Origin of the sequence: Leeuwenhoekiella sp. LLG6367-2.1, assembly GCF_045055775.1 — a bacterium.
In the GTDB taxonomy this organism is placed as follows: domain Bacteria; phylum Bacteroidota; class Bacteroidia; order Flavobacteriales; family Flavobacteriaceae; genus Leeuwenhoekiella; species Leeuwenhoekiella aequorea.
This window is the reverse complement of record NZ_CP159331.1, coordinates 1,188,358-1,246,028: the sequence shown is the minus strand read 5'-3', so window position 1 is coordinate 1,246,028 and position 57,671 is coordinate 1,188,358. Positions and strand designations below refer to the sequence as shown.

At 37.1% G+C, this 57,671-nt stretch carries 48 protein-coding genes and 1 pseudogene (2 of these 49 only partly in view); 24 read left to right on the top strand and 25 right to left on the bottom strand.

Annotated elements, in window-relative coordinates; all coding sequences use genetic code 11:
- Window positions 1–451, top strand: partial view of a cell wall metabolism sensor histidine kinase WalK gene (locus tag ABVM53_RS05640; protein WP_371455725.1) — the 3' end only. It extends 632 nt beyond the left edge of the window; 451 of the gene's 1,083 nt are visible here — the last part of the coding sequence; the start codon falls outside the window, past its left edge; its stop codon occupies window positions 449–451.
- Window positions 452–541: 90 nt separating this feature from the next.
- Here ABVM53_RS05640 and ABVM53_RS05635 read toward each other — a convergent pair.
- Window positions 542–808 (bottom strand): annotated as a pseudogene (locus ABVM53_RS05635) (glycosyltransferase); the annotation flags it as partial.
- Between the two features lie 901 nt (window positions 809–1,709).
- On the opposite strand from ABVM53_RS05635, the gene trmB reads away from it, so the two are divergent.
- From trmB to ABVM53_RS05600, 7 genes are all read left to right on the top strand, one after another.
- Complete coding sequence (trmB, locus tag ABVM53_RS05630; RefSeq protein WP_128758091.1) at window positions 1,710–2,384, top strand: tRNA (guanosine(46)-N7)-methyltransferase TrmB; 675 nt, start codon at window positions 1,710–1,712, stop codon at window positions 2,382–2,384.
- A gap of 6 nt (window positions 2,385–2,390) precedes the next feature.
- The gene (locus ABVM53_RS05625) at window positions 2,391–3,023 is read left to right on the top strand and encodes a LysE family translocator (RefSeq protein WP_128757917.1); all 633 of its coding nucleotides are present in this window, start codon (window positions 2,391–2,393) and stop codon (window positions 3,021–3,023) included.
- Window positions 3,010–3,357, top strand: coding sequence for an MGMT family protein (locus tag ABVM53_RS05620; RefSeq protein WP_405330360.1), 348 nt, complete (start codon window positions 3,010–3,012; stop codon window positions 3,355–3,357). Before ABVM53_RS05625 ends, ABVM53_RS05620 begins: the two co-directional genes overlap by 14 nt.
- Before the next feature lie 148 nt (window positions 3,358–3,505).
- Window positions 3,506–4,642 (top strand): Mrp/NBP35 family ATP-binding protein, encoded by a 1,137-nt coding sequence (locus ABVM53_RS05615; protein WP_371455727.1) that lies wholly within the window; start codon window positions 3,506–3,508, stop codon window positions 4,640–4,642.
- Window positions 4,643–4,645: 3 nt separating this feature from the next.
- Window positions 4,646–4,888: a NifU family protein gene (locus ABVM53_RS05610; protein WP_128757914.1), complete on the top strand. Its 243-nt coding sequence runs from the start codon at window positions 4,646–4,648 to the stop codon at window positions 4,886–4,888.
- Between the two features lie 140 nt (window positions 4,889–5,028).
- Window positions 5,029–5,937: a hydroxypyruvate isomerase family protein gene (locus ABVM53_RS05605; protein ID WP_405330357.1), complete on the top strand. Its 909-nt coding sequence runs from the start codon at window positions 5,029–5,031 to the stop codon at window positions 5,935–5,937.
- Between the two features lie 88 nt (window positions 5,938–6,025).
- A complete protein-coding gene (locus ABVM53_RS05600) occupies window positions 6,026–6,346 on the top strand; it encodes a 2Fe-2S iron-sulfur cluster-binding protein (RefSeq protein ID WP_371455729.1) in 321 nt (106 codons plus the stop codon).
- A gap of 32 nt (window positions 6,347–6,378) precedes the next feature.
- Here the strand turns inward: ABVM53_RS05600 and ABVM53_RS05595 are convergent, their stop codons facing one another.
- The 6 genes from ABVM53_RS05595 to ABVM53_RS05570 form a co-directional block, all read right to left on the bottom strand.
- The gene (locus tag ABVM53_RS05595; RefSeq protein ID WP_405330355.1) at window positions 6,379–7,110 is read right to left on the bottom strand and encodes an SGNH/GDSL hydrolase family protein; all 732 of its coding nucleotides are present in this window, start codon (window positions 7,108–7,110) and stop codon (window positions 6,379–6,381) included.
- Window positions 7,111–7,250: 140 nt separating this feature from the next.
- The gene (locus ABVM53_RS05590; RefSeq protein WP_405330353.1) at window positions 7,251–8,027 is read right to left on the bottom strand and encodes a DUF3050 domain-containing protein; all 777 of its coding nucleotides are present in this window, start codon (window positions 8,025–8,027) and stop codon (window positions 7,251–7,253) included.
- Between the two features lie 78 nt (window positions 8,028–8,105).
- Window positions 8,106–9,284 carry an acyl-CoA dehydrogenase family protein gene (locus tag ABVM53_RS05585; protein ID WP_405330351.1) on the bottom strand — a complete coding sequence of 393 codons (1,179 nt, stop codon included), beginning with the start codon at window positions 9,282–9,284 and terminating at the stop codon, window positions 8,106–8,108.
- 139 nt (window positions 9,285–9,423) lie between these two features.
- Window positions 9,424–10,146, bottom strand: a complete 723-nt coding sequence (locus tag ABVM53_RS05580) for a tRNA1(Val) (adenine(37)-N6)-methyltransferase (RefSeq protein WP_405330349.1) — start codon at window positions 10,144–10,146, stop codon at window positions 9,424–9,426.
- Between the two features lie 36 nt (window positions 10,147–10,182).
- Window positions 10,183–10,707, bottom strand: a complete 525-nt coding sequence (gene rimM / locus ABVM53_RS05575) for a ribosome maturation factor RimM (RefSeq protein WP_405330347.1) — start codon at window positions 10,705–10,707, stop codon at window positions 10,183–10,185.
- A 12-nt stretch (window positions 10,708–10,719) separates the two neighbouring features.
- A complete protein-coding gene (locus tag ABVM53_RS05570; protein WP_128757908.1) occupies window positions 10,720–11,244 on the bottom strand; it encodes a 30S ribosomal protein S16 in 525 nt (174 codons plus the stop codon).
- 173 nt (window positions 11,245–11,417) lie between these two features.
- Between ABVM53_RS05570 and ABVM53_RS05565 the strand changes: the two genes are divergently transcribed.
- Window positions 11,418–12,275 (top strand): DUF6252 family protein, encoded by an 858-nt coding sequence (locus tag ABVM53_RS05565; RefSeq protein ID WP_405330345.1) that lies wholly within the window; start codon window positions 11,418–11,420, stop codon window positions 12,273–12,275.
- On the opposite strand, the gene ABVM53_RS05560 is transcribed toward ABVM53_RS05565, so the two are convergent.
- The 4 genes from ABVM53_RS05560 to ABVM53_RS05545 form a co-directional block, all read right to left on the bottom strand.
- Window positions 12,265–13,812 (bottom strand): PepSY-associated TM helix domain-containing protein, encoded by a 1,548-nt coding sequence (locus ABVM53_RS05560; RefSeq protein WP_405330343.1) that lies wholly within the window; start codon window positions 13,810–13,812, stop codon window positions 12,265–12,267. The two genes, ABVM53_RS05565 and ABVM53_RS05560, sit on opposite strands and share 11 nt — an antisense overlap.
- Window position 13,813: 1 nt before the next feature.
- Window positions 13,814–14,116 carry a hypothetical protein gene (locus ABVM53_RS05555; RefSeq protein WP_405330342.1) on the bottom strand — a complete coding sequence of 101 codons (303 nt, stop codon included), beginning with the start codon at window positions 14,114–14,116 and terminating at the stop codon, window positions 13,814–13,816.
- Window positions 14,117–14,398: 282 nt separating this feature from the next.
- Window positions 14,399–15,121: a DUF4198 domain-containing protein gene (locus ABVM53_RS05550; RefSeq protein ID WP_405330340.1), complete on the bottom strand. Its 723-nt coding sequence runs from the start codon at window positions 15,119–15,121 to the stop codon at window positions 14,399–14,401.
- Window positions 15,122–15,131: 10 nt separating this feature from the next.
- Window positions 15,132–17,558, bottom strand: coding sequence for a TonB-dependent siderophore receptor (locus ABVM53_RS05545; protein ID WP_405330338.1), 2,427 nt, complete (start codon window positions 17,556–17,558; stop codon window positions 15,132–15,134).
- A gap of 320 nt (window positions 17,559–17,878) precedes the next feature.
- On the opposite strand from ABVM53_RS05545, the gene ABVM53_RS05540 reads away from it, so the two are divergent.
- Window positions 17,879–18,748 carry a phosphatase PAP2 family protein gene (locus ABVM53_RS05540; RefSeq protein WP_405330336.1) on the top strand — a complete coding sequence of 290 codons (870 nt, stop codon included), beginning with the start codon at window positions 17,879–17,881 and terminating at the stop codon, window positions 18,746–18,748.
- Window positions 18,749–18,810: 62 nt separating this feature from the next.
- On the top strand, window positions 18,811–19,590 hold the full coding sequence (locus ABVM53_RS05535) for a DUF1206 domain-containing protein (RefSeq protein ID WP_405330334.1): 780 nt from the start codon (window positions 18,811–18,813) through the stop codon (window positions 19,588–19,590).
- A gap of 1 nt (window position 19,591) precedes the next feature.
- Here ABVM53_RS05535 and ABVM53_RS05530 read toward each other — a convergent pair whose 3' ends face one another.
- The 12 genes from ABVM53_RS05530 to ABVM53_RS05475 all read right to left on the bottom strand — a co-directional run bounded on the left by ABVM53_RS05530 (window position 19,592) and on the right by ABVM53_RS05475 (window position 40,480).
- Complete coding sequence (locus tag ABVM53_RS05530; protein WP_405330332.1) at window positions 19,592–21,967, bottom strand: prolyl oligopeptidase family serine peptidase; 2,376 nt, start codon at window positions 21,965–21,967, stop codon at window positions 19,592–19,594.
- Between the two features lie 278 nt (window positions 21,968–22,245).
- A complete protein-coding gene (locus ABVM53_RS05525) occupies window positions 22,246–23,085 on the bottom strand; it encodes an endonuclease/exonuclease/phosphatase family protein (protein WP_405330330.1) in 840 nt (279 codons plus the stop codon).
- A gap of 76 nt (window positions 23,086–23,161) precedes the next feature.
- Complete coding sequence (locus ABVM53_RS05520; protein WP_405330328.1) at window positions 23,162–24,805, bottom strand: sulfatase; 1,644 nt, start codon at window positions 24,803–24,805, stop codon at window positions 23,162–23,164.
- Window positions 24,806–24,810: 5 nt separating this feature from the next.
- Complete coding sequence (locus tag ABVM53_RS05515; RefSeq protein WP_405330326.1) at window positions 24,811–25,716, bottom strand: alpha/beta hydrolase; 906 nt, start codon at window positions 25,714–25,716, stop codon at window positions 24,811–24,813.
- Window positions 25,717–25,733: 17 nt separating this feature from the next.
- Window positions 25,734–28,010 (bottom strand): beta-glucosidase BglX, encoded by a 2,277-nt coding sequence (gene bglX, locus ABVM53_RS05510; protein ID WP_405330324.1) that lies wholly within the window; start codon window positions 28,008–28,010, stop codon window positions 25,734–25,736.
- 23 nt (window positions 28,011–28,033) lie between these two features.
- A complete protein-coding gene (locus ABVM53_RS05505; RefSeq protein ID WP_405330322.1) occupies window positions 28,034–28,813 on the bottom strand; it encodes a prolyl oligopeptidase family serine peptidase in 780 nt (259 codons plus the stop codon).
- 7 nt (window positions 28,814–28,820) lie between these two features.
- Window positions 28,821–30,212: a glucoamylase family protein gene (locus ABVM53_RS05500; RefSeq protein WP_405330851.1), complete on the bottom strand. Its 1,392-nt coding sequence runs from the start codon at window positions 30,210–30,212 to the stop codon at window positions 28,821–28,823.
- Entirely contained in the window at window positions 30,208–31,575 is a 1,368-nt protein-coding gene (locus tag ABVM53_RS05495; protein WP_371455750.1) for a glucoamylase family protein, read from the bottom strand. The genes ABVM53_RS05500 and ABVM53_RS05495 overlap by 5 nt, the downstream gene beginning before the upstream one ends.
- An 18-nt stretch (window positions 31,576–31,593) precedes the next feature.
- A complete protein-coding gene (locus tag ABVM53_RS05490) occupies window positions 31,594–33,018 on the bottom strand; it encodes a RagB/SusD family nutrient uptake outer membrane protein (protein ID WP_405330320.1) in 1,425 nt (474 codons plus the stop codon).
- Window positions 33,019–33,032: 14 nt separating this feature from the next.
- Window positions 33,033–36,143 (bottom strand): SusC/RagA family TonB-linked outer membrane protein, encoded by a 3,111-nt coding sequence (locus tag ABVM53_RS05485; protein WP_405330318.1) that lies wholly within the window; start codon window positions 36,141–36,143, stop codon window positions 33,033–33,035.
- 224 nt (window positions 36,144–36,367) lie between these two features.
- Window positions 36,368–39,118 carry a Two component regulator three Y domain-containing protein gene (locus ABVM53_RS05480; protein ID WP_405330316.1) on the bottom strand — a complete coding sequence of 917 codons (2,751 nt, stop codon included), beginning with the start codon at window positions 39,116–39,118 and terminating at the stop codon, window positions 36,368–36,370.
- 147 nt (window positions 39,119–39,265) lie between these two features.
- Window positions 39,266–40,480 (bottom strand): MFS transporter, encoded by a 1,215-nt coding sequence (locus tag ABVM53_RS05475; protein ID WP_405330314.1) that lies wholly within the window; start codon window positions 40,478–40,480, stop codon window positions 39,266–39,268.
- 267 nt (window positions 40,481–40,747) lie between these two features.
- On the opposite strand from ABVM53_RS05475, the gene ABVM53_RS05470 reads away from it, so the two are divergent.
- Window positions 40,748–41,590 carry an SdiA-regulated domain-containing protein gene (locus ABVM53_RS05470; RefSeq protein WP_405330312.1) on the top strand — a complete coding sequence of 281 codons (843 nt, stop codon included), beginning with the start codon at window positions 40,748–40,750 and terminating at the stop codon, window positions 41,588–41,590.
- Here ABVM53_RS05470 and ABVM53_RS05465 read toward each other — a convergent pair.
- Window positions 41,587–42,807: an OmpP1/FadL family transporter gene (locus tag ABVM53_RS05465; RefSeq protein ID WP_371455755.1), complete on the bottom strand. Its 1,221-nt coding sequence runs from the start codon at window positions 42,805–42,807 to the stop codon at window positions 41,587–41,589. The genes ABVM53_RS05470 and ABVM53_RS05465 overlap by 4 nt on opposite strands.
- Entirely contained in the window at window positions 42,800–44,110 is a 1,311-nt protein-coding gene (locus ABVM53_RS05460; protein ID WP_405330310.1) for a DUF4270 family protein, read from the bottom strand. The genes ABVM53_RS05465 and ABVM53_RS05460 overlap by 8 nt, the downstream gene beginning before the upstream one ends.
- A 247-nt stretch (window positions 44,111–44,357) precedes the next feature.
- On the opposite strand from ABVM53_RS05460, the gene ABVM53_RS05455 reads away from it, so the two are divergent.
- The 12 genes from ABVM53_RS05455 to ABVM53_RS05400 form a co-directional block, all read left to right on the top strand.
- Window positions 44,358–45,197: a hypothetical protein gene (locus ABVM53_RS05455; RefSeq protein ID WP_405330308.1), complete on the top strand. Its 840-nt coding sequence runs from the start codon at window positions 44,358–44,360 to the stop codon at window positions 45,195–45,197.
- Between the two features lie 3 nt (window positions 45,198–45,200).
- A complete protein-coding gene (locus ABVM53_RS05450) occupies window positions 45,201–46,193 on the top strand; it encodes a Kelch repeat-containing protein (RefSeq protein WP_371455758.1) in 993 nt (330 codons plus the stop codon).
- Between the two features lie 92 nt (window positions 46,194–46,285).
- Entirely contained in the window at window positions 46,286–46,618 is a 333-nt protein-coding gene (locus ABVM53_RS05445; RefSeq protein ID WP_405330307.1) for a DUF4907 domain-containing protein, read from the top strand.
- A gap of 3 nt (window positions 46,619–46,621) precedes the next feature.
- Window positions 46,622–47,635 (top strand): sensor histidine kinase, encoded by a 1,014-nt coding sequence (locus ABVM53_RS05440; protein ID WP_405330306.1) that lies wholly within the window; start codon window positions 46,622–46,624, stop codon window positions 47,633–47,635.
- Window positions 47,635–48,366: a LytR/AlgR family response regulator transcription factor gene (locus ABVM53_RS05435; protein ID WP_405330304.1), complete on the top strand. Its 732-nt coding sequence runs from the start codon at window positions 47,635–47,637 to the stop codon at window positions 48,364–48,366. The genes ABVM53_RS05440 and ABVM53_RS05435 overlap by 1 nt, the downstream gene beginning before the upstream one ends.
- Before the next feature lie 114 nt (window positions 48,367–48,480).
- Complete coding sequence (locus tag ABVM53_RS05430; protein WP_405330302.1) at window positions 48,481–49,059, top strand: RNA polymerase sigma-70 factor; 579 nt, start codon at window positions 48,481–48,483, stop codon at window positions 49,057–49,059.
- Between the two features lie 100 nt (window positions 49,060–49,159).
- Window positions 49,160–50,092, top strand: coding sequence for a FecR family protein (locus tag ABVM53_RS05425; RefSeq protein WP_405330300.1), 933 nt, complete (start codon window positions 49,160–49,162; stop codon window positions 50,090–50,092).
- 85 nt (window positions 50,093–50,177) lie between these two features.
- Entirely contained in the window at window positions 50,178–53,621 is a 3,444-nt protein-coding gene (locus ABVM53_RS05420; protein WP_405330298.1) for a SusC/RagA family TonB-linked outer membrane protein, read from the top strand.
- 9 nt (window positions 53,622–53,630) lie between these two features.
- Complete coding sequence (locus ABVM53_RS05415) at window positions 53,631–55,064, top strand: SusD/RagB family nutrient-binding outer membrane lipoprotein (RefSeq protein WP_405330296.1); 1,434 nt, start codon at window positions 53,631–53,633, stop codon at window positions 55,062–55,064.
- Between the two features lie 20 nt (window positions 55,065–55,084).
- A complete protein-coding gene (locus tag ABVM53_RS05410; protein WP_405330294.1) occupies window positions 55,085–56,647 on the top strand; it encodes a calcineurin-like phosphoesterase C-terminal domain-containing protein in 1,563 nt (520 codons plus the stop codon).
- A gap of 77 nt (window positions 56,648–56,724) precedes the next feature.
- Window positions 56,725–57,645 carry a glycerophosphodiester phosphodiesterase family protein gene (locus ABVM53_RS05405; RefSeq protein ID WP_405330292.1) on the top strand — a complete coding sequence of 307 codons (921 nt, stop codon included), beginning with the start codon at window positions 56,725–56,727 and terminating at the stop codon, window positions 57,643–57,645.
- Window positions 57,646–57,671: the 5' portion of a glyoxalase gene (locus tag ABVM53_RS05400; protein WP_405330290.1), read on the top strand. It continues 340 nt past the right edge of the window; only the first 26 of its 366 coding nucleotides appear in the window; its start codon is at window positions 57,646–57,648; its stop codon lies off the right edge, out of view. It abuts the gene before it with no gap.

Here is a 57,671-nt window from a genome sequence, read left to right as displayed (position 1 = left end):
GAAAGCTGCTAAGAAAAATATTACGCTTGCTTACGATATGCCATATAATGGGCCTATTATGGTTAATGCAGATCGAGAACGTATACAGCAATTATTAACGAACCTGATTGTAAATTCGATTAAATACGGCAAACAGGACGGTACTACAGAAGTTTCGATTGAAAATCTAATTCAGAATAAAGTTATTGTACGCGTTACAGATAATGGAGAGGGGATCTCCACAGAGCATATACCTCGCTTATTTGAGCGTTTTTATCGGGTAGATAAAAGTGGGTCGAGAAGAGAAGGAGGTTCTGGTTTAGGACTTTCCATCGTCAAGCACATCATTGAAGCCCATGACGAAAAGATTTATATAGAAAGCGATTTTGGAGTGGGTTCTGAGTTTTCGTTTACCCTCGAAAAGGCCGAAGAGCTCCCTAAAACCGTTGTTTTTGAAGGCCCCCTCACTTAGTAATTTTTCAAAGCCACTATAAACTTTTACCTTACTAAGGTCTTTAATTTTAAATTTTTCTTGTTCAGCAAATGGTACAATTCCTGCCTTTTGAAAGCGTTTTGCTAGATATTCTTGTTCGGTTTGTCCGGGAGTAGGAATAAAAAATGCTTTTTTACCCAGCTTCACCAGATCCATAACTGTAGTGTATCCCGAGCGACTTATAATTAAATCACTAGAACATAGAGAGCGCTGTAAATCTGCAGTTTCCATATAATTTACAACCTTTATATGGTCTTTAATTGTACTGGTCTGTTCTGCTTCAATTACACCTCTTACAAATAAAACCTGTCCCTTATAATGCTTTAACTCGTGCATTAAAATTTCTTCAAGCTCTGTGCGTTGAGGTTCTGGCCCACTTAGCAGCACCATAACATCATAAACTGATTTTGTCTCTTGAGCTTCTAATCGAGAAAGTGCACCTATATATTTAACCGGAATATCAAAACTTTTAGGATGCCCAAGTTTTCCACTCAAATTGCTTTTTCCTTCAAAATCAGGCACCCAACATTCATCAAATCGCTTGATGTAATTGCGATGCATTGCTGAAGTTAATTTTGTGGTTTTTCCGCTTAAAACTTGTAATTGATGTGTGACAAATACGGTGGGGATATCTGCATGGTATAAGCCTAATCTGTTATCAGATAGAACGCCATCGATAGTTTTTGCCTTTACAAGCTCTTTGAGTTGTTCGCGTTCTTTGCGTATAGCTTTTAGAACTTTGGGGCTGCGCAACAGCATTTTCCATTTAAAACGTTTGCCGTTTTTAGCGTATTCTATTTTATAGGAGGGTAATTCTAGAGCTTGAAGCTGCGGAAACTCTTTTTTTAATAGATCTAATGCTTGACCATCACTTCCAAGTATAACCTCAAAGCCTTCACTAAGAAGCTCACGTATGAGTGGCACGCATCTAGTGGCGTGACCGAGTCCCCAATTTAATGGAGCTACGAGTATGGTTTTTTGCTTTTGCACTTTACAAAGTTGATATATCTCTTAAACGTAAATGTTTCCAATAGATTATTAAACTATTAAACCTGTAAGATTTTTCACATAGATAGTATTTTCACATAGATTTTAATATTCTGAAAAACAATTAGTTAGGTTAATAAGTTTAAGTTATTACTATGTTATCTGGTATTTCGATCTCAATAATGGAGTCACTTTCAAAGCAGTACTCGTATCTTTGGCGCGTAAATTTTTAATTAAATACATACCTGCATTGGGAAGTAAAAATAAACTGAGACGCTTTCGCGAAAATGAAACCTTTAGTAATGTCGTACAGCCTGAGCGAAAAGACCTTACTGATCAGGAGTTTCCTTTAAAAGGCAACTGGAATCGTGATTTTTTCAAAAATGACAAGCCTATTGTATTAGAGCTTGGCTGCGGAAAAGGAGAATACACTGTAGGTCTCGCAAAGCGCTTTCCCGATAAAAACTTTCTAGGTATTGATATTAAAGGTGCGCGCTTTTGGCGAGGTGCAAAAACGGCATTGGAAGAAAACATTGATAATGCCGGATTTATGCGTACGCAAATCGAACTTGTTGATAAAGCATTTGCAGAAAATGAAGTTTCAGAAATCTGGATTACGTTTCCAGATCCTCAAATAAAATATAAGCGTACAAAACACCGTATGACTAATCCGCATTTTTTAGAACGTTACAAAACGGTACTAAAACCTAATGGGATAATGCATCTTAAAACTGATAGTGAATATATGCACGGGTATACTTTAGGTTTGCTAGAAGGCCTGGGTCACGAGATTTTGTATGCACACCACAATATTTATATTAACCACGATGCTCCAAAAGAAGTAGTAGGGATACAAACTTTTTATGAAAAACAGTATCTTGAAATAGGAAAACCTATTACCTATATCAAATTTAGGATCAACTAGAAGCATTTGGAAATAACAAAACTTTTCTTCATTACTTATTTTGCTGCTTTTCTTGGAGTATTACCTCCGGGATTGGTAAATATGTCTGTTGCAAAAACCTGTGTCCACAGAGGGAGGCGTAATGGTATGCTTGTTGCTTTAGGTGCGTCAATAATAGTATTACTACAAGCTTTTGTGGCAATTCTACTTGCGCGCTATATATTTAGTCATCCTATTGTGCGCAATACTTTACTACGTACTGGGATTGTCATATTTGGTATTCTTGCGGTATATTTTTTTATAGCCGCAAAAAAGAATAAAGTGAAAGAAGTAGAAATCCCAAAGCACTCGGGTAGAAAAAGTTTTGCTAAAGGCATGCTAGTTGCTTTAATCAACGTGTTGCCTATACCGTATTTCTGCGCGCTGAGTGCAGCATTTAATGTCTCTGGATCTAATACTAACGGTTGGGTGGAGGTTTCTCTTTTTATTTTAGCTGCAGCCTCTGGAACTTTTACCGCTCTGTACATCTATGTAGTGGGTTTTGATCGCATTCAGAATGAACCGCGTAATTTTGCTAAATATTCAAATTATTTTATGGCTGCCTTAATGGTTGTTCTGGTCGCTATTACGCTAATCCGAATGCTTTATGGCAAAACCTGAAACGCTTAATTTTTATGAGCGCGTTTATGAGGTTACTAGAATGATTCCGTACGGGAAAGTAACTTCTTACGGAGCAATAGCAAAATGTCTGGGAGCTGCAGGCAGCGCACGTATGGTGGGTTATGCTATGAATGGTGCTTCTAATCTTGAAGATGTGCCTGCACACCGTGTACTTAATAGAAACGGACTCCTTACCGGAAAGCACCATTTTAAAGGGACACATCTCATGCAACAGCTTCTAGAAAGTGAGGGTCACACGGTTAAAGAGGATAAGCTACAGAACTTCAAAGATAAATTCTGGGATCCCGTAGAAATGGTAGGATTTAAAATCTAAAATAAGCCATTATTTTTTTGTTTCAGTATCGGTTTAAACTAATCTTCAGACATAGAAACCGTCAATACATGGATAGGCAATAACTCTTTCGATTTCTGAAGTTTTCAGCCTATATTTGTAGTTTTAGAATCAATCTAAGTAAGATATCGTGAAGTTAGAGAAACAAGCAATATACAATGCACTAAAAACCATAAGTGCGCCTGGTGAAGGAGAAGATATGGTAACGAGTGGTGCGGTGACTAATGTAGTGACCTTTGGTGACGAGGTTATCGTAGATATCACTATAAATAACCCAAGCCTGCAAGCAAAAAAGAAAACTGAAGTAGAAATCATGAAAGTGATTCACGCTGAGGTGCATCAAAAAGCTCAGGTTAAAGTTAATGTACGTGTAGATGCTCCAGAAAAGCAAACTAAGAACGAGATAAAAGGAAAGCCAATACCGGGCATTCAAAATATTATAGCAGTTGCCTCTGGTAAAGGTGGTGTTGGAAAATCTACAATTACCGCTAACCTTGCTGTGAGTCTGTCAAAAATGGGCTTTAAAGTGGGAATTTTAGATGCGGATATTTACGGCCCTTCTGTGCCTATAATGTTTGATGTTCAAGATTCTAAGCCACTGTCTGTAAAAGTAGACGGAAAGCAAAAAATGAAACCTGTAGAAAGTTACGGGGTTAAAATACTTTCAATTGGATTCTTTACAAAACCAGATCAGGCAGTTGTTTGGCGTGGGCCAATGGCTTCAAAAGCATTAAATCAAATGATTTTTGATGCTGCCTGGGGAGAATTAGATTTTCTGTTAGTAGATCTTCCTCCGGGAACAGGTGATATTCATTTAAGTATCGTACAAGCTATGCCACTTACTGGAGCAGTAGTTGTGAGTACGCCTCAAAATGTAGCTCTTGCAGATGCTAAGAAAGGGGTTGCAATGTTTCAACAAGAAAGTATAAATGTACCCGTTCTAGGTATTGTAGAAAATATGGCTTGGTTTACTCCAGAAGAGTTGCCAGAGAATAAATATTATATATTTGGAAAAGAGGGTGCAAAAAATCTTGCAGACGATTTAGGTGTACGTTTATTAGCGCAAATCCCGCTGGTTCAAAGTATTCGTGAAGCTGGTGATGTAGGACATCCTGCTGCGTTGCAAGATGATACTATGCTCTCTGAAGCTTTTCAGGAAATGACGCGTAATACAGTTGAAGAATTAGTAAAACGTAATGATGATTTACCGCCTACAGAAGCTGTGAAGATTACTACTATGGCAGGTTGCTCAGCCGTTAAAAAATAAACTATGACAGATTTAGAATTAAAGGGGAAAGTTGAAGATGCATTAGAAGAAATCAGACCTTTTTTGCAAAGTGACGGTGGCGATATTGCGTTACTAGGTATCGAAGATGGTACCACAGTTAAAGTTCAGCTGGAGGGTGCTTGTGTAGGTTGCAGTGTGAACCAAATGACTCTTAAAAGTGGCGTTGAAATGACTATAAAAAAACACGCCCCACAAATACAAAATGTGATTAATGTAGTTGCATAAGTATTTCATTATAAAAATTATGACAAGCAGCTTTGATTAGATCAAAGCTGCTTTTTTTATTTCAAAAAAATTATAAGCGTAATTTTTACAATTATTTAAAGTAATTGATTAGTTTTATTTTAAATCACAAATATCTTCTTATGAGTCACGCTAATAGTCGCAGAAAGGCTTTAAAAAATATTGCACTTACAACTTCTGGATTAAGTTTAGGTTTAGCAGCATTAAGTTGTAAAGATGAATCTAACAAAGATAATCTTGACGCTAGCGATCAAGGAGAGATTGCCTTAAAAGGGAACATTAATCATTCAGCGTGTTACTGGTGTTATAGTGGAATGCCGCTTGATGATTTTGCACAAAGTGCAGCAGAGCTAGGATTAAAAGGAATTGATTTATTGAAGCCGGAAGAATGGGAGACAGCTGAGAAATACGGCCTCAAATGCGCAGTCGCGACAGATAGCTTTGCAAATATTGAAAATGGTTTTAATGATAGAGCTAACCACGCAAGTCTGCAGGAACAATATTCATTATTAATCGATAAAGCTGCTGCTCAGGGTATTAAAAATGTTATTGTTTTTTCAGGAAATAGGAGGTTGTTATCAAGAGAGGAAGGGCTTCAAAATTGTGTAGATGGTCTTGCGCCACTTGTCAAAAAAGCTCAAGAGAAGAATGTTGTCTTGATAATGGAATTGCTTAATAGCAAAATAGATCATAAAGATTATCAATGTGATCACACGCAGTGGGGTGTTGATCTCTGTAAATTACTCGGTTCTGAAAATTTTAAATTGCTTTACGATATCTATCATATGCAAATTATGGAAGGTGATGTTATACGTACTATTAATGAACATCACGAATATATTGCTCATTACCATACCGGTGGTGTCCCGGGACGTCATGAAATTAATGACGCCCAAGAGCTTAATTATCCTGCAATAATCAAAGCCATTTTAGATACTGGATTTACGGGATATGTTGCACAGGAATTCATTCCTACATATCCTGATAAAATTGCTGCTCTTCGGGAAGGCGTAAAAATTTGTGACGTATAGCTGTTTTAAAATCCTATTATTTGAATAGGTTTTAAGACGGTGCAACAGCGTTTTTTATTAATTTAGCACGCTCTTAAGAAAAGCAGATATGCAGGACATAACAATTACAGTAATTGACCGGGAAGGTGTGGCTCACGCCCTTGAAGCACCTACAGATATGAATCTTAATCTAATGGAAGTTTGTAAGATGTATGAACTTCCGGTTGAAGGTACTTGTGGAGGTATGGCAATGTGTGCCTCGTGCCAGTGTTATGTGGTATCTGATCACAAATTAAATGAAATGGGGTATGATGAGGAAGCTATGCTGTCTGAAGCATTTTATGTTGAGGATAACAGTCGGTTAGGGTGTCAAATACCTATCACACCAGATTTAAATGGGTTAGAAGTTAAATTAGCTCCCGAAAGTTAATTTTACAGAACTTATAATACTGCCTCAATAACTTAGTTACTGAGGCTTTTTTTATTTAAAATACGTATAGCTAGTGGAAAGAGGCGATCTACAAATAGGGAGTATGCTTCCTTTGAAGGATGTAAACCATCGGCAGCAACTAGCTTAGGCTGGGAGATTCCTTTTCTTGTGATATCTGTAATATTCAAATAGGTAACTCCATTACTCATAGCAACTTGTTTTGCAAACGCGTTGTATTTATCTATTTCTGAAGAAATTTCTTCCTGATTGCCATTGTTTTGACCAAATGCTGTGTAAGCATAATCAGGTATTGAAATTACGATAACACGCTTTTCGTTTCCGCCGGCTAATTGAATTGCAGTTTCTAAAAGAACGTTGAAGTCTTTTTTATATTCAGAAAACACAATGCTTTGATATTGGTTATTAACACCAATTAGAAGGGTTACGAGGTCGTAATCAGATTTGAGATTTTTAGCTGCTAGAGCATTAATTAAATTGTCTGTACGCCAACCCGTTTCTGCAATTACAGTTGTATTTAAAATACTATTTTGGAAGCTTTCGATTCTAGTTTTTAGCTGATTGGGAAACCTACAAGATTCACATACCCGCTCTCCTATAGTATAGCTATCACCTAAAGCAAGATAATTGTATCTCGTAGCCGTATTAGTGGTGCTCTCAGTTATAGTTGCCTTAGAGTTGTTACAGCTAATTATAAAAAGGCAAAATATATTTATTAATGGTATGCGTAGCAGTGAGTAATTCATATAATAGCTACGCATATTTCACACAATCGGTTTTATAAGCAATGCACTTTCTAAGTTTCTTTTAGTTGTGCAAATACTGTTTCAAGGTAATGACAGCTTGCTATTTTATCAAAGATATCGAGCCGCTCTCGTTCTTCTATTTAAACCGAAATATTTGATGTTATTTCTTGTTCAATGCCATTCCACAGGGTTGCTCTTTTTTTAAGAGCAGTGATCGCAGTTTCTTTTACTTCTTCCCATTTTACCGCATCGTTACCACACAATTCAGAAACCATTTGTAAAGCCATCGGGCCATGTTCATCACCATCTAGTTCAATATGACGATCAAAGTAATATTTAAATAAAGTGAGATCCTCCATTGGGAAATTCTGCTGAATGTTTCCTATAATTTGAGTAAACATACTCGGAATAAGATCTTCTCTGCCAAAAGTGAATGCAGCTGCAATCTTATGCGCTTTTCCTTCAGAAATAATTTCAAAAGTGAAACGTAAAAACTCCTTAACTGACTCGGGGATTTCACTTACTGCAATCACTAAAAATATATCTGTACCATGTGTGATATGGCTTAAAAAAGAATTTATTTCCTGAGTACTTGCGTTTGATTTTGCCATAGCATCCAAATACATTTCAAAATGACTTTGGCGCTTTCCCTCTAGGTTAATATCTGTTTCTTCGGCAAGTACAATTTCATTAATTAAGTACCTGATTTCAGGATTTCCCAAAGGATACCAAGGTGTAGAAACTTTTGTAAGATCGTACTGTAAAGCTTTTAATAGTGACATAAAATCCCACACAGCAAAAACATGATGCTGCATAAAGATTTGTAGGTCTGCAGGAGTGCGTAATTTTTTATATAACTGATGACTCAATAACTGATCTTGATATGGGGCAATAGCCTTCTTAACTTCGTCAATCATAGTATTTGTTTTTCGGCAAAACTAATAAACAAATAAGAGTATAATCTATTTTAAAGCTTGATATTATTTATACTACTATTATTTAAATGCATTTAGACCGGTAACATCCATTCCTGTTATTAAAAGGTGTATATCGTGAGTACCCTCATAAGTAACAACACTCTCTAAATTCATCATATGGCGCATAATACTATATTCTCCGGAAATACCCATTCCTCCTAAAATTTGTCGTGCATCACGGGCTATTTTGAGAGCCATATCGACGTTGTTTCGCTTTGCCATAGATATTTGGGCAGAAGTAGCTCTTCCCTCATTTCGTAAAGTTCCCAGGCGCCAGGCGAGTAATTGCGCTTTAGTAATTTCTGTAATCATTTCTGCAAGCTTTTTTTGCTGAAGTTGAAATGATCCTATAGGTTTCCCAAACTGATGGCGCTCTTTAGAATACCTCAATGCTGTGTCGTAACAATCCATCGCCGCACCTATAACTCCCCAGGCAATCCCAAATCGTGCAGAATCAAGGCACATGAGAGGTGCGCCCAATCCCGATTTATTGGGTAGTATATTTTCTTTAGGCACTTTTACATTATCAAAAATAAGTTCGCCGGTTGCACTTGCACGCAGAGACCATTTGTTATGAGTTTCAGGAGTAGAAAAACCTTCCATCCCCCGCTCTACAATTAAACCGTGTATACGGCCTTCTTCACTTTTAGCCCAGACTACTGCAATGTCTGCAAAAGGCGAATTTGAAATCCACATTTTAGCACCATTCAGTAAATAATGATCTCCTTTGTCTTTAAAATGGGTAACCATTCCGCCGGGGTTAGAGCCGTGATCGGGTTCTGTAAGGCCAAAACATCCCATAAATTCGCCACTAGCCAATTTAGGAAGGTATTTGTTTCGCTGCTCCTCATTTCCAAATTTAAAAATAGGATACATTACGAGTGAAGATTGTACTGATGCGGTAGAACGTACGCCACTGTCACCACGTTCTATTTCCTGCATGATTAAACCATATGAAATCTGATCTAAACCTGCTCCGCCATACGCTTCAGGAATATAGGGTCCAAAGGCACCTATACCTGCAAGACCTTCAATTATTTGCTTCGGAAATTTTGCTTCTTGAGCCGCCTCTTCAATTATGGGCGATATGTCGCGCTTTACCCAATCTCTTGCTGCAGAACGAACTAATTTTTGCTCTTCTGTTAAAAGGTCATCGATGTTATAATAATCTGGAGACTCAAAAAGATCTGGTTTCATAATTGTAATATTTTCATTCTAAATCAATTAAGTTAAGAATGGTTGAATTTATGACAGTTACTTGCAGCTATTTTATCAAATTTGATAATTAGCATATAACTATATTACAATTTTTAAACTAAAAATTCTTTGATTTGTTCTACATTTTGAGGTAGAAATCTTTTACAAGATCCTGATATTCTTTTGTATAAACATGTCGTTCAATTTCTATTGTAAGGGTATTATGAACACATTCTGTAGTCGTTTTGGTTAATGCAATTAAAGAACGCTTTGCAGATACATTAGCGTTGCCTTTTACAGATGTAATCTGAGTAGGGTGTAATCCAGCTTGATTTGCATATTCTAAGAATTCGGTTTCGCGCAGTTTAGGGATTATGACGCAAAACAATCCCTCAGGATTTAATAGGTGACTTGCTGAAGCAGCTAAGAGTTCAAAAGGCATAGATTCTTCAAAGCGAGCCTTTTCTCGAGCTGTATTTTTTTCATCGTCAGGATTTGTACCGCCTTCAAAAAATGGCGGATTGCAAACAATGAGATCATATTTGTCTTCAATTTCTGTTGCAAACTCATATAAGTGAGCGTGATAACAAAATAAACGATCTCCCCACGGTGAATTTTCAAAATTAGCAACAGCCTGCTCGTAAGCATTGTCATCGAGTTCTAACGCATCTATAATTTCAGCATCACAGCGTTGTGCCAGCATAAGAGCAATAACTCCTGTGCCTGTACCTATATCCAGTATAGAATTAGGGAAATTAGCAATAGGTGCCCAGGCGCCAAGTAATACACCATCGGTACCTATTTTCATCGCACACTGATCTTGAGCAACAGTAAATTCTTTAAATTTAAATGGCTTAGACACAGATTACGAATTGAGTACTTGTAGATATAGAAGAAGCTAGATATAAATAGCTATTAACCCTTCTGGTGTATCTAGTGTTATGGTTTTTGTAGATCGATCTACTTTTTTGATAAAGTCATCGTTTATAGGTATAAGAACCTCTTTGCCCTTGTGATCAATCTCAAAAAGTGCTTGTGCGGTATTATCGTTTACTCCAGTAATTGTACCTACTTCTCCAAAGTGAATATCGTTTACTGTAAAACCTATAATCTCGTGGTAATAAAATTGATTGCCTTTGAGTTGAGGTAATGTAGAAAGTGGTAAGAAGAGCTCTGCATTGATGAGATCTTCTGCATCTTCCTCATTATTGACGTCTTCAAAATCGATACGAAGTAATGTAGATTTATGGAGCTGGCAAGAATGAATAAAAAATGGAACCAGATTGCCGTTAAAATCGACAAAGACTGATTCCAAATTTTCATACATTTCAGGCTCATCAGTATCTAGCTTAGCTAGTAACTCGCCTTTAAAGCTAAATTTTCGCACGATTTTGCCTAGATAGAAACATTCTTCTTTGCGCATCGTGAGTTTTATTTATTTAGCTTCTTCTTCGTTGTTTTCTTCAGTAGCAGGAGCTTCAGCTTCAGGAGCAGCCTCTTCAGCTACTTCTTCAGGTTGTGCAGCAGCGATACGAGCTTCGTTAGCAGCTGTTTCAGCAGCTAAAGCCTCTTTCTTAGCTTTTTCCTGTTCTTTAGAAAGTGTGTCTTTTTTAGATTCAACTTTAGAAGACTTATCTTCTAACCATGCGTTGAATTTTTCTTCCATTTGCTCTTCAGTAAGTGCACCTTTACGTACTCCACCGGCTAAATGATTTTTCAATAAAACACCTTTGTAAGAAAGTAAACGTTTTGCAGTTTCAGTAGGCTGAGCCCCGTTTTGCAACCATTTTACTGATGAATCTACGTCTAAGTCAATAGTCGCAGGATTTGTGTTTGGATTGTAAGTTCCTAGTTTTTCTAAGAATTTACCATCACGTTTAGCGCGCGTATCTGCGGCTACTACCCAATAAAAAGGTTTTCCTTTTTTACCGTGTCTTTGTAATCTGATTTTTACTGGCATAAAAATTAATTTTTGAGGTACCCGACCCCGATTATAATTTGTTGAATTCTATCTATAAGCACAGGCCTATAAGTAGGTTCTCTAAATGAGGGCGCAAATATACTACAATTTTCTGGCTATCAATATGTTTTTATTTTATAAAATCTTAATTTTGAACTTAGACTTAATGTGTTATGGTAAAGTACCTTGTTGCTTTTTTAGGTGTGCTTTTGATATTCTCTTGTTCTGATGATGTGAGTTTTAACTCGCCCGCTTTTCAGGGAATTCGAGACACTGTTTTTTTCAAGGCAGCTATAACAAGGGCAGAGCTTGTAAATGATTCTTCTGACACTGCAAACTCTTCAAATTTTGTTTATGCGGTACGCTTGTCAGGTGTTTTAAATGACGAAGTGGTAAGTTTTACATTACCCTACTATGGTGAAGGGGTTTTTGACCTTAATCCTGAAGATGATGCTTATGCAAGTTATAGCAACACTTTAGGGAAAGAGTTTTCTACGCGTTTTGATGGAGAAGGATCTGTAGTCGTTGAGCGTATAGAAGATAGTACATATACTGGATCTTTTAGATTTAGAGCACGTTCTGCTTCAGATAGTACCGAGGTTTATTTTACTAAAGGTTATTTTTATGAGGTTCCTTTTTATAAGCGCCCTCCTATAGAAGAAGAAATTCCTGTTGTAAGCACTTTTTTTACGTGTAGAATAAACGGAGTCACTTTTAATCCTTTAAGTATCAATGCTTCTTCAGGATCGACTAGCCTTTTAGGAGTAGGAAGTACAAATTCAGTAAGTATACGCCTTCTTTTACCCTTAGATATTGAGCCGGGAACTTATCCGCTAACAGATTTTAGTGTTGAAAGTCCGTATAAGGCTTCTTATAAGTCCGGTGAGTTTACACCTATAGTTCAAAGTGGTACTGTAACGATTCTCTCGCATAATAAGAAAGAAAAGTCCATAGGAGGAATTTTTTCTTTAGTAGCTAAAGGAGAGGATATAATAAATATTTCCGACGGAAAATTTGGATTTAATTATTAGTCTTTTTCCTTACTTTCAAATAGGCAAATAACGTACAAAGAGCAAGAGCTATCCAGAATACATCAACAAATGCAATCTGATAGTTACCCATTGATAAGTTCTCCCAGAAAGTTGTTTTTGTAATACTATAATTAGCAATTGGAACTATAAAACCAAAAATACTTCCCCAAAGCAAGCTAAATCGAATGCAGTTTCCTCTGTCTTTTTTGAAGATTAGGTATGCACTTGCAAGAGCCCAAGTAATGAGGTAGAACCAGTAAATAGAATTTTCAGTTAGGGGATATGCCAGTTTTACCACGACAAAGCTAAGTGCTGTTACGGGATACATACTTAAGCATATGGCTAAATAGGTTAGTGCAACTCTCCTGTAAAACTTCTGTTTTTTAAGAGGAACATTTTTTTTATCACGGGACAGTAACCAAATCAGTACTCCGGAAATAATTACTACACACGTGATAATTCCCAATAAAAAAGAAATAATGCGCAAGAGATAGCCTCCATAATCACCAAAATGTAAGCGGTACATTACATTTTTTACGCTATCTAGATAAGAAGCATCTGAATACGGATTTTTAACAATTGTATTTTCTCCGCTGGCAACAGCAAATATGCTTGTTCCGGGAGCATTAAACTTTTCGGTATAATCTTGATGTCCCTTTACAGTGATATGCATATTTTGATCACCATAATTATTAATTACAAGTTCGTTGACATTAAAACCCGGCCAGTCATCTCTAACTTTTAAGAGATAAGAATCGAGTTTAGGAGTCTTTTTTAATCTTTTATTTTCAAAATTATAAGAAGGGACATCAAATTCTAGATCTTGATATACGGCAGCTTCATTACCTCCATACAAGGAGACAGCTGCGGGAGTAAGTAATAATACTTTAAGCATAAAAAATGCTCCGGAAACCGCTAAAACAAATTGAAATGGAAGTCCTATCATACCTAAAGCGGTATGTGCATCTGTCCACATCGTTTTTAACTTTGCTAATGGGCGAAATGTATAAAAATTAGAAAATATTTTTTTCCAATGTATAAGTAAGCCGGTGAGAATTGCAAATAGAAAAAAGAATGCTACAAAGCCTGAGATGTAATAGCCTACAGGATAGAAAAATTGTGTTAGAAAATGCAGTCTGTATAAAAACTCCCCCAGAGTATAAGACTCAGCATAAGACTGTTGTTTATAGGTTAATGGGTCTATGTAAAAAAACTGTGCGCCAGGGTTATCATTTGTAATTAGAGAATCTTTTAGTGCACCCAGACTTACGGCTATACGGCGTTCTTCATAGTAGGTTTTAAGAGTAATATCTCTGCTGTTTAAATTATAGCGTTCATGTATGCTATCTAAAACAGGATTTATTTGTGCAGGTAGATTGTCTGCTGATAATTCATTCTGATTTCTTTCCCAGGCGATAATATCATCTCTAAAAAATGAAAAGGAGCCTGCAAAAAAGATGATATATAACGCAACACTTATTACAATACCACTTACTGTATGCAGGTTGAAAAATAAATTATAAAGCCGGTTATTCATATTAGGAAACTACGGAGTTATAGGTATTTGTAAAAAACAAGATAAGCGCCAAAATACCTGTTACTCCAAAATAGGTCAAGCTTGCTTGCCAGGCTTTTTTTGGGATATAGGCAACTATAAATAGAACCGCCCAAATTATAAATCCACTAAAAGTAAAGGTTATTAAAATTACGCTTTTAGAAATGTAAGCTGCGGCAATTAGGTGCAACAATGTTGTTACCAGGTAACCCCCTACAAACCCGGTTAATAGTCGAATTGCCCGTTGTACGGGTGAGGAGGTTAAGTATTTAGAATTTGCAGGCAAATCAATTAAATTTAAATAGGTTTAATGGAGTAAGAATGATTATTAAACTGCTAAAAGTCATTAGGATAATACTAGCTGTAAAAATCCCTGCTGCCCAACTCATTTGATTTATAAATAGGCCATAGCCAATACAAAGCAGGTAAAACCCGAGAGAATTAAGTATCCACTTATTCTTTCGGGTTTTGTTTTTATTTGATATTACTTTTTTGGAAGACATTTTTGCAGATGTCTTATACATTGCATAAAAGCCTACCGCAAGTAATAAACAAGCCAAATACAGCATTACGGCAAACTTGTGTAGGTTACACAATGCCAGATAAATTGATAATCTACATCATTATAGCTCCCCGGCGTATTTTCATTATGGGTTACTTCAACAATATATTTTGTTTCAAAAGGCTTTGTGTAGCTAATCATTCCATTTTCATCTGTAGTTACTTTCTTAGTCCATAAATCCAGCATCGAGATCGTAGCTTCTGCTTTTTCTAATGGAGCGCCATTATAGAGCACTTGTAGTTTTACAGTATCTGCTGTATTTTCGATTTGATTTATTACCAGTCCTTCAGTGAATTTAGAGCTGTCTGCAGTTTGTTCTGTGTTTACATTTACTTGTTTAAATGATTTATAAACAGGCTTAAAAATTCCGAAGTCATATTCTGTATAATCAAGAACTTCAATATTTTGATTTTCTAGATAAACCAGATATACACCATCTTGAGTAGGAGTGAATTCTGCTGAATAATGGTCTGTACCGGCTTTAGTTTCTAATGCATGCTTCTTTCCTGCAGGGTCTACAAGCCATAACTTAAAATCGCTCACCCCTTTGAAAGCATCTCCAGCAACTTCTTCAACAACGCCATATGCGTATTCACCATAGTAAACGCGAACTTCTTGTGGCTCGTTTAAATTTCCTTTTGCGCTGGTCTCAACCCATAAGTAATGTGCAAAAGCAGAATTTGACCCGCTTAAAAAAGCAATAGCAAGTAATAATATTATTTTTTTCATCTTAATTTATTTAAAAGTTATAGGTAAAATTGGCTAACAATGTTCTTTGATTTTGTGGAGAAATTGTGCTCCATCCTTTGTAGTATTCCTTATTGGCAATATTGTCTAACTTAAGCGTTATACGGTAATCTGAAGTCCCATAAAATAGTGATGAATTAAGTATGGTGTACTCAGGAAGTGTGAATGTTCCGCCTAAATTTCTGTTGAATATTTTATTCTCACTTGCATAGTTTCCTCCAAAACCAAAGCCCAAGCCGTCTAACTTACCGGTAGTAATTTGATAACTCGCCCACAAATTGGCAAGATTTTCTGGACCCGCACTCTCAGGACGCAACCCTTTAAAGTCTGCATCACCTTCTACCAGCTTACTGTCATTAAAACTGTAACCCGCTACAATATTTAAACCATCAATAGGATTTGCAATTAGGCTTGCTTCAAAACCTTTATTTTCCTGAGTTCCGTTTTGAGTGTAAAAATAATTGCTGGCATCTACATCTATACGTAACGATTTATCCTTAACCGTAATGTCGTAATAACTTAATGTCGCACTAATTCTATTTTTATAAAGATTGAATTTTGTACCTACCTCAAATTGATTTGCTTGTTCTGGATCTAGGGTGCGAATTGTAGTTACTCCATTTGCTAACTCTTCTACGGGAGCTGTATTACTGAAACCATTCATATAGTTTGCAAAAATCGAAACCTTATTTAGAACCGGCTGATACACTAAACCGAATTTAGGAGATAAGGCAGTTTGTGAATGATCTGTATTGCTAAAATGATCTACACGTAAGCTAAGCATTGCAGATAATTCTGGAAGAATATTTACAACATCTGAAGCATAGGCGCTAAAAATTTCTTGTTCAGATTTAGAAGGATTGATAGGAGAATTTTCTAATAATGCATCTGTCCCCGGCTGGTTTAATATTCCAGAATCGTCTGTGAAATTTGCAGCGTCTGTTCTACCCAGTACCTCCTCATTAAACTCTTGTAAATTGTCTCCTATGTAAATAATACCATTGCCTACATAGCTCGAGCTATTATTAATGACTGTATTCTTATAATAATCAAGACCTACCACTAGTCTATTACGTACATTTCCTATATTAAAATCTCCAATGAAATTCTGCTGAATATCTGTGGCGTTTGTTTCAGAATTCTGCTTGCTTATATATCTGGAAAGAGAAATCCCCTCATCTAAAGTTGTGTATTGTGTGCCTTCATATAAATAGGAATAGTACCCATCTGATTTTGAAGACGAACTAGAAAAAGCGGTTTGAGAAGTCCAGTTATCACTTAGCTTATAATTCATTTGAGCCTGTAAACTGTATGTAGGCGTCTCTATATATAAATCATTACCCGTGTAAGATCTATTATTATCGTAACCTAATTCTTCTAAATTAGTTACGCGAAGAGGTGCTGCACGATCTAAGAAAAGCATAGTGGGGTTTGTGCTTTTCCCATTATAAAATTCTGTATTTATATTAAATGATAATCTGTCATTAACACGGTAGGCTAGTGAAGGAGCTATAAAAAAAGATTTCTTAAAACCAGCATCTTGATAGCTATTTTGAGTATGATATGCTGTGTTTACACGTAAAGCAATGTCTTTATCTTTACTTAATAGAGTGTTTACATCTGCAGTAACCCGATTTAAACCATAACTACCCGCGGTGTAAGAAAGCGAACCACCAAATCCAAAAAATGGTTTCTTCGTAGTAATATTAATTAATCCTCCATAAGAAATTAAGCTACTTCCGTACAAGGTTCCTGATGGGCCTTTAATCACATCGATGCTTTCTATATTAGCAGGATCTGGACTCCCATTAGTGAGTGCAGGGAGACTATTTACAAGATTAGGTTGTGTTGCAAAACCACGTAAAGAGAAGTATCCGGCACCATCGCTTCCACGGCCTGTAGATTCCCAAAGCTTATCTATACCCGAAGCGTTTTTTAAGGCATCATCAAAATTTGTAACCACTTGTTCTTTAAGTAAAGCAGAAGAAATGCTCGTGTATACCTGCGGATTTTCTATATCTGCAAGCGGCATTTTTGATACGCTCACACTCATTTCTCTATTAAACTTGTTATGTTTTACGCCGTTTATACTTACAGCATCAAGCTGTTCCTGACTCTCTTGTAGAATTATAGTCCCTATATTTTTATTAGATTCTGTGTTAACCGTTACTTCTACATATTTCGTTTTAAACCCTATGTAGGAAATAGCAACGCGATACGTTCCTGCAGGGATTCTTTCTATTGTGAAAGTTCCATTAGAATCGGTGGTGGTTCCTAGACTTGTTTTACCTACATCAATAGTAGCTCCCATTAAAGGCTGTTGATTATTGGTTTGTACCACACCGGTTAGCTGACTATTTTGAGCTGATACTTGAAGTGAGATTAGCGCAAGTATAAATGCACTTAGAAAAGTACGCATCGTTATTTAGATTAAATTAAAATTACATTGTTCGGCAAATGTATTTTCGAAATCCCAATTTTCAAAATTTATTTAGACTTAATTTAAATAAAATTTTTAGGTGTACTGTTAGGCCCCGGAAACAAAGGCTTGTATAGTCAAATACTTTTTGTAAATAATGGCTAAACTCTCAGAATAAATTTAGAATATAGCCTTCTACCGATAGCTGTTTAACGCGATTGTAAATTTTAGGTTATTAAAATGTAATAAAATAGCACCTTTGCAGACTACCTCTTTTAAATGTTATCTATCAAATTTTATTAGATTTAATATACTACGTAATGACGAAAATTACCCTGTCTGCTATTTTCATTATTCTTTTTGGAATACAATCAATTCAAGCACAAGACAGTTTATTTGTTGCATTAAATACCGAGGAGAAAAACACGCTTTGGAATGATTTTACTTATGATATGGGTAATGTTGTAGGGGGTGTAGGTTTTGCATATTCCAGACCTTTACATTGGCAAGGTGATGATTTTCTTCGTTTTGGTGGTGTGGCAGCGGGAACCGTGGGTTTATTTTTAGTTGATGATGAGATACGTCACAATTTTCTTTCTCATAAAGATGATGTACCACAAGGTTTATTAGAATTTGGTCGTTACGCGGGAAATCCTCAGAATAACTATGGTATTACTGGTGCGGTATATTTAACCGGATTATTTACAAAGAACGAAAAGCTTCGTAGAACGGGTGTCTTAATGATAGCATCTGCCACCGCAGCAGGTTTCATACAACAATTAAGCAAATCGCTGGTAGGTAGGGCACGTCCTGGAGCAGGTTTTGGTAATCATCATTTTAAACCCTTTGGCGGTACAGCTGCTTATCGTTCATTTCCTTCGGGTCACGCGGTACTTACTTTTACTACAACTTATACAATTGCCAAGCAATTTGACAATCCATGGATAAAAGGAGGAATAATTGGAGTAGGACTAATCCCGGGATTAAGCCGAATATATGAAGAAGCACACTGGGCGAGTGATGTTGCGCTGAGTTGGGCGATGAGTGCTTTTATTGTGGAAGCTATTGATAAGTATCTTGATAGAAAATATGAGAAAAAGTATAACCCGGATGCATCTGCTAAAGAGTCTAATTTAGAATGGAATCTCACATTTAGCGGTGATCAAATAGGAGTTGTACTTCAGTTTTAAAAGAAGTTTGACTCACATTCTTCACATTAGCATTACTATTAAATTCTAGAACCCCACCTTTATTGACATCAAAAAAAACTATATACGCCCGATCTGGTCTTTTTGCAAAAGCCCTGCTTTATTTATCAATTGGTATTGTTACGGCTATGGAGGCCTTTGGACTTGGTGGATTTAAAGCAGGAAGTTTTACCATTATGAATGTGCTAGCAGCACACTCCTGGGGAAAGGCAATACTCCTTTTGTGGGCTGCTGGTTTGTTTGGGTATGTATTCTGGCGCATCTATGAATCTATTGTAGATCACGAGGAATATGGGACAACTATATTAGGAATTGGACAACGTATAGGTTTTGGTTTTGGAGGAGTTGTATATGGCTTTCTAGCCTTCAAGGCCTTGCAAATTGTATTTAATTCTGGAGATGACAGCTCGTACTCTACATCAAAAATTCAAGAGTTTATACATACAGACTTGGGGATGCTATTAGTTATTGGCATTTCATTAGGTATGATGGGAGGCGCACTTAACGAATTTTATATAGCTTTTTCAGGGATATTTAAAAAGACGATAGCCATTGATGAGGTACCGTCAAAATATAAAAATGCGGTTATGAGTTTTGGTAAATTAGGGTATGCTTGTCGTGGTTTTACATTAGGTATTGCAGCTTATCTTTTATTACAATCGGCATTTACTACACGAGATATATCTAGCGCAGACAAGGAGGCAGCCTTTTCTTTTATGCAATATAATTTTGGAAACTTCATTTTAGGTCTCATTGCATTAGGCTTTATAATTTATTCCTTTTACGTTTTTGTAGAAACCTATTACCGCAAAATTGATATGTAAATTACTTTTCCAGTAAACTTTCATTAAACAATTTTAGAATACGCTTATACTCATCAGTCCAACTGCTAGGTTCAATAAAACCGTGATCTTCTACCGGGTAAACTGCAAGCTCCCAATTTTCTTTTCCTAACTCAATCAGACGTTGTGTAAGGCGCACAACATCTTGAAAATGAACGTTTGTATCTACCATACCGTGTGGAATTAGTAAATCACCCTCTAAACCTTCAGCAAAATAAATAGGCGAAGAACGTTTATATGCGATAGGATCTTCAGAAGGCTCATTTAAAATATTTGCTGTATACCCGTGATTATAATGTGCCCAATCTGTAACCGATCGTAATGCTGCACCGGCTTTAAATGTTTCCGGCTCATTAAAGAGAGCCATTAATGTTATAAAGCCACCATAGCTTCCTCCATAAATACCCACTTTATTAGGATTTACACCGTGATTTTTAATGAGGTACTTTACACCGTCAACTTGGTCAGACAAATCTTTTCCGCCCATATGGCGATAGATACCTGTTCTCCAATCTCTACCATATCCAGAACTAGCGCGGTAATCAATATCGATAACCGTATAACCTAAATCAGTAAGCATATTATTAAACATATACTCTCTAAAGTAACTCGACCACCATTTATGGGCATTTTGTAAATAACCAGCTCCATGAACAAAAACTACTGCTGCGCCATTTTTTGCTGATTCCTCCGGAAGGTATAAACGCGCAGGGACCATAGCGCCATCCTGAGCTTTGAATTCTATATTTTGAGGAATGCGCCAGGCATAATCTTTAAATTCCTGAGACTGCCCATTTGTGAGTTGTCTGGCAGTATCTTTTGAGCCTGTTTTTTTAATATATAATTCCCAAGGTCTATTACTAAAGGAATTGCGTATTGCCATATATTTTTCATCAGGGGAGAGTGTAACCTCATTATTCCCTTGAAGCTCTGTTAGCTGCTGCATCGATCCACCTCTTACCGGCATTTTATAAAAATGACGTTCTCCGGCATCTACTTGTGAGGTCGTTAAAAACCAGGATTTTTTATCATTAGATAAAAAAGGATCAAAAACCTCGTATTCACCCTGAGTTAAAGAATTCTTTTTACCTGTAATAACATCTAAAAGGTATAAGTGTGAGTAACCACTTTCTTCAGACTGAAAATATATAGTTTTGTTATCGGGAAGCCATCCTAATGTACCGCCACCAAATGACCAACCGATTCCCGGTCCTGCGATCCACGCCTCATCACGCTGGTGGTCTAAAGATTTTAAACTACCGTCTGTAAGATCTAACAGAGCTATCCAACGGTCTTTATTATCTTTAGAACGCACGTTAACAATAGCTTTGTTTCCGTCAGCAGAGAATATAGCTTGCGATACGATTACCTCCCGTTCTTTTTCTTCCCATTCTCTTTCGGGATAGTCTTTAACGTAATCTGGCAAAGTTGTAATACCTGGTAATGCGGAGGTAATTACCGCATATGCCGTATCCTTTTTACGATTATAAATAGACAGAGAAGCTTCTGTTTTATCATCACCCACTTTACTGCGGGCGCGTAGTTCTTCGGTATATCCTGATGCATCTACATAATTAGGAACATTAGTAGATTCGCCGCGGTCCCGTTTCATCAACATAATGGTTACAAATTCTGCTGTAGGTGAAACTTGTAAGCTACTTATCGATTTATCACCAGCATAAAATACATAAGGATCTTTTTCACCAGTCATTTTGCGGTAAGCTTTAGAAAGTGAATCTTGTGTCTCCCGCTCATTAACAACTTCAAGTAGGCTCAAATTTTGAGATTTGATCCATTTATTTTTGTCTGATAATTTAGATTCTTTTTCTTCTTTAGATTTACCTTCTTTAAATTCTGTAATCTTTTCTAAACTGCCGTTTTTAGTATCTAAAACGTAGGCATTGTTCTCGTGTGTAAAGGCGATTTTAGTTTCATCTTTAAGAAAGGTAATGTCACTTAATCGCGCTCCCAGATCTATAAGTACCGAAGATTTGTTTTTAGCTAAATCATAGAGATATAGCGCATTGTCTTTTGTATATAATTTTTTGGTTTTTGTATTATTAAAGCTTCCGTATTTGCTAATCATTGCTTTGCGCTCAGCAAGTGTTACTTCCTCAATCTTATCCAGTTTTTTAAGCGTTACTTTATACAAGCTGTCAGTTGAATTCCCTTCAGGATTGTAATCAAAATAGATCGTATTGTTTTGCGTTCCCCATTCTATATTTTCAGGAAAAGTACCCATCCATTTAGGGTCTTTCATTATTTTTTCTACGGAAAGTGGAGAGGTTTGAGCGCAAGAAGTGGATGCGTATAAACTTAAAAAACTTACAAGAATTGCAGAAAGGTAATATTTAATCATACAAGTAAATAAAATTAGAGAACAGGAGGGAAGTTACAGAATAGTTATAAAAGTGAAACTAGTCACCGGCTTAAAACCGCCTAAAATATTTTAAAACAAAAAAGCCTCACCATTTAAGGTAAAGCTTCTCAAAGGTTTCACTACAAAACCAGTTTCCAAATCTCTTTGGAAACAACACAACATCGTTATAAAGAGGCAGCTTTAAAGCTGCTATTAAATCTTAGTAAGAAAACAAAAATAGCATTACTTTTTTGAATTTTGAACAATACTGATAAAATTTACGGTTGTAATTTTATTAAAACATAAACCGGTAAATGATCAGAAGCATATCGTAAATTCTTAGAATCACTTAATACAGCGTGTTTTAAAACTAGATTTGTATTTAATTTTCCTTGAAAAATATAATCTATACGTCGGGTTACAGGCTCGTCAAAATTAAATCCATTATATGTTCCTGATGGTCCAAAAGGACCCATAGGCGCAATATCATAAGTATCAAATAAATCTGATTTTAATACAGTTATAGGCGCACTGTCTGGCTCGAGATTTAAATCTCCAGTTAAGAATACATCTACATTTTCAGTATTTAATTCGTTCATTTTTGCAAGAATAAGTTCTGAAGCTTTTTTGCGTGCTTCAACTCCTACGTGGTCAAAATGAGTATTAAAAACATAGAATTTTTCGTTAGAGCTTTTATCTTGAAATAATGCATAGGTACAGATGCGAGGCAATGCAGCATCCCATCCTGTGGAGATGGTGTCAGGAGTTTCAGAAAGCCAGAATGTATCGCTTTTTAAAACATCTAGTTTGGCAGCATTGTAGAAAAGTGCAGAAAACTCTCCTTTATTTTCACCTTCTCGACCTACTCCAAGTGATTTATAGTCTTTGAGATTATCATTTAGGTACTGCATTTGTTCTGGTAAAGCCTCCTGTATTCCCATTACATCTGGAGCATAAAAGAGCACCTGGTTTTTTAGAAATTCTTTACGCTTGCTCCAGGCATTCTCAGCATCAGACTCTGTAGCTAACCGAATGTTGTAGCTCATTAGTCCTAGTTCTTGAGCACAAAGCCCTGTAATACTAAAAACGAAAATTAGCGTGTAGAGAAGTGTTTTCATTTTGAATTTATTTAATTTATAAAAGTACGATTATACAAAGTCAAATTAGATTCTCTTACTTTACTTGAACATTAAGTTACTTCATAGGTGTACCGCGCAATCTTTTAAAATTTTGATATTCTTTGGTTACGCGCTCTTTAGGAGCTTGCTCAAACTCTTGTTGTGTAACTCCATAGACATTTTGTATAGAGTCTAATTGTTTATGTAAGCGTTTTATAACGTCACCGTAAGCAGGATCATCAATTTTATTATGAATTTCTGAAGGGTCTGTTTGAAGGTCATAAAATTCCCAAGCATCAATATCATCATAAAAGTGCATCAGTTTATAGCGCTTTGTGCTTACACCATAATGCTTCTTAACCATATGAAATGCCGGAAAATCATAATAATGATAATATAAAACAGATCTAAAATCTGCATCTCCTAGTTTTTGTTCTAGAACTGGTCTCAAAGATTGACCCTGCATATCTGTAGTAAGCTTAGTACCATTTGCATAATCTAAGAAAGTTTGAGCAAAATCCAAATTTTGAACCAATGCATCGCTGGTAGTTCCTGCTTTTAAAGAATTTGGATACTGAATTAAAAGCGGGGTTCGGTATGATTCTTCATACATAAAACGCTTATCAAAAAAGCCCTTTTCTCCAAGATAAAATCCTTGATCAGAGGTGTAAACAACAATCGTATTCTTGTCTAGATTATTGGCTTCTAAATAGTCGAGAATTGAACCTACGCCTTCATCAACAGCTGCAATTGTAGCCATATAATCTTGTAAATACCGTTGGCCCTTCCATACGGCGAGTTCCTCACCGTGTAAGTTTGCTTTATGAAAAGCATCGTTTTTAGGTTGATATGCCGCGTCCCAGGTTTTACGTTGTTGCGGAGTCATGCGGTCAAAATCTGTAGTCCAAGGATTATGCGCAAGTTGTGGATTACCTTGAGTTTTGGTCATTTTTAAATCGTGACCTTCATACATATCTGTATAAATTGTTTGCAGCTGTTCTTGAGCAGCTTGTTGACCTTGATGATCTGCAAAATAGGTTTCTGGTAATGGAAAGGTAACCGAATCATATTTATTTACGTGGCGCAAAGCTGGCATCCAGTTGCGATGCGGAGCTTTGTGATGAACCATCATAAAAAATGGCTTGCTGGTATCGCGCTGTTTATCTAGCCATTTAATTGCATCTGCTGTGATGATATCTGTAGCATAGCCTTCAACTTGTGTAGTGTCGCCGTCTTTTATAAAATTAGGATTGTAGTAATTACCTTGATCCTGTATGATATTCCAATAATCAAATCCTTGTGGGTATCCATCTAAGTGCCACTTACCAAGTATTGAGGTCGTATATCCAAGTTCTTTGAGTTTTTTAGGCAACGTAGGTTGATCCCCATTAAAACGATCCCCATTTTGACGAAACCCATTTATGTGACTGTGCTTTCCGGTAAGGATTACTGCACGGCTTGGACCGCATATAGAATTTGTAACATAAGCACGATCCATACGCATGCCATTCTCTGCGATACGATCTATATTAGGTGTGGGAGCTAACTTACTTACAGGATGATCATAGGCACTTATTGCCTGATATGCATGATCATCAGACATTATAAAAATAATATTAGGCTGTTTAGAAATTACTTCTGCAGTCGCTTCTTCTTTAGCATTCTCTTTACAAGCGGAAACTAGTACTAAGAGTAAATAGGCTAAAAGTAACTTCTTCATTATTTTTATTTTTTAGTAACAGACATGGATTCTTGAATTAACGTGCCTTCGTTTACTACCGAATTTAAAAACTGAGCAATCTCATTCACAAATGCATAACCCAAATTTGCCCAGTCGTGATTACCGCCTTCTGCAGTAAGCAGCATATAGGAGGCATCTAATTTTTTAAGACGTTCTGCAATAAACGCATCACCATCTAAAGGTAAAAAACCGGGAGTTTCTGAGCTACAAAAATGATGGGGCTGACTAGCATAAGGCACCAGGTTATCAGCATCACCGTGTATAAATAATGCGGGTATAGCATTATTTCTTGTAATATATCTGGCATCAACGAGAGCTCCTGCAAGTGATACTACAGCAGCATATTTAGGATAAGTTCCTAGTTCTTTAAAATCGGGATGACTAGACATGTAAGCAGTATTTAAAATACCCTCTGCGCCAGCGCTACTACCCGCAAGCACAATCTTAGATCTGTCAAACGCAAATTTACTTTCAGCTATTAGAAATTTAGTTGCTTTTAATATGTCTTCTGTGGTTTGCTTAAAAGTCTCTATTTTTTCAGAGGAAGGACAATTACAACCAAATCCTGTCGATTTACCTTTTCGGGTAAGTGTATAGCTTATTGATGCAACAGCATAACCTTTTGCTGCCATCGCCTGAGAAAATTGCACTTCTAAAGGATTGTCCCGCTTACCACCAGAAAAACCACCACCGTGAACCAAAATTATAAGCGGTCTGGCCGCGTCTTTTTCATTTTCTTTAGCTGAATAAAAATCCAGTTTCAAAGAGTCTGAATACGTATGCGTAGACTTTACCAGATCAGCATATATCTGACCTACATATTTTTCTTGTGCATGTGTAAGTATTCCTGCAAACAGGAATAAAATAAGAATACTGATCTGGCGTTTCATCTACTTATATTTTTTGTTTAGTTCAAAGTAAACGTTTCTTTTAGTGAAGCATTGCTATCACCGCCTACAAAAATTTCAAACTCACCGGCTTCAGCAACAAAATCTAAAGATCCATTATAGAATTTAAGATCATCTGCCTCTAGAGTCAAGACAACTGTTTTAGTCTCACCCTTCTTTAAAAATACATTTTCAAAACCTTTTAATGTTCGCATAGGAGGTGTAAGACTACGCACAACATCGTGTAGGTATAATTGTACAATTTCGGTTCCATCGTACGCACCCGTGTTAGTCACGTCAACACGTACTTCGATAGCTTCACCTTGTGCGATTTCTTTTTTGCTTACTTGAAGGTTTTTATAGTCAAAAGTGGTGTAGCTTAATCCAAATCCAAATGCTAATAAAGGTGCATTAGGAGCATCTAAATATTGAGACTTAAATTTCTCAAAAGCTTCAGAAGGGGCAGGACGACCCGTGTTTTTCTCACTATGATATATAGGTATTTGACCTACATTACGTGGCCAGGTTGCAGTGAGTTTACCTGAAGGATTGTAATCACCAAAAAGAACATCTGCAACTGCATTACCGGCTTCAATACCTGGATGCCAGATTTGTAAAATACTTACAGGCAGATCTAATTCTTCCGTAATAACAAGTGGGCGACCACTCATAAGAGCTAATACAACAGGCTTTCCAGTTTTTGCAAGTTCGCGTATCAATACCTTTTGACTTTCTGGTATTGAAATGTCTGTACGACTTGCAGCTTCTCCGCTCATTTCACTTGCTTCACCTACAACAGCTACAATTACATCTGCATTTTCTGCTGCTTTTAATGCTTCGGCTAGTAATGCTTCCGAACTTTCCTCAGAAATTTCAAGTCGAGGTCCAAATACATTTACTTTTTTAGCAAATGAAGTATCGTTTGAGATGTTAGCACCTTTTGCGTAGGTTATTTGTGCATTAGGAGCCACATTTTTTAATCCTTCTAATATAGACACTGACAGTTGAGGGTCACCAGTAGGAGCCCAAGTTCCTAACATATTATTCTTGCTGTCTGCTAAAGGTCCTACAAGTGCAATTTTTGCAGTTTTAGACAGTGGCAACGTATTGTTTTCGTTTTTAAATAATACAAAAGATTTACGAGCGGCCTCACGAGCAAGCTTTTTATTAGCATCAGTTAAGATATCGCGCTTTGGTCTTTTACTATCTGAATATTTATACGGGTCTTTAAAAAGGCCTAACTTATATTTAGCTACCAGAATACGACGACAAGCTTGTGTAATAGTCTCTTCGGAAACTTTTCCTTCATCAACAGATTTCTTTAAAGTAGTTAGGAAACCTTCTCCTACCATATCCATATCCAGACCGGCATTTATTGATAATGCAGATACTGCCTGTAAATCACCCATACCGTGAGCGATCATCTCATTAACGCTGGTGTAATCTGAAACTACAAATCCTTCAAAACCCCACTTGTCTCTTAACAAATCTGTTAAAAGCCATTTATTACCACTTGCAGGAACACCGTCAACATCGTTAAACGAACTCATCACACTTTCTGCACCGGCATCTATAGCCGCTTTATAGGGTGGTAAATATTCATTAAACATGCGCACACGGCTCATGTCTGTGGTGTTGTAATCACGACCACCTTCTGATGCTCCATATAATGCAAAATGCTTTACAGTCGCTATCATAGTAGCCTCGTTTGTAAGATCTTTTTGCTGGTATCCGCGTACCATTGCTTTTGCTACTTGCGATCCTAAATAAGGATCTTCTCCGGCACCTTCAGCGATACGTCCCCAGCGCGGGTCACGTGCAATGTCAACCATAGGAGAGAAATTCCAGTTAATACCATCTGCAGTAGCTTCTTTAGCGGCAATCTGAGCTGTTTGCTCAATAAGATTCATATCCCAGCTGCTAGATAAACCCAGTGGAGTAGGGAAGGTTGTTTTATAACCGTGTATAATATCAGATCCTATAAGTAATGGAATACCCAGGCGTGTTTTTTTAACAGCAATTTCTTGTGCCTGTCTTATTTTATCAGGTCCCGAAACACCAAATAAACCACCTACATTTCCGGCTTTAATTTTTTCTTCAACATTTTTACTTACTACAGAGCCTGTAGCAACGCCGCCGCCGGGAGTAAGTAAGTTAAGCTGACCTATTTTTTCTTCAAGAGTCATTTTTTTCAACAATGCTTCTACTTCTGGGATAGCTTGTTGTTTTTGAGCAATTGCAGTGCCGAAGCTTGCGATTGCTAAAAAGAGTAAAAATTTAGGGAGTGTATTTTTCATAATTCTAGTTGCAATTGTATTTTTTAGTTTTGTTGGGTATGACTAAAAAGCCATTGTAAAAAGTCTGGTTCTGCAAATGCAGGATCCCAGCTGTTATGATTAGCATGCTCATAAATTGTAACACGTGGAGTAGCTCCTGCTTTTAGCATTGCGTGCGCCATTTCTATAGAATAGATAGGGTTAACCACATCATCCTTTGCACCGTGAATTATCCAAAAAGGGGTGCTAGCGGCATATTTTGTGGCACTTTCTGTACTTCCTGCTCCGCAAATAGCGATAGCCGCAGCAAACAAAGAAGGGTTGCGCTGAACAATTTCATACGTTCCCATACCGCCCATAGAAAGACCGGCAACATAGACACGAGTGGTATCTACTTTGCCGTCTTTTATAAAACTATTCACTAATTCTGTCGCCATCCTAAGATGTGGTGTTGGCTTTTTGTCTGGGTGAAAGGTGATGCCAACAGGAGCGCTATTGCGATCTACATCTACATTTGCCCAGTATGAATCTGCAGGGCACTGCGGAAAAATTACAATTGCCGGAAACGCATTGCGATTACCGGTATTTGCAAAAAGCTTTGCCCCGTGAGTTAACTGAGATGTATTGTTTGAACCGCGCTCTCCCGCACCGTGCATAAACAGAATTAGTGGATATTTTTTTGTCTCATCGTAATTTAAAGGATATTGAATACGGTATTGTAAACTATCTCCCTCACTGTGATAAACAGCAGGTTCAAAACTCTCTTGCGCCACCGTAAATCCTGAATATAAAAGTGTTAAAAATATTATGAGTTGTGTTTTCATAAATTATTTATTGAGGTATTGTATACTGAAAATTTAGTTTATCGAGACCTGCCTGTACACATTCATTCTGCATAAATAGTTTCCAAAGCAAACCGGTTCTGTGGTTCTCTATCATTACTAATATGGGTCCTTGGTCAATTGCCAGATAAGCTTCTGCAACCGCATAGTTTTGTGACGGACTAAATGCATCATAAAAGCCGGCTGGCCCTAATAAAATATTTTTCAAACTGTAAAATGCGCGTAATGCAGACATTGATTCGGTTGGGGTATAAGGGAACGAACTTAAAGCTGCGGTGGGTGATATTACGCCGGTGTCATTACCTGGTCTGTGCGCTTTGTAACCCAGGCTTCCGTCTGCATTAAGTGTGTAACTTGCCGTAAGTCCCCAGAAGTTTTTACCATAATCCCGCCATCCTAAAGGATTTTGTACACAATATGCATAATTACTCAAAGCGTGATTTACAGTTGCGGTTTCATAATTTACATAGGAGTCAGAAAGTCCATAAGGATTAAGACCCATATGTGAATAATGTGCCCAAAATAAAGGTCCGCCGGTTTGTTCTGCACCCGCATGCTTCACTTCTAAAGGAAAGCCAAAAGCAGAAGCACTGGACTTTATAGAGCCATTTAAAGCCCATCCTTGATTGTATACAGCTTCAGAAATACTATATTCTTTGGAAGCAGCAGCCAGAATGTACGTTATGAGCGTTTCATTATAGCCTTGTAACATCAAGTTTATAGCAAAATCATTATTAGGACTCCAGTGCCAGTACAGTACATTTTGACCTTGGGTAAACCAGTTCCATTCGATACCATCAACAAGAGTAAACGCCTGCTGAGAAAGTAATTTTTCTTCGGTAGAACCCTCTTTAAAATACTCGCCAACAGTAATAAGACCTTGAGCGAGGAAAGCGGTCTCTACTAAGTCTGCTCCATCATCAAGTGCGCTAAACGGAAGTGTTTTTCCTGTAGTGCCGTGAATCCAGTGTGACCAGGCTCCGTGAAAACGATCTGCGTTTTCTAAGAAATTTAAAATTTTTGTTAGTCGGTTTACGGCTTCAGTACGTGTTACAAACTGGCGCTCTATACCTACAAGAATTCCCATTAAACCAAAACCCGTTCCACCTGTGGTGACCGTGTTTTGATCTTGCGAAGGATTTGAAGGAATATAACGCTCACGAGCTGCACCTGAATCTGTATTTGCGAAGTCCCAAAAGTATTTAAAAGTCTCTCTTTGCGTTAGATCTAATAATTCGGTATCAGAAATCTCAGGTTCGGGAGTAGGTGTTTCTCCTCCCGAATCTGGATTTTCTTCAGGAAGTTCTGCGACAGAATCACTACTGTCGCTAGAACATCCTAGAAAGATTATTAGAAATGCTATGTAGATTGAATTTTTAATTTTCTTCAGTTTTTAAGTACGGACTTTGGAAACCTAGTTTTTTCAATCCCGTTAATACATCTTCATTTTTCATAAATAGTTTCCATAGTAAACCACTTCTGTAATTCTCGATCATAACCGGAATAGGCCCTTGATCTATTGCTAGATATCTAGGTAAATACCAATCGTTTTCTAGGCTAAATGCATCATAAGGACCATATTTTCCTACTAGTGAATCTAGGTTTGTGTACATATTGCGTAAAAAAGCTGTACTTTCCTTAGGGGTGTAAGGCATAGAAGATAACGCAGCAGTAGGAGAAATTACTCCTAAATCATTATCAGGTCTGTGACCTGCATAACCTTTCATAGAATAACTAGATGTCATACCCCATACTTCTGGGCCATACCCTTTAAATCCTTTAGGATTTTCTACAGCATACTCATATTGAATTTTTGCGTGATTCACATTTAATTTCCAATAGTCACCATATTGATCTGTAAGATCATTAGGATCGAGACCTAAATAAGAATAGTGTGCCCAAAACATAGGACCTACCGGAGAAGCATCGTGCTCATAATGATTAAGAATTGTTCTCATCCCGTACATCGTAGTATCTTGAGCTATTTTACCGTCAAGAGCCCAGCCTTTCTCGTATACAGATTTTGAAATGGGATGTGTAGGTGATGCTGCTCCTAAAACATACATAATTAGCGCTTCGTTGTAACCACCCACCGGAAAATTCATTTTCCATCCTACATTAGGAGACCAGTGCCAGTATAGCGTGTCTTTACCTTGAGTGTACCAATCCCATTCTACTTCTTCCCAAAGTTTTTGTATCTGAGCTACAAGGGCTTGTTCTTCTTCATTTCCATCTCTGTAATACTCGGCAACCGCTAACATTCCTTGAACCAGAAACGCAGTTTCTACAAGGTCTCCACCGTCATCAAATTTGCTGAATGGTTTTACCTTACCGGTAGTACCATCTAGCCAATGAGGCCAAGCCCCGTGAAAACGATCTGATTTCTCAAGAAAATCTATCATTTTTTTAAAACGGGTGAATGCGGAATCTTTAGGGATGAAGCCGCGCTCAACACCCGTTAAAATGGCCATAAAACCAAATCCTGTACCACCTATAGTAACAATATTTCTATCATCAGATGGGTAAATGTCATCAGTGTGAATACGTTCTGGAGCTAGTCCAGAGTCCTTGTTTGCACCTTCCCAGAAATAATTAATAGTCTGTTTTTGAATAGAATCGTACAACGTTTCGTCAGAAAGGGTATCAGAGGTTGTCGTTACAACCTCTTGATTTTGTCCTTCTGTTTTAGAGTCCTTGCATCCTGACAGTGATACAAGGATCATAACAATTAAAAATAATCGCATAAAGCTTCTTTTATAAGTTTACCAACCCGGATTTTGGGTCATTTCTGGTGTTTGTACTAATTGATCGTTTGGGATAGGGAACAATTCGTGTTTCCCTTCTATAAATGTTTTACCGTCTGCAGCTAGAGCAGCTTTAGCTTGCCCTGTACGCACTAAGTCATAAAAACGATCGTGCTCCATAGCAAGTTCTAGACGGCGTTCTTTCCAGATAAGTGGTCTTAATGAAGCTTGATCTGTTGTAGTTACAGCAGGTAGATTAACACGTGCTCTCACACGGTTAAGAGGTACTAGGGCAGCAGCAGTTTGACCTAACTCATTTAAAGCTTCTGCTCTAATAAGTAAGATTTCAGAAAAACGTAAAATACGTACATTCTTATCGCCGTCACCTTGTCCTGCATTTGCAGAAGAATATGCTTTTTCGCTATAACGAGGGTTTTCTACACTAGCGCTAACCTCACGACCGTCAAATAATGTTTCTCCTGCAAATATGATAGTCGCATCTCTACGAATAACATCTCCTTCTGCATTAAAAGCATCTTCTAAGTTTTGTGAAGGTGAGTTGAAGCCCCATCCCCATCCACTAGGTCCACGAGCACCTTGTGTTTGAGAATATTGTTGAACACCGTGCTGAGGAATTTCTCCGCGAGCCTGAATTTCAAAAACTGATTCTGGTCCATTTTCTGATGAGGCTCTCCAAACTGTAGCATAATCTGGCTCTAGATCATATTGACCTGATGTAATTAAATTGTTTGCCATATCTGCAGCTTGTTGCCATTTTTCCTGATACAGATATACTTTTGCAAGTAAACCTTGTGCCGAACCTTTAGAAGCACGACCTACATCAAGATTTGAATACTCATTCTTATTCGGAAGTGCAGCAATAGCTTCGGTAAGGTCCTGCTCGATATAAGCATATACTTCTGAAGCAGGAGCACGATCAATAAGATCGATATGCTGTAAAGGCACATCGCCAAAAGAACGCACTAACCAGAAATAATTAAGGGCTCTTAAAAACTTTGCTTCAGCAATTACACGTTGAGTAGGAGCAGCAGACTGTCCCGTATATTCTTGTGTAAGTTCTATTGTTTGAGAAGCTCTACCAATGGTTTTATACCACTGGGTCCACATTGCACGTACCGAAACTGAAGACGATGTATGCGTTAGGTTATCAAGCTCTCTTTTATCTGTTCCAGAATCTGTAGGCGAACTCCCTTTATCTGCATTGTCAGAAATCATTTCTGTAATTCCAAGATAAGAGAATGCATAAGAGAAATCTGTATGCATACCATAAACACCTGTTAAGAAGTTTACTGGTTCAAAATCTTCTTCACTATTTTCTGCTTCAGGGACTGTTACTTCAACATCTTCCACAAAGTCATCGCAGCTTGCAAACATGAACCCTGTAGCAAGAGTTAATGCTGCTATTTTAAGTTTATAAATCATAGTATTCAATTTTTTTACAATTTGAAATTAGCTCCAAGAATAAATGACTTGGTATTAGGATATGCAGACAACTCGATACCTGTTGTTCCCGTAGGATCTCCATTTTGATTTAATTCTGGAGTAAATCCTGAATAATCTGTAATCATAAATGGATTTTGAACAGTTACATATATTCTTGCGCTGTTAACGAATTTAATTTCTGGAAGTGTGTAACCTAAGGTGATGTTGCTTACTCTAAAATAAGAACCATCTTCTAAGTAGTATGAAGAAGCTTCAACATCACGATCTGCACCCGGGTCTGTATTTGTAGAACCTGGACCTGTCCAACGGTTGTTGAAGATCTCTTCGCTGATGTTTTCACCACCTAATCTCGTGTTGTATAAACCGTTGTAAACCTTGTTTCCGCCTACACCAAAACCAGCAACACTTAAATCAAAGTTTTTGTAGTTAGCACCTAAGTTGATACCGTAGTTGTAAGTTGGTATATAAGAACCAAAGTATTTTTTATCACGGTCATCTATAACACCATCTTCGTTTTGATCTTTATAACGCAAGTGACCCGGAGAAGCATTTCCTATAGAAGCGTTAGCATCTATCTCTTCTTGAGTTTGCCATACACCATCTGCCTCATACATCCACCAGGCAAAAATAGGCTGGCCATCTGCAAGACGTTTTGTGATACGACCATTTCCTAAACTACCACCGGTAGCACCGTCATAAGCCGCTTTTACATTCTGAACTTTGTTTTCGTTTGTAGAAAAGTTAAGACCTACGTTATAGCTGAAATCTGATCCTATTTGATCTCTCCAGTTAACTAAAAATTCAAAACCTGTATTTGATATTTCCGCAGATTCATCAAAGAAGTTATTTAAGAATTCTGAGTTTAATACTGGACGCGTATTTAAAATCGCGTTCGTATTTAATCTGTTATAGTAATCGATAGTACCTGATAATTTGCGATCTAATAATGCAAAGTCAAAACCTACTTCAAATTCTTCGGTCACCTCCCACGATAATGGAATTGCCGGTGTCCCTAATGCAGCACCTATTATTAAGCTTTGAGCAGGACCGAAAACATAATTTGTATTTCTACTACCATCACCTGTATTAATTGTTTGTGCATTAAAAGGAATTGACTGGTTACCAAGTTTACCCCAACCTGCGAAGATTTTAAGATTATCAAGAACTCCATTGTCTTCCATAAAACCTTCATTTGTAATATTCCATCCTAAACTGAATGCAGGGAAATATCCAAAGAAGTTATCGTCTCCGGTAACAAAATCACTGGTTCCATCGCGTCTTAAAACTGCACGTAAGTAGTAACGAGAATCGTAGTTATATTCTACACGACCAAAATAAGACTGAAGGTTTGTACTTTGAAAAGTATCTCCGCCAATACTATCATCAAATAAACGATCTGTTCTTAAGTTGAAGTTTCTCAGGTTACGCTCATTTCTTACATCAAAACCTTGAGAAGAAGTAGTTTCTCCACCATTAAAGTTTTCACGGCTAATACCTAAAGTAGCACTAATGTCGTGCTTCCCTATTACTTTAGAATAGGTAAGAAATCCTTCAACATTCCAACGGTAAGACTCCGTACGTGAGATTGAGTATGAGTTATTTGCAAATTCAGTAGAAACCACACCGTCATCATCAGGATCTGTACGTTGTAAGTCAAAAAACGCTTCATCTCTTCGAGGATCTGAATTTAACCAGCTTGCACGAATGTCTGAAAAACTGTGATTTGTAGAGTAAAATTTAGTTGCTCCAAAGCGAGTTGAAAGCATTAAATCTTCAGAAATATCAAATTCTGCTGTAATCTGACCTTGAAGGCTGGTTGTATTTATGTATGTATCTTCAAAAAATACTTCTGATACTGGGTTAGCATGGGTGTTAAGACGACCTACACGATCCCCGGGAGCACCTTCAAAAGTTACCTGTCCAGTAGTTTCATTTACAAATGACTGTCCAAATAATCCATTATCATATCGTACAGGAACTAAAGGCGACTGGCGGTATGCAGAACTAAAAGCCCCAGAAGGTTTAGGAGTCTCGTTTGTATAAGCAATGTTTAAGTTTTGAATAATTCTAAAACGGTCATTAAACAAGTGGTAGGTATTGTTACTACGTATTGTACCACGCTGATATTTTTGACCTTCTAAAATTCCCTTCTCTTCATACAAGTTGTAGCTTAAGAAATAATCGATGTTTTCACCTGCACCAGAAACAGAAAAACTATTGTTTTTTATAGTTCCGGTTTGAAGAAGTTCGTCAAACCAGTCTGTATCATAACGCTGGTTTTCATCTAAAAGAAAACCTCCGTTTGCTGCACTTTCTTCATTAAAGTATTGCGTGTATTGCTGTGCATTGGCCATCTTAACTTGGTTAAGGGTAGTTTTAGCACCATAATACGATTCAAAAGAAAATACCGTTTTTCCTTTTTTACCACGTTTTGTAGTAACCAGGATCACCCCATTTGCAGCACGTATACCATAAATGTTAGCATAAGAAGCACCTTTAAGGAAATCTATCGACTCGATGTCATTCGGGTTAATACTGCGTATATCGCTTAATGGCTGACCATCTACAATATAAAGTGGAGAACGACCACCTTCAGCAGTTCCTAAACCACGCATAAGTACCGTAGGAGTAGAGCCAGGTGCATCGTTTGCGATGATATTTACACCAGCAACTTTACCCTGCACAGATTGAATAGCTGAAGTTGCAGGAGATTTTGTAATCTCTTCACTTTTTACTGAAACAATTGCACCGGTAATGTCAGATTTTTTCTGATTACCATATCCAACTACCACTACCTCTTCTAATTCATTAGAATCATCTTGCAACGTTATATTATAAGTTGCGTCATTAGTAATAGAAAACGTTTGAGCTTGAAAACCTAAATAGGTTACTCGTACTTGATCTCCCACAGAAACTTCTAAAGAATAGTTTCCATCAAAATCGGTAATCGCATAGTTGTTCTTATCAACAACTTTAACTTCTGCTCCCGGAAGCGGAACATCTCGGGTGTCTTTAACAGTACCCGTAACTGTTTTTGATTCCTGCGCGTTCATGCTAAAAGTAGCGAGCGTCAGCAATAACAGAAAGGTTATTTTAAGTTTCATACGCACTATATTTGAATTAGTATTTGTTATCTGAGCGTGAATATAGGGGAGTTATAAATGAATAACAGTACATAACAAATACATCAAAACGTTAATAAAATAAAAATCACTGATTACCAGATAAATACAAAATAAAATAATTGTATATAACGTTTTCGTAAACCGTTTTGATGTAGTAATGAGAAAGTATTAATGCGTTAATTTGCGTATTGAAGTATGAGAATTTAGTAATTTTTGATGAGATATTTTGATAAATTCTTACCGCTATTTATATCGAGTTTTTTACGTAATCTGTAACGGTGAATTTCTACTCCACGCACAGAAATTGCCATTAAAGGAGCAATCTCTTTTGTAGTTAAATTCATTTTTAAGTAGGCACAAAGTTTCAAATCTTTCGAACTTAAATTAGGATGATCTGCTAATAATTTCTGAAAGAAGTCATCATTTATTTCTTTAAAAGTTGTTTCAAAAATCTTCCAGTTATCCTTTGCGTCTATAATGTGATTAATCTTGCTTTGTATAGTCGAGACCTTTTTTGGATTAATTCCTGAAGATTTTACTTCTTCTAATTCATTTTTAATATCTATCAAACTACTATTTCTTTTTGCTGCGAGATACGTCGTATTTGCAAGTTCTTTTCGTTTTGTATTTATCTCTTGTAGCAAATTGTTGCGTTCTGCAATTTGATTTTTGCGCTCTTGTTCTTTTAAGAGGCGCTCTTCTAATTCTTTACGATGGTAGTTGAGTTTTTTCTTGTTGTAAAGAGCAATGACAATTATAATTCCAAAAAGAAACAGCACATAGAGTACTACCATTACATTAGACAAGTACCAAGGTCTTTTAATTATAAAATCGATTGTTAGGGGAGTATTTCCTTTTTGACCATTCGCTAGAGGCCATATTTGTAGTGTGTATTTACCCGATTGTAAATTCTGAAAAATTAGAGGTCCTGTAAAATGGGCTTCAGTTCCATTAGATAGGGTATATAAAAATTCGGGTTTGTGTAGTGCAGGTGTTGCTATATCAAATTGCACAGTGCCGGCTTCTTTATACTCTATTTCATAGTTGTTAGCATTTAATGCCAACACCTTATTTGATGTTTGAATTTTATTTAAAATGGGCTTCTGTAAGTCTAGGGCGGCAGTGTTTGCCTGAAGTTCATTAAGATTTATTCTTCCAAAACCTTCATTTAGTGTGATATAATAGATGCTATCATTATGCGCAATTACCCGCTCATAATTTTTGATAACGCGTTCTTCGAGAAGAGGTTCATAAATATAAATACTATCATTTATAAAGTCGGTATAAATGAGACCATTGCCTTTTTGATTTTTAAACCAGTATTTGTTATTCTGATTACTTACAAGTGAAAAAGATTTATAATCTTTTAAGTCTGCAAAAGGCTCTAGGTTGTCGTTAATACTGTTGTATCTATACCAGTTACCGGCATTGTAAAATGAAATTTCACCTTCAATTTTATGCATCTTAGTTTTAGATGCAAGTAAGTTAGTGGAGTTGTTAAACGACTCTTTGTCTATTATTTTTTGATTCTTAGCATCGTATTTAGCTCTGTAGAATCCCTTGTATGGGTGTGCCGCCCAGAAGTAGTTTTTGTCCTCAAAGATTACTTTTTCTACTGGAGCTCCACTTGCTTCTGCTAAAGGAAGCGATTCTATTCCCGAAGAGGTTGTTGCGTATTGCTTTAGACCATTATACGTGTTGTTCAAGAATGTATTTGTGCCGGGTACCGGTGTTACACTGTAGCTGCCCGATGGTCCTGATATTGAGTAGAGGTGATCGTTAAGAAGCTCAAACATACCCAAGTTATGGTTTACAAATAACCTATTGTTTACCTCGCTAAAGTTCCATACTTGTCCTTGTGATCCCGGAATAAAGTAAATTCCCTCATCTGTAACTTTATGAACACCCGTGTTGCTACCTACGTAGAGTTGATTTTTATAAAAGGCAATGTCATACACAGCTCCAATCTGGCCGGTGTTATCTAATAAATATTGAATAGGTGCATCTGGCAATACGGCGTCTATACCATTATCAAGCCCTATCCATATTTTGCGGTGGTCTTTATGAAGGGAAAGCACCGTATTATTTTGCAAACCATTTTGACGATAATGATTTTTTATTGCTCCTGTTTTGGGGTTGTAATAAATGATACCCCCTTTTACAGTACCTATGATTATTAAGTCGTCATTAAAAACTTCAACTTTGTTAAGTTCGTTTACTTCAAGAAAACGAGTTAAATTTTCACTTCCCCAGGGTACTAGTTTATCATCTTCTATGGTAAAAAGGCCTTTTGTACGAGTGCCGGCTAGAGAGGTATTTTTATAGCTAGTTAATTCTATTATAGAAGTTTGATTGAGTTTGGAGGTAGTAACCTGTTTAAAGACACCACCATCAAATTCAAGGATTCCTCCAGAATTTGTACCTAAAAGCAACTGCTTACCTACTACATTTAAAGCAGTAATAATATTTTCAGGCTTAAAAGTTCTAATGTTTTCGCCAGTGTAGCAGTAGAGATTTCCAAATGATCTAAATATAACGGTATTTTCCCAGGCACTTATTTGCCAAAATTCTTCATTGGCATATTTAGTTTTGATTAATTTTGAAAGTGAGGTATAGTTTAGCGAACCATAATCGTCTTTTTTCCAGTAGCCAAATTCCTCATAAGAACCGGTATAAATGCGATCTCCCAAACAAAAAACAGAACGGATTATGGTTTTATTAGGAAGGGTGAATACTTCCCAGCGTTGCCCATCAAAGCGTAATAAACCTTCATTGTTTGCAACATATAATGTGCCGTCTTTATCTGTACTCAAACCCCAATTTTGACTAGCAGCACTATAATCACTGCTATTATAACTTGTGACAGGAGGCAAAAAATTTTGTGCGAGGCTGCAAAAATGACCAAACAACAAAACAAGAATAACTAGAAATAAAGGTTTTGATATTTTGAACATTTAGGGTATAATTTGTTATCTATTTAAAACCAGTGAATTGAGGTCTTAAAATGATTTTAATAGTATGTATATGTAATTGGTTTAAAATTATTAAAAAGCTATAACGTAACACCTTTTTTAGATTTTTAATGTTAAGTCCTACCAATGCTAGTTTTCATCTATAGGCGGTATCTGGCTTAACCGCTGCGAATTCACAATAGCTAAAAGCAATAATCCAAAAAGTGTAAGTATTAAATATGGAAATGCAACATCTTGATCTATAAGAAAACCTATAAGTAAAGGAGCGAGCGCTGTACTTAAAATCATCGACATAGAAAACAAACTGTTTACAGCTCCAAGTTTTTGTATGCCGTACATTTCGGCAAGGACAGCAGATTTAACGGTCCCGGCAACCCCCGTGGTTACGCCGGTCATAATTAAAAATAGTAAGGCCCCCCAAATACTTTCCATAAATGCAAAAGGTAATAAACCCAGCGCTTGGGGAATTAGAAAAAAACGATACAACCTTTTAGCTGTAAATTTATCTACCCACAATCCGCCAACTATAGACATCAAAAAGCGAGTGATCGCATAGCCGGTAAAAAAAGCCGCGTAGAGTGAGACAGACCACCCTTTCTCTTCAATAAAGGTGTATTGATATAAGAAAACTGCCGTAGATGTAAAACTTAACATAAATGTAGAAGGCATAAGTACCCCAAAGCGCTTATCCTGTAAAATACTTCCAAAATCTTGAGCAAGTTTTTTAAAACCGGGTTTTTTGACGACTTGTGATTGTTCATCAAAATATTTCAAATCTTTAAAACTTAAAAAAAGCAGATATAAAAGGAGGATCGCTGCACTTGCTTGAGCAGCAAATTCAAAACCAAAATTAAGTATGAGTGTGGTAATGCAGATTGGAAATAATGCTTCTCCCATAGGAAATCCTAGTGCGGCTATACTAAGAGCTTTTCCGCGATTAGCGCCATAATACCGACTCATAATAGTCTGGCTAATGTGACTCATCATACCTTGTCCAGTAAGTCGTAATCCTATTATCGCAAAAATTAAGAGACTAATATGATGAGTAGATATACTAAGTATGAGACAAGATACTATAAGACCGGTAATATTTAGAAAAACCACTTTTTTTACTGGTTTATGATCTATAGTATGACCTACGGCTATAAGAACCACTGAAGCGATTACTGTACCTAAAGCATAGATGCTCCCAAATGTACCTTCAGAAATCTGAAAGGTTTCTAGTAATTCTGGTACATAGAGTGATATTAAAAATGTTTGCCCAAAGCTGGATAGAAATGTAAGCGACCAACCAAAACTTGCCGATTTATAATTATGCTTTAAAAATTTAATAAGGCTTTTCACAACTGGTTTTTGGTACAGAGATTCACATTGCTTTCGCGAAATTACTAAACCCCAATGCTACGAAGTAATTTAAACGGAACACATTTTAATTTTTTAAATAAAACTTAAAAGATTTCAGAAGAAGATCAAATCTTCAATAATTGAATGAACTCATACTGAAATGAACAAAGGCATAAGATTTGCAACGATTTAAGAAAATTGAAAATGTAGGTTACGAACTTTGTATAACGTGCCGTTTTCTAGAAGAAAATATCTTAAAATTTAAATATGAAGTTGATAAAATTAATAAGTCTTGTAGGTGTTTTAGGAATCATTTCAGCTTTTGTATTGCCTGGCAAATCATTTTATGGTTCTAAAGAAAGCCCAATTGAAATACTCAATACCTGGGAATTACCAAATGTACTTCGGGAAGTTTCCGGAATAGACTGGATAGGCGATAATAAAATTGCTGCCGTTGAAGATGAAGACGGTATTATTTTTATTTATGATTTGAAGACGAAAGAAATAACTACTGAAATTGAATTTGCAGATAAGGGAGATTATGAAGGAATTGCTATAAATGGCGCTAATGCGTATGTCATGCGCAGTGATGGTTTGTTATTTGAAGTACTCAATTACAAGTCAGACAAGCGCACAACTAAAACCTATCAATCTGCACTATCACACAAAAATAATGTAGAAACTTTAGCTCTGGATTCTAAAAGAAACCGCTTGTTAATCGCTCCAAAAGATGAAGATCCAAACGATGAAAACATAAAGGGTGTCTATGCTTTTGATTTAAAAGGACAGACCATGTTAGCAGATTTAGTTTTCAGAATTGATATGAAGGATAAGGCGCTAAAAGATTATCACGAAAAGAAAAGTTCTAAAACCTTTCGACCTTCAGATTTAGCTATTAACCCTCTAGATGGTAAGATTTATATGCTTGAAGGTGTAAACCCAAAACTTTTAATACTCGACGCGACCGGCACAATTACAAAGGTTATAAAGCTAGATAAAAAGCATTTTCCGCAGCCAGAAGGCATCACATTTACACCAGATGGAAAACTCTATATTTCTAATGAAGGGGCTGGAGGTAAAGCGACCCTATTAGAAGTTAAGATTCTTTAATTGTATTTAGATTTTACAAACCAGATACCATCTAAGCTAAAGTTTACAGAAAGCGAATGAATGTTCTCACGTATGAGCCCGTTTGCTAATTCACCATTCTGTCCATACGAATACATTAAATTAAGCTTAGAACCGCTTCGGCTTATAGGAAGACCTACTCCCACGCTCATCGAATAATTTTTAACATCAGCTCCAGAAAGATTTAAATAGCCGGTATCATAATTAAGTCCGGCGCGGTATTCTACATTTTCCCAGTAATATATACTTCCGGGTTTTGGTGTGAATGTTAATCCGGTTTTAAAAATGTTTTGATCAATTAGGGTGCCGTATCCCGATTCTTGATCGGTATCAGACCATAGTTTACGGGTATAGTCTGCATAGACCGCATAGCTTTTTCCGAATTTAAATTCGGTACCTATTCCTACTTCTAGAGGAAGTTCAAAATCTTTTACCGATGTATCTTCAGTAATCGCATCAGCATAATCCTGCGTGATGATACTATTTTGGGTAGTTTTTAATTGTGAAGGTAATTTTACAGTACTTCCTATTGCTATTTTATCGGTTACTTCATATTGTAATCCCAGCCCCAGTCTATATCCTGAATATCTATTTTCACGTTGAATATCTAAGGAATAGTCATAAATAGTATTGTATTCTGTCTGTTCTGTTTTTCCGAAGAAATACGAGCCGGTTATGCCGAGACGTAAATTATTAAATACAGCGTAACCATAATTTAAATCGAGCGAATTTAAAGATCCATTACCACTTACATCTGATGAGTAAAATTCTGTTGAACCTTCAATACTGCGTTCAATACCCGTAATATCATATCCTACATTACTATAAGGAGCAAGTACAACACTCACTGCAGATTTTTTAGTTACCGGAAACGCTAAGGCAAGATTTGAAAAAGTTGAATTTGTTTGTTTAGATGTCCCTGCTCCTTCATTAAGATTAAATAATTGGGAGGTGTAACCTATATCAAAATAAAAATGATTTAGTGGCATAGCTCCTAATGAAGCGGGATTTAAACTATTTAGGGAGTTGTCTGACTTTAAGGCAATCCCGGCACCACCTAAAGCATTTGTTTTCCCGGTACTAAAGGTGTTAGGGATACCTGCTCCAAAAAGCGAGTACGGGGAATTTGAAAGTGCATTAGTTTGTGCCGCCAGACCACCTGTTGCCAGCAATATTATAAGAAGTATGTGTTTATTCATTATCGTAAACTGCATAAATAAGAATGATTTGTAATTTGAGTGTTTCTGATGCTTTGTTACCGTAAAAGCTGTATCTATTCACACTTTCACTCATTGCAGGATCTAATAGTGCTAAGTACCAGTTATCTCCATTAGAATCTGTTGTTTTCTGATCTAAGAAGTAATGTATAGGTACCGAAAAAGTAGTTTGTGAAAACTCATCAGAGTTTGCGACAACTGTACCTGATGCTTCATTGCCATCATAATCATAGAGGTTGCCGAGAATCTGGTTTTTTTGATCGATGATATAACAACTAAGATTACTACCCGCGGAAAGTGAAGTGCTTTCTACTTTTGTGTTTAATGAGATTAGCAGATTAGCACCTAATAGAGTTCCGCTGCCTTCTATATAATCTAAGCCGGCAAGATGCGGGATTGATATGCGCGAGGCTATACCCAGACCTGCCTGTATATAGCTAAACCCACCACTATCTTCTGCATCTACATTAATTTCCTGATCGTCTAAACTTTCAAAATAGGTAGTATCGCGATCACTGCTAAGATTATGATAGGAATACGAACTATTAAATGTCATATCAAACGAGTTCTCATCTTCTTCTTCAACCTCATTAGGTAAGGAGTAGTAAATACGAATACTACTTGCCGGTAGAAATCCTAAAATTGTGGTGTTATTTTCATCAGGAACTAAAGCCAGTCCGCGGTGGGTACGTAAAAATTCATCACTATTATTAATATCATTATCTTGAATCTCGTCAAATAGGAATTGGCCATAAGCATCTTCAAGTTTCAAATGCAGCGAATCTTCACGTATAGGTCTTGGAGTGTAGGTAACTTCGCTTATTGCATTTTCATCATATTTAAAAGTGGTTGTATTGTAGAAATACCCGTCATCTGTAGGTTTAATATCTTGCAAAACTTCGTGAATGCGCAATGTTTGAACCTGCGTGGTATCATTATAAAAGTAGTCGTCATAATTTAAAATGAGTACAATAGAATCAAATACAGCATCACTATCTAGTGTGTACGTGCTGTTTGCTAACTGTGTGTATATCGTGCTCGAGGTCTTACCGAATATAGGATCATCATAGGAGCCTAATAATAATCTACTTGTTGAAGATACTTGTACCGAGTCAAATTTAAAGGTGCTGCTTTCTACAGTCATTGTATCTATATACAGAACGCGTGTATCACTGTCGACCCAGTCTTCACCCACAGGAAAGCTAGCATCATCTTGAGAACACGATCCTAATAGCAACATAAACGAGCTAAGAAGAACACACATTTTAATTAGGATTTTTGACATAGTGTATTTGAATTTAGCAACAAACCTAGTAGGCTCATTTGGGGTGGTCAAATACAATAGACAAATACCTCAAATCTTACCCTCAACCCTCGCTTTTTATCTATGAATAAGCTGCAGCAGCGTTTGTCGATAAAAAATGTATATGGGTAGAGGTGATCTCGGTGCTCATCCATTATGTTTTTTTAACCAAAATAGCTCCTCTAGTTTTGGTCAAAATTAGAATGAAGGAATGCACAGGTATCTTATAATGGTTATAGTATTAGCATATAACAGCTTTGGTTTTAGTCAAGAAATTAATCCGCAGATTAGTTTTGATTATACGCTTATGCCTGCTACATCAGAAAATATTTCTGCTCAGCTTTTTGATGCTTCCTTGGCTATTCCGTTAGAATTTGGTGCATTCAGTATAAAGCCGGTAGTAGGTTTACGTAATTATGATTTTGAGTATTGGGAGGGTATGTCCTTTAATACAGAGCCGGTAGAACGTATTCATAATATATATTCTGGTGTAGATATTAATTACAGTTTAGATGAGAGTTGGGAGTTAGGAGGTGGTGTAGAGGTTTCTAACGCTTCAAGCTTAGATGCAAATCAATATGTGGTAACTGGTAATGCCCACCTTAAATATAATTTTGATACTGCATTTCCGGTAGCGGTTGAGGTAGGAGCATTATACGATTCGCCATTAGGGAAACTCGAATTTTTACCTACCGTTGCTTTGACGACTACCTATAGAAAATATCAGATACAATTAGGTTTTCCTAAAAGTAGCCTTCAGTATAAATTATCTGAAAATAGCATGCTCGAAACGGCTTATGCTTTTGAAGGAGATTATTTTCACATAGCAGATGAGCTCACTTTTAATTCAGTTGAACCAGCGCAGGAGGTAGGCTTGAGTCAGCAAAAATTAAGCCTTGGCTATACGTATAATCTAGATCCTAACTGGTCCTTTTCATTAAGTGGCGGATATCTGTTAAAAAATGAACTCTCATTTTATACAGGTAATGACGATACGATTTACGATCTGGATCTGGGTACCGGACCAGTTTTTTCTACCGGAATTAAATTCAATTTTTTCAATAAATAAACAATGAAACGAATGACTAACAATCGAATATTTTTAATGCTTACCGGTATGGTAACGCTTGCATTTGCAAGTTGTAGTAGTGATGATGACTTTGAACGCGGAAACTGGCAAGAACGCTCTGTTTTTGATGGAGTGCCACGTAGTAACGTTGCCGGTTTTACAATAGGTAATTTCGGGTACATGGGAACAGGATATGACGGTGATGATTATTTAAATGATTTCTGGCAATATGATATAGAAAATGATTATTGGGTGCAAAAGGCAGATTTTCCTGGGACGGCACGTAGCTCTGCAAAAGGGTTTAACCTGGACGGTATGGGTTATGTAGGTACGGGTTACGATGGGGATTTTGAGCTTGCAGATTTCTGGCAATACAATCCGGGATCTAATGTTTGGACTCAGAAAGCAGATTTTGGCGGAGGGGAGCGTAGAGCGGTAACAGCTTTTAGCGGTTCTGGTTATGGGTATATGGGAACTGGCTATGATGGAGATAATGATCGTAAAGATTTCTGGAAGTATGATCCCGCATCAGACTCTTGGATAGAGCTTGTAGGTTTTGGAGGTGATAAACGTAGAGATGCTACAGCATTTACCATTAATAGTACGGTTTACTTTGGTACCGGTGTGAGCAATGGCTTATATCTTACAGATTTTTGGAGTTTTAATACTGCTACAGATACATGGAGCCGTTTGACAGATCTTGATGAAGAAGATGATTACGCAATTACCAGATCAAATGCTGTAAGTTTTAGTATAGATGGTCTGGGTTATATAGTAAGTGGTTATCTGGGAGGTGCTATAGGTAGCACGTGGGAATATGATCCTTTAACAGATGAGTGGGAAGATATTACATCGCTAGAGGCAACTGCAAGACAAGATGCAATAAGTTTTACTACAGGTACTCGTGGTATTATCGCATTAGGAAGATCTGGTAGTTTATATCTTGATGATTCATATGAATTGTTTCCTCAAGATGAGTATGACGATGAAGATTAGTAGTTAAGTTTTTTTTGTTGGCCCGGGGTGTTTTTATAAGTACAGAAAAGTTTTAGCACTCCGGGTTTTTTTAACCCTAACAGTAAAAAGTTATGAAATTTAAAAGAGGGCTTTTATATTTAGGCATATCTTTAAGCTTTATGCTTGTAGCAAGTGCGATCTGGCTCGCCTATCAGGAAAAGCCACTATATACGCACGTTTTCAAGACTGAAACAGGTTATGGCTATTCTATTATTGATCATGGTAAAATCATTATCAAGCAAGAGTATATTCCTGCGGTAGCATCACAACTTAGTTTTTGTTCTAAAGAGGATGCAAAAAACACGGGAGATCTGGTGTTGTCAAAAATCACTAAACGGATGAGTCCTGCAATTACCCGAGAGGAGCTGCAAAAAATAGGAATTAAATTTAACTGCCAGAACTAGCATATGTCTAGAAAGATTTTACTTCATTTAGGAATATGGTTAACTTTTATAAGTCTGTTCATATTTGAAGTATATTCAAGTTCAGACTTGTTTTCAATGCGACCAAGTCTAATTCTACTATTTAATTTATTGCTTTTTTACTTTAATTATTCGGTGCTAGTACCGCGCCTGTTATTAAAGAAAAAAATTACGCATTACATCATATCACTTCTTGTCATTTTTGTTCTGATATTAATTGTACAAGAATTTATTTTTGAAGGTCCGCCGCAAAAATTTAGAAATCCACCAGATTTCAACCGACCAAAACCGCCCATCTTTAACTTTTTAAGATTTTTATTTCCGCTTATTATGTCGTTGAGTTTTGTTGTTATAGGCACAACAATTAGAATGTATGAGCAGTGGAATCGTAGTATGGTTGAAGAAAAGGAGATTGAGGCATTTAAAACCCGCACAGAACTCCATTATCTCAAAAATCAGTTAAGTCCGCATTTTTTATTCAACTCGTTGAATAGTATTTACTCTTTGATTTACAACAAATCTGAAGAAGCATCAGAAGCGGTAATTATGCTTTCGGAACTCATGCGTTATATGCTGTATCAGGCAGATAAGGATTTTGTAGCGCTTACAGACGAATTAAATTATATGCAAAATTACGTGCGCCTTCAGCGCTTGCGTATTGCAAATAATGAAAATGTCATGCTTAATATTCACGGGGCTGTAACCCATCAAAAAATAAGGCCGTTATTACTTATTTCATTTATCGAAAATGCGTTTAAATACGGTACAGACTATAAAGGAAATACTCAGGTACGTATTGTAATTCACGTAACCGAAAACCTGCTCAAATTCAGTTGTAAAAATCTTATTGGCTCACGTAAAAAAGACCTTAATAATTCTGGTATCGGACTTCAAAATACGCGAGAACGCATAAAATTACTTTATGGAGATAAACATACCTTAAATGTTTATGAAGAAGACTCCAGTTTTATAGTAAATTTAGAATTAAACTTAGATTGATGCGCTGTTTACTTGTAGATGATGAGCCTCTGGCATTAGATGTAATAGCATCTTACCTCGAGAAAGTAGAAGGAGTAGAACTTGTAGCACGCTGTACAAATCCTCTTGAAGCAATACATATTTTAAGCGAGCAGTCTGTTGATCTCGTTTTTCTTGATATAGAGATGCCCAATCTTTCTGGGATTGATCTAGTAAAATCGCTCGATCGTCTTCCGCAGTTTATCTTCACAACCGCTTATCCTCAATATGCGCTTGAAGGGTTTGAGCTCAACGCAACAGACTACTTAGTAAAACCTATACCTTTTCCGCGCTTTTTAAAAGCCATAGCTCGAGCTAAAGAAAAATTTGAAGCCACTTCTAATAAATTGGCAGAGCCCAAAGCACTACAGGCACCTCAAATACCAGATACTACTCCGGCTTTTATATTTGTCAAATCTGAATATGAAAATATAAAGATCGATGTCGCAGATATACGCTATATGCAGGGCTTAAAAGATTATATAAAAATTTACACCCAGCATTCAGATAAGGCAATTCTCACGCTAAGTAGCTTTAAAGAATTATTAGATAAGCTACCTCAGCAAAATTTTTTAAGAACCCATCGTAGCTTTATTGTAAATATCAATGCCATACGAGCAGTTCAAAAAAGTAAAATTATAATCGACGAGATTCGTATTCCTATTGGCGATACCTATAAAGATGAGGTATTTAAAAAACTCAATATTTCATAATACACTACATACGTTTCAACTTTTAAGCTGTTGTTGTAATTCTTAACCAAAAGGTAAAGCGTTTTATTACGAGAAAGCGCCGCTATGTATTTCTTTTGTTTTAACTGAAAGACTATGCAAGCCCAGCTTACCAGCTATACAGATTTAGAGCTACAACTTCTCCTCAATAAAGATCGGGATCACGCCTTTAATTTAATATTTGACAAATACTGGAAACGTCTGTATGCATATGCATTCAAGATTTATTCTGATGAAGAAATATGTGAAGATATTGTACAGGAGGTTTTTGTAAGCCTCTGGGAAAAATCTGAGAATACACCTATTATCAATCTGGAAGGATACCTCCTTAGGGCCGTAAAATACAAAGCGATTAATTATTTACGCAATCTCAAATTTAAACCGGAACACGAGCAAATACTGGCTTCGATTGCTATTCCGGCAAAGGCAGAGCGCTTGCTAGAATACAATGAGTTTGAGGCAATAGTCGAATCTGAAATTAGTAAACTCCCTCCCCGCTGCAAAAAAGTGTTTATGCTTAGCCGATTTGAAGATTATACAAATGCTGAGATCGCAAAAAAGCTAAATATTTCTATACGCACTGTGGAAAAGCACATTAGCGATGCGTTGAAGCAGCTTAAAGCTTCACTTTCTACAACAGAGCTTTCGCTTATGGTTATCTTAATGTTTCAGTAATGTAAATAAAATTACGGCCATTTAAACAAAACATTAAATGCCATTTTAACACTACGTGTACAGCGTACAAAATGTGACTTACTTGTAAAAGGAACTCATTTTGACGCGAAAAGAATTATTAGAATTAGCCAAAAAGCACGAATTAGGACAAGCAAGTAAAGCAGAAGAATTGGCGCTGCTTTCTTTTATAGAAGGTGCAGAAAATGCTTCATCAACTCTTAAAGTTCCTAGTACTCCTATAAACAAAAAGCGCATACTCAAAGCAATCAATGCTAAGATAAAGCCTAAGCAACCCCGCTTTACCCGTAGAAAAATTATGGCTTATGCAGCCATTTTTGTGGCTATTATAGGAGTAGGAGTATTATCTAATTATTTATATAATGGTCGCCTTACTATAGAAAGTACATCGAGAGGTGAGAAGCGCACTGTGCTGCTTGCAGACGGTTCAAAAATATTTCTCAATTCAAATTCCCGCATTAGCTATCCAAAAAATTTTAAAACCAATAGAACTGTAGCACTCACAGGTGAAGCTTTTTTTGAAGTTCATCGCGATCCAGAGCACCCCTTTAGCATTACTACAGGAGAAATAGAAACTCAGGTTCTTGGTACCACATTCAATATAAATAGTTATAACCAAAATGAAGTATTGGTTACTGTAAGCAGCGGTAAAGTTTCAGTACGTAATACACGTACGCAAGAAGCAGTTTATCTTCAGAAAAACCAGCAGGTATTATTTAAAGATTCAGCAGCAGCTGTGCAGTCACCAGTAAATAGTGAAGATCAAATTGCCTGGACAAAAAATATTATCTCCCTTCACGATACCAGCCTGGCTAAGACAGCAGCGATATTAGAAAACTGGTATGATGTGCAAATTGACTTTGAGAATAAAGAAATCGAAAACTTAAAAATTACCGGAAAATTTAAAGAAGAATCGCTAGAAAATGTGTTCCGAAGCATAGCCTTAATTAACAACCTAACCATAGATACGCTAACCCAAAAGCACTTTGTTATAAGAGAAAACTCCTCCAACTAAAATCAAAAAAACCCATAACTGCTCTAACAGAAATGGGCTCAATTAATTTATGACTACAAATCGACAAATAAGAGCCATTATTAAAATGAAAACTAAACTACAATTTTTAAGAAAGTTTCGCTTTCGGAAAATAGAATTTTTAGCATTAATACTGTGTTTTGTGAATTTCACATACGCAGCACCTAACACAAACCAAGATTTAAAAGACGTTTACGTAACCACAAAACAAACTGATGCTTCTCTTACTGAAACCTTTTCTGCCATCGAGAGGCAAACTCAATTTACATTTGTTTTTGATAGCGCTTTATCACAAACAGCAAGCCCAATTACACTTTCGGCGACTCACGAAAGTTTAGATTCTGTATTAAGGAAAATCACCACACAAACCGGATTACGATTTACTCAAATCAATAATACGATTACCGTATTAAAGTCTGCCGGTCAACAAGTGGTTACGGGTAAAGTGGTAGATAAAGAAGGTGTTCCTTTACCGGGAGCAACAGTAATGGAGCAAGGTACAAGTAACGGAGTGACTACAGATTTTGACGGTCTCTTTAGTATCTCAATCACAAATTCTGCAGTTCTAGAAGTTTCATTTATAGGTTTTGAAACACAAACAGTAGCAGCACAAACCGGTGCAGCAATGACAGTGGTTCTGGAAGCTAATGTAAATGCCCTTAATGAAGTGGTTGTAACGGCATTAGGAATTAAGAGAGAAGAAAAAAGACTCGGATTCTCTCAAGCGACGATCAGTGCCGATAATCTGTCGCAGACTATGCCCACTAACTGGTCTTCTGGATTAAAAGGTAAAGTTGCGGGTTTAAATATTGTTTCATCAGGTTCTGGTCCTTTAAACTCACAACAAATCACATTACGTGGTAACAACTCGTTAAATCCTAATGGAAATAATGCTTTAATCGTCGTTGATGGTGTTCCTGTTAATAGTGAAATGACAACATCTGGCTCTTCGGCGTCCTATATTGGTGAAGATTCTCCAATAGATTATGGAAACGGTATTTCAGATTTAAATCTTGACGATATAGAAAGTGTTACCGTTTTAAAAGGTCCCGGTGCAACCGCACTTTATGGTAGTCGAGCTGCTAATGGTGCTCTTGTAATTACAACAAAATCGGGTAAGCAAACTACAGGACTGGGACTTACATATAACTCAAGCGTAAACCTTGATGTAATACAGCGCTGGCCAGATTGGCAATACGAATACGGGCAGGGTACCGGTAAAAGTTTTAACGCCGCGGGTGATCCCTATTACTCGTATGGCGGTTCTGAAGATGGTAACAATACAGGGAGTACAAGTAGTGCCTGGGGACCTCGCTTTGACGGACAAGAATATTATCAATATGACCCTACGGTTGAAGGTCAATCGCTAGAACGGCAGCCGTGGACTGCTTATAAAGACAACCGTAAAGATTTTTGGCGTACTGGAGTAACTTTTACAAACAACCTATCTCTTCAAGGCGGAAACGATAAAGGATCGATGAGACTTTCTGTAGGACATTCTAAGAATGAATGGATTATGCCAAATACTGGTTACGAGCGAATCACGGCTTCCATAAATTCTAACTATCAGATTTCAGAACATATTAAGATAGGTTCGGTAGTTAATTACAATAACCGAAGCAGTGATAACCTGCCGAGTACAGGTTATAATAATGGGTCTATCGCTTATTTTATGATTTTCCAAAACCCGAATGTTGATCTTGATTGGCTGAGACCCATCTGGCAGGAAGGACAAAATCAAATTCAGCAGATACAGCCTTTTAGCTCCTATATCGACAACCCTTATCTAATTGCTTACGAAGCAACAAACCCGCTTGCAAGCAGCCAAATTGTAGGTAATATATTTTCGAATATAGATCTGGCTCCTAATCTTGATTTAATGTTACGTGCTTCTTTAAATACGTATAATCAAGATCGTGAGCAAATACGACCATATAGCATTAATCGCTATAAAAATGGATTTTACGAGACACAGGATATCTGGAAACAAGAAGTAAACACAGACTTTTTATTGAGTTATAAAAATGACCTTTCAGAAAAAATAGGTTTATCGGCTTCTGTAGGTGGTAATGCAATGGATTATAAATACCGTCGTACCGATGCATCTGTAGATGGTCTTGTGGTACCGGCAGTGTACAAACTTGCAAACGGAATTAACAATCCTATTGTACAGACGTATGACAAAAACAAAAAGGTAAACAGTCTTTATGGTTTAGTCTCTCTTTCTTTTGAAAACAAGTTGTTCCTAGATGTTACCGGGAGAAACGACTGGTCGAGTACACTACCTACAGCTAATAACTCTTTCTTTTATCCTTCAGCAAATGCAAGTGTTATTTTATCTGAAGTTTTTGAGCTTCCGCAGGCTGTAGATTATTTAAAATACCGTTTTTCATTTGCAGAGGTGGGTAATGATACAGATCCGTATAAGACGAGTAAGTACTACAGTCAGAGTGCATTTCCAAGTTCGGCAACAGTTCCTACAAACCTTTATAATGGGAATTTTAAACCCGAAATCACTACCAGTTTTGAAACAGGTCTGGAAGCGCGATTGCTTAAAAACAGACTTAATCTGGATGCGACCATTTATCAAACACTTACTAAAAACCAGATTATCTCTGTACCGCTAGATATTACAACGGGGTATAGCTCTGGAGTATTAAATTCTGGTGAAGTACGTAACCGAGGTGTAGAATTAACGCTTACTGGAAAGATTTTTGACGCTAAAAAATTTAAATGGAGCAGCACACTTACCTTCTCCAGAAACTGGAACAAAGTTATGGAGCTTGCAGACGGCATAGACGGTCAACAAGAAATAGGTTCTGGTGGTAACGCAACTTTACTGGCAAAAGTGGGAGGTACAACAACTGCGATTTATGGGTATGGTTTTGTGCGTTCTCCAGAAGGTGAGATTGTTTATGATAATGCGGGATTACCTGCTTATCCAGACGAGATACAATATATAGGTGATGCAAGTCCAGACTGGAAAGCAGGTTTATACAACAGCTTTAATTTTGGGCCGGTAACACTTAATATTATGTTAGACGGGCAGTATGGTGGTATTATTTATTCACAGACCCACCATAAACTTACGCAACAAGGTAAACTGCGCTCCACCTTTGAAGGTCGTGAAGAAGGGTTTATTGTAGGTGATGGTGTTGTTTTAAATGAGGATGGTACTTATAGCCCAAATACGACTGAGGCAATCACTCCAGACTGGTACAACCGGTATTACCGCCGGGCAAATGTAGAGTCAAATTCATTTGATGCTTCATTTTTGAAGCTTAGAGAAGTGAGTTTGCAATACGCATTTCCTAAACGTTTATTAGGCAACAGCGGAATTACAGCACTCAATATCTCCGTTTTTGGGCGTAATCTGGCAACCGTTTCAGATTTTCCAATTTATGATCCTGAGACCGCAGCTTTAAATGGTGATACGATTTTACCAGGTATCGAAATGGGACAAATGCCATCACCGGCAACCTATGGTTTTAATCTTAAAGTAAACTTATAAAAGACTAAGATGAAAAATTTAAAAACATTTTTTACAGGTTTAAGCTTCTTAATGCTTCTGGCAGCTTGTACCGGTAATTTTGAAGAAATAAATGAAGACCCTAACCGTATTGCAGAGATAAGTCCAGGGACATTAATTAATCCTATTATCTATGGTCTGGCAAGTCACAATGCAGGCAGAGCTCACGGGATTACTTTTGACTTGATGCAGGTAACGCTACCTTTCCCCAGTGTTTCTGGAGGATTACACCGTTATGATGTGAGTCAAAATATAGGAAACTCCTCGTGGTATTATTATTACAAGTGGTTGAATAATATTAAAGAAATGGAACTTGCATCTATTGCTGCCGAAGATCCTAATTATGAGGCTATCGCACTTACGCTTAAAGCGATGTGTTACTCAAATCTTACCGATCTCTTTGGTCCTGTGCCTATGACCGAAGCAGTAAATGGAGAAGAAGGAAACTTCTACCCGGCTTTTGACAGTCAGCAGACGGTTTATGAGACTATTCTGGAAGATCTGGAGCGGGCAAATTCTATTTATGATACCAGTCTGGATATGGTTTATGCAGAGGATATTTTATTCCATAATGATATAGAATTGTGGCAAAAGCTTACTAATGCGGTGCACATGCGCTTGTTACTACGTATATCAAACCGTACTGAAACCGGTGCGTTTACAAAGCTGGCGACGATGATAAATAACCCGGCGACCTATCCTGTTTTTGAAAGCACAGCAGAATCTGCCATTTTACAAGTTACGGGTATCACGCCTAATGTATCACCTTGGGGTCGACCACAAGATTTTCCGTTAGGTACAAAAATGGCCTCTTTCTTTGTCGATAATTTAAATGCACTAGAAGATCCGCGCAGACCTATTATTGCAACAGAAGCAAAAGATCTTGCTGGTGTGTCTCTAGGATACAAGGGTATTCCTAGTGCCTATGCAGGTAGCGAATCACAATTTGATTATGATGCCAGCAACTTAAATAGAGAGCAGGTAGAAAACCCGATGCAGATATTTCTTTTTACCTACGCAGAAGTAGAATTTATAAAGGCAGAAATGGCGCAGCGTGGTTATACTTCTAATGCAGAAGTACATTATCAAAATGGCGTTAAAGGAGCAATTGAGCAATTAGAAACAGAGGTTACACCAGATTATTTTGAGAATCCGGCGGCAGCTTACGACGGGACTTTAGCACAAATCTTACTGCAGAAATATTTTGCGCTCTACTTTGTAGATTATCAGCAGTGGTTCGAGTACCGCAGAACAGGTTTACCGGTGTTACCTACAACAGAAGCTATGCTTAATGACGGTATTATGCCAGCTCGTTTTCAATATCCTTCTGATGTGCAGATAAGTAATGCATCAAATTATGGTGCAGCTTTAGAATTGCTGGGAGGTGATGATTCAATAAATACTAAAGTCTGGTGGGATAACTAATAATATAAAAGCTAAAACTGATGAAAAATTTTAAAGTAGCCCTATTCGGCTGTATGATTTCTCTAAGCGTATTTGCTCAGGAACAAGCTTCAGGTTTTGTTTATGAAGATGCAAATGCAAACGGAAAAAAGGATCGTTCTGAAAAAGGAATCCCCAATGTTTCTGTTACAAATGGCGAACTAGTCGTGCGCACTGATGCAAGCGGAAAATATAAGCTTCCAGTTGTAGATGGTCAAACGCTTGCTGTTATCAAACCTGCCGGTTACAGCCTTCCTGTAGATGAAAATAACCTGCCTCAATTTTATTACAGCTATAGACCAAAAGGATCTGTAAAATCAGAATTTGCTGGTATTGACCCCACGGGGAAACTTCCGCGATCTGTAGATTTTGCGGTATTACCTACTACTGAAAAAGAACGTTTTACGGCGTTGATTTTTGGAGATCCACAACCGTATACCGAAGAAGAAGTTGCTTTCTTTGCTAAAGGTGTGGTTTCTGAAGTAATAGGGATTAAAGATGTTGAATTTGGTTTGAGTCTGGGAGATTTAGTAGGTAATGATCTCGATTTATTCAATCCGTATATCGCAGCTACGCAGCAGGTGGGAATTCCATGGTTTAATGTAATGGGTAATCACGATATGAATTTTGATGCTGCTACAGATTCTGATACAGATGAGACTTATGAAGCACATTTTGGCCCGGCTAATTATGCATTTAATTACGGTAAAATTCACGTGATCGTACTGGATGATATTTTATATCCTGATCCTCGTGATGGGGAGAGTTATTGGGGCGGATTTAGAGAAGACCAATTACTTTTTGTAGAGAATGATTTAAAATTTGTGCCTAAAGATCATCTGGTAGTACTGGCATTTCACATACCTCTTAGTGAGCCCGAAGGAGATCCGTTTAGAGATGCAGACCGTGAACGCTTATTCAAAGCGCTTCAGCCTTTTGAAAACACCTTATCATTATCTGCGCATACGCATATTCAACGTCAGGATTATTTTGGAAAAGAATCTGGTTTTATGCGTGATAAACCGCATCACGAGTACAATGTAGGTACGACTTCCGGCGATTGGTATTCGGGCAAGTTAAACGCACAGGGAGTGCCTGTTTCTACCATGCGTGATGGTACACCTAAGGGTTATGCATTTATTCATTTTGACGGTAATCAATATAAGATAGATTATAAAGTGGCCGGTAAAACAGAAGATTATCAGCTTGAGATTTTTGCTCCTAAAGTAGCAGCACAAGGGAGAAATACAAAAGCAGGTATTTATGCTAATTTTTTTATGGGTAGAGAAGGAGATGTGGTAGAATACCGTGTTGATGATACCGAGTGGAAAAAAATGCACTACGTAGAAGAGCAGGATCCGGCATATGAAGTTTCAGTTTATGAGTGGGATACTTCAGAAGAATTACTTGAAGGAAGACGCTCGAGTAATCCCGTACCCAGTAAACATTTATGGCGTGCTGCTTTACCTGCAAAATTACCAGTAGGAACTCATAAAATAGAAGTTAGAGCGACAGATCAATATGGTAAAACCCATAGCGGGGAAACCACCTATCGTTTAGAATAGTTTTTTTTATACTTGTTTGTTTGAGCCTGCCTATATTGTAAAATAGATGGCGGGCTTTTTTTTAAATTGAATCCACAATGAAAAATGTAATTTTAGGAGTACTTACACTAGTATTAATTGCGACAGGCTGTAAGTCAAAATCTGAAGAGCAAGAACCGATGAAGGTAGCAGAACAACATACAATACAGGTACAAGGGCATCGAGGAGATCGCGGTAATCTACCCGAAAATTCTATCGAGGCTTTTTTGGGTGCATTACGAAAAGGGGTAGATGTGCTGGAGCTTGATGTAGTGATTTCTAAAGATAAAAAGGTAGTGGTAAGCCACGAGCCGTATATGCTCGCCCTTTATATGCAAACGCCTACAGGGGATTCTATCGCTAAAGAAACCGAAAAAGAATACAATCTCTATAAGATGGATTATGCCGAAATTAAACAATTTGACGGCGGTTCTAAAGGGAATGTACGCTTTCCGCAGCAGCAAAAAATGAAAACCTATAAGCCGTTACTAAGTGAGGTTTTTGATACCGTTGCAGCAACGATTAAAGCCGAGAATCTCAAGCCTGTAAAATTTAATATTGAGATAAAATCTGAAGAAGCCGTGTATGGAATGTACCAGCCGGGACCCGACGAATTTGTAGATCTGGTAATGCAGGTGGTGCAGGATAAAAAGGCTGAGGATCAAATTAATATGCAGTCTTTTGATATACGCATACTTGAGGTGATGCACAGCAATTATCCGCAGATCGAATTGGCTTATTTAGTAGAAGACAGAACTCTTGAAGAAAACTTGAAACTGTTAAGCTTCAAGCCGCAGATTTATAGTCCGTATTTTAAATTGCTTGATAGTGCTGAGGTAGCCGCCATTCGTGATAAGGGAATGCAGGTAATACCGTGGACGGTAAACGAACCTGCCGATATTGATGCGGTAATCAATTTAAAAGTAGATGGTATAATCACTGATTACCCCGAGCGGGTAATTGAAAAACTAAAGAAATAAATGAATTTTAAACCCAAATCCATTCG

Excerpts from the sequence above, each read along its gene's own strand:
- ABVM53_RS05620 (WP_405330360.1), top strand. The coding sequence starts at position 3,010 with ATGGCAAAACCTGAAACGCTTAATTTTTATGAGCGCGTTTATGAGGTT.
- ABVM53_RS05495 (WP_371455750.1), bottom strand. The coding sequence starts at position 31,575 with ATGCGATTATTTTTAATTGTTATGATCCTTGTATCACTGTCAGGATGC.
- ABVM53_RS05420 (WP_405330298.1), top strand. The coding sequence starts at position 50,178 with ATGAAAACTAAACTACAATTTTTAAGAAAGTTTCGCTTTCGGAAAATA.
- ABVM53_RS05540 (WP_405330336.1), top strand. The coding sequence starts at position 17,879 with ATGACGAAAATTACCCTGTCTGCTATTTTCATTATTCTTTTTGGAATA.
- ABVM53_RS05525 (WP_405330330.1), bottom strand. The coding sequence starts at position 23,085 with ATGAAAACACTTCTCTACACGCTAATTTTCGTTTTTAGTATTACAGGG.
- ABVM53_RS05560 (WP_405330343.1), bottom strand. The coding sequence starts at position 13,812 with ATGAATAACCGGCTTTATAATTTATTTTTCAACCTGCATACAGTAAGT.
- ABVM53_RS05545 (WP_405330338.1), bottom strand. The coding sequence starts at position 17,558 with ATGCGTACTTTTCTAAGTGCATTTATACTTGCGCTAATCTCACTTCAA.
- ABVM53_RS05440 (WP_405330306.1), top strand. The coding sequence starts at position 46,622 with ATGTCTAGAAAGATTTTACTTCATTTAGGAATATGGTTAACTTTTATA.
- ABVM53_RS05600 (WP_371455729.1), top strand. The coding sequence starts at position 6,026 with ATGCAGGACATAACAATTACAGTAATTGACCGGGAAGGTGTGGCTCAC.
- ABVM53_RS05550 (WP_405330340.1), bottom strand. The coding sequence starts at position 15,121 with ATGAAAAAAATAATATTATTACTTGCTATTGCTTTTTTAAGCGGGTCA.
- ABVM53_RS05405 (WP_405330292.1), top strand. The coding sequence starts at position 56,725 with ATGAAAAATGTAATTTTAGGAGTACTTACACTAGTATTAATTGCGACA.
- ABVM53_RS05445 (WP_405330307.1), top strand. The coding sequence starts at position 46,286 with ATGAAATTTAAAAGAGGGCTTTTATATTTAGGCATATCTTTAAGCTTT.
- ABVM53_RS05410 (WP_405330294.1), top strand. The coding sequence starts at position 55,085 with ATGAAAAATTTTAAAGTAGCCCTATTCGGCTGTATGATTTCTCTAAGC.
- ABVM53_RS05485 (WP_405330318.1), bottom strand. The coding sequence starts at position 36,143 with ATGAAACTTAAAATAACCTTTCTGTTATTGCTGACGCTCGCTACTTTT.
- ABVM53_RS05505 (WP_405330322.1), bottom strand. The coding sequence starts at position 28,813 with ATGAAAACACAACTCATAATATTTTTAACACTTTTATATTCAGGATTT.
- ABVM53_RS05530 (WP_405330332.1), bottom strand. The coding sequence starts at position 21,967 with ATGATTAAATATTACCTTTCTGCAATTCTTGTAAGTTTTTTAAGTTTA.
- ABVM53_RS05585 (WP_405330351.1), bottom strand. The coding sequence starts at position 9,284 with ATGAAACCAGATCTTTTTGAGTCTCCAGATTATTATAACATCGATGAC.
- ABVM53_RS05430 (WP_405330302.1), top strand. The coding sequence starts at position 48,481 with ATGCAAGCCCAGCTTACCAGCTATACAGATTTAGAGCTACAACTTCTC.
- ABVM53_RS05435 (WP_405330304.1), top strand. The coding sequence starts at position 47,635 with ATGCGCTGTTTACTTGTAGATGATGAGCCTCTGGCATTAGATGTAATA.
- ABVM53_RS05455 (WP_405330308.1), top strand. The coding sequence starts at position 44,358 with ATGGTTATAGTATTAGCATATAACAGCTTTGGTTTTAGTCAAGAAATT.
- ABVM53_RS05515 (WP_405330326.1), bottom strand. The coding sequence starts at position 25,716 with ATGAAACGCCAGATCAGTATTCTTATTTTATTCCTGTTTGCAGGAATA.
- ABVM53_RS05570 (WP_128757908.1), bottom strand. The coding sequence starts at position 11,244 with ATGCCAGTAAAAATCAGATTACAAAGACACGGTAAAAAAGGAAAACCT.
- ABVM53_RS05415 (WP_405330296.1), top strand. The coding sequence starts at position 53,631 with ATGAAAAATTTAAAAACATTTTTTACAGGTTTAAGCTTCTTAATGCTT.
- ABVM53_RS05610 (WP_128757914.1), top strand. The coding sequence starts at position 4,646 with ATGACAGATTTAGAATTAAAGGGGAAAGTTGAAGATGCATTAGAAGAA.
- ABVM53_RS05490 (WP_405330320.1), bottom strand. The coding sequence starts at position 33,018 with ATGATTTATAAACTTAAAATAGCAGCATTAACTCTTGCTACAGGGTTC.
- ABVM53_RS05590 (WP_405330353.1), bottom strand. The coding sequence starts at position 8,027 with ATGATTGACGAAGTTAAGAAGGCTATTGCCCCATATCAAGATCAGTTA.
- ABVM53_RS05605 (WP_405330357.1), top strand. The coding sequence starts at position 5,029 with ATGAGTCACGCTAATAGTCGCAGAAAGGCTTTAAAAAATATTGCACTT.
- ABVM53_RS05565 (WP_405330345.1), top strand. The coding sequence starts at position 11,418 with ATGGTAAAGTACCTTGTTGCTTTTTTAGGTGTGCTTTTGATATTCTCT.
- bglX (WP_405330324.1), bottom strand. The coding sequence starts at position 28,010 with ATGAAAAATACACTCCCTAAATTTTTACTCTTTTTAGCAATCGCAAGC.
- ABVM53_RS05595 (WP_405330355.1), bottom strand. The coding sequence starts at position 7,110 with ATGAATTACTCACTGCTACGCATACCATTAATAAATATATTTTGCCTT.
- ABVM53_RS05450 (WP_371455758.1), top strand. The coding sequence starts at position 45,201 with ATGAAACGAATGACTAACAATCGAATATTTTTAATGCTTACCGGTATG.
- ABVM53_RS05460 (WP_405330310.1), bottom strand. The coding sequence starts at position 44,110 with ATGTCAAAAATCCTAATTAAAATGTGTGTTCTTCTTAGCTCGTTTATG.
- ABVM53_RS05470 (WP_405330312.1), top strand. The coding sequence starts at position 40,748 with ATGAAGTTGATAAAATTAATAAGTCTTGTAGGTGTTTTAGGAATCATT.
- ABVM53_RS05465 (WP_371455755.1), bottom strand. The coding sequence starts at position 42,807 with ATGAATAAACACATACTTCTTATAATATTGCTGGCAACAGGTGGTCTG.
- ABVM53_RS05480 (WP_405330316.1), bottom strand. The coding sequence starts at position 39,118 with ATGTTCAAAATATCAAAACCTTTATTTCTAGTTATTCTTGTTTTGTTG.
- rimM (WP_405330347.1), bottom strand. The coding sequence starts at position 10,707 with ATGCGCAAAGAAGAATGTTTCTATCTAGGCAAAATCGTGCGAAAATTT.
- ABVM53_RS05520 (WP_405330328.1), bottom strand. The coding sequence starts at position 24,805 with ATGAAGAAGTTACTTTTAGCCTATTTACTCTTAGTACTAGTTTCCGCT.